Origin of the sequence: Enterobacter cloacae complex sp. XAL002 (assembly GCF_049236805.1) — a bacterium.
In the GTDB taxonomy this organism is placed as follows: domain Bacteria; phylum Pseudomonadota; class Gammaproteobacteria; order Enterobacterales; family Enterobacteriaceae; genus Enterobacter; species Enterobacter intestinihominis.
In genome coordinates this window covers 1-57,671 of record NZ_JBMKJN010000016.1, presented here as the reverse complement: position 1 = coordinate 57,671, position 57,671 = coordinate 1, and the positions used below count along the sequence as shown (strand labels likewise).

The window sequence follows — 57,671 nt, the reverse complement described above, 5'->3', positions numbered from 1 at the left end:
AGCGAAAGCAAAATCATTGTGGCGGCTCCGATTATCACCGAGCTTAACACGCCGCGATTCCTCGCAAGTGGCGATACCTCTCGCCTGACGCTGGACCTGACCAACCTTACTGACCAGCCGCAAACCCTGAACATTGCGTTAACCGCAACCGGTAAGGTGTCGCTCGAAGGTGCTCAGCCAGAGCCGGTTAAGCTGCCGCCTGGCGCACGTAGCACTCTGTTTATTCCGGTGCGCGCGCTGGAAGGCTATGGCGATGGTGAAGTAACTGCTCAGGTGACGGGGCTTCAGCTCCCTGGTGAGACGTTTGCGCCGCAGCAGAAGAGCTGGAAAATTGGTGTACGCCCCGCATTCCCGGCGCAAACGGTGAATACGGGCACGATGCTGAACCCTGGCGAATCCTGGAGCGCGCCAGCACAGCATATCGACGGTTTCTCGCCTGCCACGCTACAGGGACAGCTGTTGCTCAGCGGTAAACCACCTTTGAACCTGGCGCGCTACATTCGTGAACTTCAGGCCTATCCATACGGATGTCTTGAGCAGACCACCAGCGGCCTTTTCCCGTCCCTCTACACCAACGCGGCACAGCTTACGGCGTTGGGCATTAAAGGCGACACCGACGATAAACGCCGTGCGGCCATTGATATCGGCATCTCCCGTCTGCTGCAAATGCAGCGTGACGATGGCGGTTTTGCCTTGTGGGATAAAAACGGCCCGGAAGAGTACTGGTTGACCGCCTATGTTACGGACTTCCTGGTGCGGGCAGGGGAGCAGGGTTACAGCGTGCCTGCCGAGGCGGTGAATAACGCCAACAGCCGACTGCTGCGCTATTTACAGGATCCGGGGATGATGTCCATCCGCTACAGCGACGACACCCAGGCCAGCAAATTTGCTGTCCAGGCGTATGCTTCGCTGGTGCTGGCTCGTCAGCAAAAAGCGCCGCTCGGTGCACTGCGTGAAATCTGGGAGCGTCACGCTCAGGCCGCTTCCGGGCTTCCGTTGATGCAGCTGGGCATGGCACTCAAACTGATGGGGGATACACCGCGCAGCCAGCAGGCGCTGGATCTGGCTCTCAAAACACCCCGTAACGACAGCCGAAACTGGATGGCGGATTACGGCAGCCAGCTGCGTGATAATGCCCTGATGCTCTCCCTGCTGGAAGAGTACAAGCTGCTGCCGGATGCGCAAAACAGGCTGTTGAACGCGTTATCTGAAAACGCGTTCAGCCAGCGCTGGCTGTCAACCCAGGAGAGCAATGCGCTGTTCCTGGCTGGACGTTCACTGCAAACCTTGTCAGGCGCGTGGCAGGCAACGACCACCCTCTCTGAACAGACCCAGAGCAGTGATAAAGCGCAGGTAGAAAACCTGAACGGCGACCAGCCTGGTGCCTTGCAGGTGACGAATACCGGCACGACGCCGCTGTGGGTACGACTGGACACTACTGGCTATCCGGAGTATGCGCCCCAGCCATCTTCTCACGTCTTGCAGATTGAACGTCATATCCTGTCGACAGACGGCAGCAGCAAGTCGCTCTCTTCACTTAAGAGCGGTGAGCTGGTTCTGGTGTGGCTGGAAGTGAAGGCCAGCCAGAACGTACCGGATGCGCTGGTGGTGGATCTGCTCCCGGCAGGTCTGGAGCTGGAAAACCAGAATCTGGCGAGCAGCAGCGCCAGCTTGCAGGACAGCGGCAGTGAAGTGCAAAATCTGCTGAATCAGATGCAACAGTCTGATATTCAGCACATGGAATTCCGCGACGATCGCTTTGTGGCCGCCGTGCCGGTCAATGAAGGTCAGCCGGTCACGCTGGTTTACCTGGCCCGTGCCGTTACGCCGGGAACCTATCAGGTGCCTGTTCCGATGGTCGAGTCCATGTACGTTCCGCAGTGGCGTGCAACGGGGTCGGCCAGTGGCCCGCTGATCGTTGTTCCGTAAGATGCAGATAGCAGGCCTGATTCGCTCCCGCTGGCTGTGGCTTGCGGGAGCGCTTCTCTTTTCAGGGGGGCTGATTGTCGCCGCTGACCGCGTGTGGCCGTTGCCCCTGAAAGAGGTCAACCCTGCGCGAGTGGTGGTGGATGAGCAGGGTGTTCCGTTGTGGCGTTTTGCCGACAGCGAAGGCATCTGGCGCTATCCGGTTACCATTGAAGAGGTTTCCCCACGCTATCTTGAGGCGCTGATCCAGTATGAAGATCGCTGGTTCTGGGATCACCCTGGCGTCAATCCGCTTTCTGTACTGCGTGCCGCCTGGCAGGATCTCACCGCCGGGAGAGTGGTTTCTGGCGGGAGCACGCTTACCATGCAGGTGGCACGCCTGCTGGATCCGCATCCGCGTACCTTTGGCGGTAAAATTCGTCAGCTGTGGCGGGCGATGCAGCTGGAGTGGCATCTCTCCAAGCGTGAAATCCTGACGCTGTATCTCAACCGTGCCCCGTTTGGCGGCACGTTGCAGGGCGTGGGCGCGGCAAGCTGGACTTATCTTGGCAAACCGCCGTCTCAGCTGAGCTATTCCGACGCGGCGCTGCTGGCTGTACTGCCACAGGCACCCAGCCGTCTGCGCCCCGACCGCTGGCCGGAACGTGCCGAAGCGGCGCGGAACAAAGTGCTCGACCGCATGCTGACTCAGGGCGTCTGGTCTGAGAAGCAGGTGAAAGAGTCCCGTGAAGAGCCGGTCTGGCTGGCCCCCCGGCAGATGCCGCAGTTGGCGCCGCTCTTTTCCCGCATGATGTTGAGTAAAAGCCGCGACACAAAAATAGTCACCACGCTGGATGCAGCTTTGCAACGACAGCTTGAAGAGCTGGCAATGAACTGGAAATCGCGCCTGCCTGCCCGCAGTTCACTGGCGATGATCGTCGTGGATCATACATCCATGAAAGTGCGTGGCTGGGTAGGCTCGGTAGATATCAATGATGACAGTCGCTTTAGTCACGTGGATATGGTCAATGCGATCCGATCGCCGGGATCGGTCCTCAAGCCATTCATCTATGGCATGGCTCTGGACGATGGCCTGATCCATCCCGCTTCGTTATTACAGGATGTTCCAAGAAAAACGGGGGATTATCGCCCCGGCAACTTTGACAGCGGTTTCCATGGGCCGGTCAGCATGAGCGAAGCCCTGGTGCGTTCCCTCAACCTGCCTGCGGTGCAGGTACTGGAAGCGTACGGCCCAAAACGTTTTGCAGGCATGCTGAGCAACGCGGGATTACCGCTCATACTCCCCGCGGGTGCGCAGCCCAACCTCTCCCTGATCCTGGGGGGCGCAGGCGCACGCCTGGCTGATATCGCTGCCGCCTACAGTGCCTTTGCGCGGCAGGGTCAGGCGGGCCGGTTGCGTTTACAGCCGGGCGATCCGCTGATCGAACGTCCGCTGCTGTCGCAGGGGGCGGCGTGGATCATTCGTCGCATTCTCGCCAGTGAAGCACAGCCCCTGCCGGACAGTGCGCTGCCCCAGGTTGCGCCGCTGGCGTGGAAAACGGGCACCAGCTATGGCTACCGGGATGCCTGGGCCATCGGGCTGAACGCCCGGTATGTCATTGGAATCTGGACCGGACGTCCGGACGGCACGCCCGTTGCCGGGCAGTTTGGTTTCGCCAGCGCAGTTCCGCTCCTGAATCAGGTCAATAACATGCTTCAGTCCCGCTCGATGGTAGATGAAGCCCGTCTGCCGCGCGATCCGCGTCCTGCAAGCGTAGGACGGGGCGTGATTTGCTGGCCGGGGGGCCAGTCCCTGCCTGAAGGGAACGAAAACTGTCGGCGTCGGCTGTCAACCTGGCTGCTGGAAGGCAGTGAACCGCCTACGCTGCTGCTGCCGGAACAAGAGGGTATTCGCGGGATCCGTTTCCCGGTCTGGCTGGATAAAGAAGGCAAACGCGTCGCAGCGGATTGTCCTGATGCGACAGAAAAAGTGCTGGATGTCTGGCCGCTGCCGCTGGAGCCCTGGCTGCCTGCTGCCGAAAAACGGGCTGCTCGTCTCCCCGCCCGTTCAGCGATTTGCCCTCCGCTGGATAACCATAATGCGGCGCCGCTGATGTTGTCAGGCGTCAGAGAAGGGGCGGTAATTAAACGTCTTCCGGGTGAGAAAAACATGACCCTGTTCGTTTCAACCAGCGGCGGGGAGGGGCAACGATGGTGGTTTTTGAATGGCGAACCGCTGGACGGACATCAGAAGAATTATTCACTGCAATTATATTTGTCGGGTAAATATCAGTTAGTTGTATTAGATGAAACAGGACAAACGGCGACGGTCAATTTTGAGTTAGATCGCTAAGTGTTACTCCTCAAGAGTTAGCTTGATAATTATCAATATCCGTTCCTGAAAAAAAACGAGAATGCGTTTTTATTTTAAGGAACGAGCAATGGAAAAAAATAAACATCAGGGAGAGGGGACTATTCCCGCCATATCCCGGCGTCAGTTTATTCAGGCAGGATCGGCGCTCGCCGCTCTGCCTTTTGTCGTCAAAACCGGCAAAGTACAGGCACAGGGCGCGGCGGTTTCAGACACTACGCCTGAAGAAAAAGTGGTGCAAACCTGTAGTACGTTTGACTGCGGCGGCAAGTGTGATATTCGTGCTCACGTCAGTGAGGGCGTTGTGACCCGAATTTCTACGCGTCCGGATAACGCGTTGGATCCGCAAATGCCCGTAATGCGCGCCTGCGTGCGTGGCCGGGCTTATCGGAAATTTGTTTACCATCCCGATCGGCTGAAATACCCAATGAAACGTGTAGGGAAACGTGGCGAAGGAAAATTCGAGCGTATTACCTGGGATGAAGCCACCACCCTTATTGCGAATCAATTAAAAACTATTACGCAAAAATACGGTGCGGCTTCACGCTATGTTCATGTGGGCACCGCTGTGTCCGGCGGGACTTTTTCCGGCGATAAAATGGTTCGTCGTCTGCTCAACTTAACCGGCGGCTATCTCGAAAGCTATCACTCGGTCAGTATGGGTAACACGGCGGCAGCAACGCCGTATACCTATGGCACCGCTGCCAGCGGCAGTTCTCTGGACACGCTGCTGGACACCAAACTGGTCATCCTCTGGGGACATAACCCGACGGAAACGATCTTTGGTCACAGCAACCACTTCTACCAGAAGATGAAGCAAAACGGCACTCGCTTTATTGTTGTCGACCCTCGCTATTCCGATACGGTTTCCTCCCTGGCCGATCAGTGGATCCCGCTGCTTCCCACCACGGACAACGCCCTGATGGACGCGATGATGTATGTGATCGTCACGGAGAGCCTGCACGATCGCGACTTTCTTCAGCGCTACACCCTGGGCTTTGACGAAGACACTATGCCAGAAGGCGTTCCGGCCAATGAATCCCTGATGGCTTACCTGAGCGGCGCAAAAGATGGCGTGGCGAAAACGCCCGAGTGGGCAGAGAAAATCACCCACGTGCCTGCACAAACAATTCGGCAACTGGCGCGCGACTACGCAACCACCAAACCCGCTGCGCTGATCCAGGGCTGGGGACCGCAGCGTCATAACTGCGGCGAGCGCACCGCGCGCGGCTCGACGTTGCTGGCTACGCTCACGGGTAACGTCGGGGTGAAAGGCGGTTGGGCAGCAGGCTATGGCGGCTGCGCAAACCGGAAATTTGCCGCCGGACCAGAAATGCCGGACAACCCGGTCAAAGCCAAAATATCGGTGATGAACTGGGTGCAGGCCGCCGACGATGCCTCTCAGGTCACCGCGGACGTCGGCCTGAAGGATGCCGAAAAGCTGGACAGCAATATCCGCATCCTGTTCTCGCTGGCGGGTAATTATCTGGCTAACCAGAACCCGGATCTTCATCAGGCAACCCGTGTCCTGGAAGACGAGTCGAAAATCGAGTTTATCGTCGCAAGCGATCTGTTTATGACGCCGAGCGCCCGATACGCCGACCTTCTTTTGCCGGAAACAAGCTTTATGGAACGCTGGAATATCGGCGAAACCTGGGGCACGGCAAGCTATCTGATCCTGTCAGAAAAGCTCATTGAACCTGAATTTGAACGCCGTTCAGACTACGACTGGCTGCGGGAGGTCGCTGCTAAGCTTGGCGTCGAACCCGCGTTCAGTGAAGGGCGTGACGAAAAAGCGTGGATTGAGCACATCTGGGAGCAGACGCGTCTTTCCATGCCTGACGAAAACCTGCCGGACTTCGCGACGCTACAGAAGACGCGTCAGCACCTTTTCAAAAGCGCGCCGTTCGTCGCCTTTGAAGACAACATTCGCGATCCGCAGAATCATCCGTTTCCGACGCCGTCCGGAAAAATTGAGATCTTCTCGAAGCGTCTGTACGACATGCATCACCCGGAAATTCCGGCGCTGTCGCACTACGTGCCTGCCCATGAAGGGCCGGAAGACGCGCTGGCGAAACGCTTCCCGCTCCAGCTGATTACCTGGAAAGGAAAAAACCGCGCTAACTCCACCCAGTACGCCAACCCGTGGTTAATTGAGGCGCAGCAGCAAAAGCTGTGGATCAACCCGCAGGATGCGCAAAAACGCGGCATTGCGCAGGGAGATACCGTGCGTATTCATAACGCGCGCGGCATTTGCGAGATCCCGGCGGAGGTCACGCCGCGCATCATTCCAGGCGTTGTGGCCATGCAGGCGGGTGCCTGGTGGCAGCCGGACGAGCAGGGTATTGATAAGGGCGGCTGCGCGAACGTGCTCAGTTCCGCACGTATTACCGCGCTTGCGAAAGGGAATTCCCATCAAACCATGCTGGTGGAGGTAGCTAAAGCATGAGTCAGTTTAAACATTACGCACCGGTAAGCGACAAACAGCTGGGTTTTTATATCGACTCTTCTCGCTGCTCGGGCTGCAAAGCATGTCAGGTAGCGTGCAAAGATAAAAACAACCTTGAGGTCGGACGTCGTTTCCGTCGCGTATACGAAGTTAATGGCGGGAGCTTTATCCCGACCGGGCAGGGCGGCGTCAGCAATAACGTTTTTGCCTACACGCTCTCTATCTCCTGTAACCACTGTGCCGACCCAATCTGCACCAAAAACTGTCCGACCACCGCGATGCATAAGCGTCCGGGGGACGGTATTGTGCGCGTAGATACTGATAAGTGCGTCGGCTGCGGCTACTGCGCGTGGTCATGCCCTTACGGCGCGCCACAGCTCAACGAGCAGACCGGGCAGATGTCCAAATGTGATTTCTGCGTGGATCTACAGGCGAAGGGGGAACAGCCTGTCTGTGTGGCAACCTGTCCACTCGAAGCGATTAAATTCGGGCCGATTGATGAACTGCGGGCGAAGTATGGTGCGGTCTGTGATGTGAAAGGCTTGCCTGATTCCTCCATCACCAAACCGAACCTGGTGATCAAAGCGCATCAGGGCGCAGAGAAAGAGGGGAAACGTCATGCATGAGTTACCGCTGCTGATTTTTACGCTGTTCCTGCAAGGATCGGTTGGCGTTACGCTGTGGCTGGCCTTCGGAAGCACGCAACGCAGCGCGCTGCTGCCGGCTGCCGGAGCGTTTGTGCTGGCCAGCCTCGGTCTGCTCGCCTCCGCGTTGCACATGGGTTATCCACTTAATGCGTTCAACGCGCTGCGTCACGTATCCAGCTCCTGGCTGAGCCGTGAGATTATCTTTGCCAGTCTTTATCTTGCGGCACTTGGCCTCGCAACGCTGCTGATGTTTGTCAAAAAACCAGGCTGGAAGCCGCTGTTGGTTGTGGCAGGTCTTGTCGGGCTGGTGGATGTGTTCTGCATGGCGCAGATCTACATGCATGCATCCGTGGTGACGTGGCATCACATTAATACCCTGGTGCTGTTTATCGGTTCGGTGGGAATTATCGGTTCAGCCTGCATGGCCGTTGGGGCACGTTCCCAGACTCGCGTGCGAACGGCGATTGTCATTATCACGCTGCTGGTGATTGCACGTCTGGTGATGCAGCCCGTCTGGCTGGCAGATATTACGGCTATGGACAACACCGTTGTGACGTTCCCACACGCACCGTTACAAATGCTGGAGCAACTGCGAACCGTGCATCTGCTGAGCTGGTGCGTTTCCGTTGCGGGTATGCTGTGCTTTGCTGCGGGCGGCTTAAAAGCGGCGCGAGGCACAATGCTGTTGGGCAGCGCCTTGCTGATTGTGGGTGAGCTGATGCTGCGCTTTGTTTTCTTCAGTATTGGCTGATGGGCGGATTAACCTTTGCCCCGGCGATGGACGTGACGCATGCGTGCGTCCGTCGCCGTTTTCGCCACTCTTCCTGCTGCGCCTGCGCGGACGTCTGTCCCGTGCAGGCTTTTTCTTTTACCGACACCGGCGTCTCGGTTGATGACAGCCGCTGTATTGAATGCGGTGACTGCCTGTTTGTCTGCCCCGCTGAAGCCATCACCGGCATCACGCCGCGAAAACGTTTTCTGTGTGGCGATACGCTTGTTGGGCCTTTTACTGACCGTGCGCCAGAGGTGAATGAGCTTCTGCTGTGGCACGCGCAGCACCACGTTCGTTTTATCAGTATCGACGCGGAGCAGAATCCTGACTGGTTGCTGGCGATTGCCCGGCTGAATCTGGCGCTTCGTCGACGTGGTGAAGCAGCGTGGGCGTTTAAACATATACCCGTCAACGAGGTAAATACCGCCCGGCGTGCGCTGATGCACGTTCCCCGTGAGGATGTCCGGGTCTGTTGCGTCGTGCCCGGTCAGCGTGAGCTGCGCAGGGCGTTTTCTGCGTTTAGCGAGGCAGAGATAACTCTCGATACCGAATCCTGCGTACTCTGCGGCGCGTGCTGGCGGAGTTGTACGGAAAACGCGATTCGGTTTGAGAACGCTGAACTGGTCGTGGAAACCGGACGCTGTACGGGGTGTGGCGGCTGCGAAGCGGTATGCCAGCATGCGGCGATAAACGTGACGCAAACAGACGGGACAGCGAAAAGCGTGACCATACCGGCATATGAAGCCGTTTGTTTGACGTGCCACCGGCATTTCTGGTCATTTAGTTCTGATGAAAAGCAGTGTCCGCTCTGTTTTCACCATCAGTACGGCATGCGAAATACGAGCTGTTGCTAATCTTCGTCTCATTTTAAAAAAATGTTATGCATAACCATAGGCAATGGCGCTATTGCTCTTTATAATCCGCGCCACACCATACTCAGGTATGCAAAAACAACAGAACATTTTACAGAGGTTATCAATGGCTATTGAACGTACTTTTTCCATCATCAAACCAAACGCGGTGGCAAAAAACGTTATTGGCAGCATCTTCGCTCGCTTTGAATCAGCAGGGTTTAAGATCGTTGGCACCAAAATGCTGCACCTGACCGTTGAACAGGCTCGCGGTTTCTACGCTGAGCACGAAGGTCGCCCATTCTTTGACGGTCTGGTCGAGTTCATGACTTCTGGCCCAATCGTGGTATCCGTACTGGAAGGCGAAAACGCGGTACAGCGTCACCGCGATCTGCTGGGTGCAACCAACCCGGACAACGCGCTGGCAGGTACTCTGCGCGCTGACTACGCAGACAGCTTCACCGAGAACGGCACCCACGGTTCCGACTCTGTTGAATCTGCTGCGCGCGAAATCGCGTTCTTCTTTGCAGAAGGCGAAGTGTGCCCGCGCACTCGCTAATAATTTCGTAAATGCCGCGTGCAAACGTGGCATCCCTGCGCCAGACTTTGTACAATGCAACGCCCCGGACGAGCAGACTGCTTACCGGGGCGTTTCTTTTCAACCCACCAAGGGCCACAACGTGTAACAACGAGGCCGGAAAAAATTATGTCTGAATTAGTGAATACCACCGAAGTCGCCATTCCTGCGGTTCCCAATAAAAATGGAAAAATTAACCTGCTGGACCTGAACCGTCAGCAGATGCGCGAGTTCTTTAAAGAGATGGGCGAGAAGCCGTTTCGTGCCGATCAGGTCATGAAATGGATGTACCACTATTGCAGCGACAACTTTGATGACATGACGGACATCAACAAAGTACTGCGCAATAAGCTTAAAGAAGTGGCGGAAATCCGCGCACCGGAAGTGGTGGAAGAGCAGCGCTCTTCAGATGGCACCATCAAGTGGGCTATTGCCGTTGGCGATCAGCGCGTTGAAACCGTGTATATCCCGGAAGACGATCGCGCCACGCTGTGCGTCTCTTCTCAGGTGGGCTGTGCGCTTGAGTGCAAATTCTGCTCTACGGCGCAGCAGGGCTTTAACCGTAACCTGCGCGTATCGGAAATTATCGGCCAGGTCTGGCGTGCTGCGAAAATCGTGGGTGCAGCGAAAGTCACCGGTACACGTCCAATCACCAACGTGGTGATGATGGGGATGGGTGAACCGCTGCTCAACCTGACCAACGTCGTTCCGGCGATGGAAATCATGCTTGACGATTTCGGTTTTGGTCTGTCCAAGCGCCGCGTTACGCTCTCTACTTCCGGCGTTGTGCCTGCGCTGGACAAACTGGGTGACATGATTGACGTTGCGCTGGCCATCTCCCTTCACGCGCCAAACGACGCCATCCGTGACGAAATTGTGCCGATCAACAAAAAGTACAATATCGAAACTTTCCTGGCTGGCGTGCGCCGTTACCTGGAGAAATCCAACGCTAACCAGGGCCGCGTGACCATTGAATACGTGATGCTGGATCATGTTAACGACGGTACCGAGCATGCACATGAGCTGGCTGAACTGCTGAAAGATACGCCATGTAAGATCAACCTGATCCCATGGAACCCGTTCCCGGGCGCGCCGTATGGCCGTAGCTCGAACAGCCGTATCGATCGCTTCTCAAAAGTGCTGATGGAGTATGGTTTCACCACCATCGTACGTAAAACGCGTGGCGACGATATCGACGCAGCCTGTGGTCAGCTGGCGGGTGACGTTATTGACCGTACCAAACGTACGCTGCGTAAGCGTATGCAGGGTGAGTCAATCGCGGTTAAAACCGTTTGATTATTATGCAGACACGGCGCATTTTTTGCGCCGTGAAGCATTAATTTACTGAATAACCAGCCACAATCATCACGACTGATTAATAATTACGGTGCGTTTCATACGACTTTCGGGCAGTATGTAACGACGTAACAACAGTTTAGCGTGAAGGCCTGCCAGCGCTGTCATCTGCGGCCCGACAGTCTTATACTGTTTGTTCCAGGTTAACTGACCTAAAGTTTCGCGGTGCGGGTGGCATTGTGACTCACCGGCACCTGAACCCTTATTTTCACGTACCAGTAGTTGTAGCGAATGAATACTGAAGCCACTCACGATCAAAATGCAGCACTCTCCACTGGCGTTCGTCTTCGCAACGCCCGTGAACAACTCGGACTCAGCCAGCAAGCCGTTGCAGAACGCCTGTGCCTGAAGGTTTCCACCGTTCGCGACATTGAAGAAGATAAGGCGCCCGCCGATCTGGCTTCAACGTTTCTGCGCGGTTATATCCGTTCTTACGCCAAACTGGTTCATATTCCTGAAGACGAATTACTGCCGATGATGGAGAAGCAGGCGCCTGTGCGTGCGGCAAAAGTTGCGCCGATGCAAAGCTTCTCTTTGGGTAAACGTCGTAAAAAACGCGATGGCTGGCTGATGAGCTTTACCTGGCTGGTCCTGTTCGTGGTTGTCGGCCTGACGGGCGCATGGTGGTGGCAAAACCACAAAGCGCAACAGGAAGAGATCACCACCATGGCCGATCAGTCCTCCGCTGAGCTTAATCAGTCTGGTACTAACGGCGCGCAAAGCGTGCCGTTGAGCACCGAAGGGGCTGCGACCTCCAGCGAACCTCAGGCGGCAGCAACCAGTACGCCTGCAACCGAGCCAGCGGCGACGCCAGAAGCGACGGCGAATACCGCACCAGCCACCCAGGCCCAGGATCAGAACGCGGTCGTATCACCTTCTCAGGCCAATGTTGATACCGCCCCTGCGGCAACGGCACCGGCAGATAACACCGCGGCGTCACTGCCAACTGACCCGGCGGGTACGGCGGCACCTGCCGTTGACCCGAATGCGCTGGTGATGAATTTCACGGCTGATTGCTGGCTGGAAGTGACTGACGCGACAGGTAAAAAGCTGTTCAGCGGCCTGCAACGTAAAGATGGCACGTTAAATCTAACGGGCCAGGCACCATACAAGCTTAAAATCGGCGCACCGGCAGCGGTACAGATCCAGTATCAAGGAAAACCTGTCGATCTGAGCCGCTTTATCAGAACTAACCAGGTTGCGCGTCTTACCGTTAATGCCGAACAATCAGCAGCACAGTAACAGACGGGCAATGCGGGAGATTTTACATGCATAACCAGGCTCCTATTCAACGTAGAAAATCGAAACGGATTTACGTTGGGAACGTGCCAATCGGCGATGGGGCGCCTATCGCCGTCCAGTCGATGACCAATACGCGTACTACGGATGTAGAAGCGACGGTTAATCAAATCAAAGCATTAGAACGCGTCGGCGCGGACATTGTTCGCGTCTCAGTGCCGACCATGGACGCCGCTGAGGCGTTCAAACTGATCAAGCAGCAGGTGAGCGTTCCGCTGGTTGCCGATATTCACTTCGATTACCGTATCGCGCTGAAAGTCGCTGAATACGGTGTCGATTGTCTGCGTATTAACCCAGGCAACATCGGCAACGAAGAGCGCATTCGCATGGTGGTTGACTGCGCCCGCGACAAAAACATTCCAATCCGTATCGGCGTAAACGCTGGCTCTCTGGAAAAAGATCTCCAGGAAAAGTATGGTGAGCCGACGCCACAGGCGCTGCTCGAATCCGCCATGCGTCACGTCGATCATCTGGATCGCCTTAACTTCGATCAGTTCAAAGTGAGCGTGAAAGCGTCTGACGTCTTCCTGGCCGTTGACTCGTATCGTCTGCTGGCAAAACAGATCGATCAGCCGCTGCACCTTGGCATCACCGAGGCGGGCGGTCTGCGCAGCGGTTCGGTAAAATCGGCAATTGGTCTCGGCCTGCTGCTCTCTGAAGGCATCGGTGACACGTTACGCGTCTCCCTGGCCGCCGATCCGGTGGAAGAGATCAAAGTCGGTTTCGACATCCTGAAATCACTGCGTATCCGCGCGCGTGGGATCAACTTCATTGCCTGCCCAACCTGTTCACGTCAGGAGTTTGACGTGATCGGCACCGTCAATGCCCTGGAGCAGCGTCTGGAAGACATCATCACCCCGATGGACGTTTCCATCATCGGCTGCGTGGTGAACGGTCCGGGTGAAGCGCTGGTGTCCACGCTGGGCGTTACCGGCGGTAACAAGAAAAGTGGTCTCTATGAAGATGGCGTTCGTAAAGATCGTCTGGATAATAGTGATATGATCGACCAGCTCGAAGCCCGCATTCGCGCAAAAGCGACGATGATGGACGAAGCGCAGCGCATCAGCGTTCAGCAGGTTGAAAAATAACGTGATGGGAAGCAGGCTGCTTCCCATGTATGATTGAACCCATTCTTTGGGTTCTTTTTTGTATATAGAAAGAGAATAAACGTGGCAAAAAACATTCAAGCCATCCGCGGCATGAACGATTATCTGCCTGGCGAAACCGCCATCTGGCAGCGCATTGAAGGCACACTGAAGCAGGTGCTCGGCAGCTACGGTTACAGCGAAATTCGTTTGCCGATTGTAGAGCAGACCCCGTTATTCAAACGCGCGATCGGCGAAGTAACCGACGTGGTTGAAAAAGAGATGTATACCTTTGAGGACCGCAACGGCGACAGCCTGACCCTGCGTCCTGAGGGGACGGCGGGTTGCGTACGCGCCGGCATCGAACATGGTCTCCTGTACAATCAGGAGCAGCGCCTGTGGTATATCGGCCCGATGTTCCGCCACGAACGTCCGCAAAAAGGCCGCTACCGTCAGTTCAACCAGCTTGGCGTGGAAGTGTTTGGTCTGCAAGGACCAGATATCGATGCCGAACTGATTATGCTGACTGCCCGCTGGTGGCGTGCGCTCGGTATTTCTGAGCACGTTTCCCTGGAGCTGAACTCTATCGGTTCTCTGGAAGCGCGTGCGAACTATCGCGATGCGCTGGTGGCGTTCCTGGAACAACACAAAGAGAAGCTCGACGAAGACTGTAAACGTCGTATGTACAGCAACCCGCTGCGCGTACTCGATTCCAAAAATCCTGACGTACAGGCGCTGCTGAACGATGCGCCAGCGCTGGGTGACTACCTGGATGAGGATTCCCGCGAACACTTTGCTGGCCTGTGCAAGCTGCTTGAAGCGGCGGGCATTGCTTATACCGTTAACCAGCGTCTGGTGCGCGGTCTGGACTACTACAACCGCACCGTATTTGAGTGGGTCACCACCAGCCTCGGTTCGCAGGGCACCGTCTGTGCTGGCGGTCGTTATGACGGACTGGTCGAGCAACTGGGTGGTCGCGCAGCACCGGCTGTAGGCTTCGCGATGGGCCTTGAGCGACTTGTTTTGCTGGTTCAGGCAGTTAATCCGGAATTTAAAGCCGATCCTGTTGTCGATATATACCTGGTGGCCTCAGGTGCGGATACGCAGTCTGCGGCGATGCAGCTTGCCGAACGCGTGCGCGATGCGCTGCCGGACGTAAAGCTGATGACCAACCACGGCGGCGGCAACTTTAAAAAACAGTTTGCTCGTGCCGATAAGTGGGGCGCAAGTATTGCACTGGTGCTGGGTGAGTCCGAAGTGGCCAACGGCGAAGTGGTGGTTAAAGACCTGCGCTCTGGTGAGCAAACTACGGTAACGCAGGATGGCGTTGCGGCGCACTTGCGCACTCTATTGGGCTAAGGAGAAGGACTGCGTGGAAATGTACGAGAACGAACACGACCAGGTTGATGCGGTTAAACGCTTCTTTGCTGAAAACGGCAAGGCGCTGGTTGTAGGGGTTATTTTAGGTGTTGGTGCGCTGGTTGGCTGGCGTTACTGGAACAATCATCAGGCTGACTCTGCTCGCGGTTCATCCCTGAACTACGAAAACACCGTTAGCGCAATCCGTGCCGATCAGCCGCAAACGCTGACGGCTGCGGAGAAATTTGCCGCTGACAACAAAAACACCTACGGTGCGCTGGCTGCGCTGGAAGTGGCTCAGCAGTATGTTGATAAAAACGAACTGGATAAAGCCGCTGCGCAACTGTCTCAGGGGCTTGCTGCTGCCAGTGACGAAAATCTGAAAGCGGTGATCAATCTGCGCCTGGCACGTATTCAGGTTCAGCAGAAAAAAGCCGACGACGCGCTGAAAACGCTTGATACCATCAAAGGTGATGGCTTTGCCGCTATTGTCGCCGATCTTCGCGGTGAAGCACTGCTGAGTAAGGGTGATAAAGCGGGCGCGCGTAAAGCGTGGCAAGCTGGCGTGGATAGTAAAGCTTCACCTGCGCTGAGCGAAATGATGCAGATGAAAATAAATAATTTGTCCGTCTGAGAGGGACCCAATGCAATTGCGTAAATTACTTCTGCCAGGACTGCTTTCTGTTACGTTATTGAGTGGTTGTTCACTGTTCAGTGGCGAAGAAGACGTTGTCAAAATGTCCCCGCTGCCGACGGTTGAAAACCAGTTCACTCCGTCCACCGCCTGGGACACCTCCGTGGGTGATGGTATTGGCGATTTTTATTCCAACCTGCACCCGGCATTTGCTGACGGCGTGGTCTATGCGGCCGATCGCAAAGGCACCGTTAAAGCGCTGAACGCTGATGACGGAAAAGAAGTGTGGTCCATTAACCTGGCGGAAAAAGACGGCTGGTTCTCCCGTAAACCTGCGCTGCTTTCTGGCGGCCTGACCGTTGCCGGCGGTCACGTGTATGTGGGCAGCGAAAAAGCGCAGGTTTACGCGCTGAATGCCAGCGACGGTTCGGTTGCATGGCAGACCAGCGTTGCCGGTGAATCCTTGTCGCGTCCGGTTGTCAGCGACGGCCTGGTGTTGATCCATACCAGCAACGGCCAGTTGCAGGCGCTGAACGAAGCCGATGGTCTGGTAAAATGGACGGTTAACCTGGATATGCCAGCGCTGTCTCTGCGTGGTGAATCTGCTCCGGCGACTGCATTTGGCGCCGCCATTGTGGGTGGTGACAACGGTCGTGTCAGCGCAGTACTGATGCAGCAGGGCCAGATGATCTGGCAGCAGCGTATTTCCCAGGCGACCGGTTCAACTGAAATCGACCGTCTGAGTGACGTGGACACCACGCCGGTCATCGTTGACGGTGTGGTTTACGCGCTGGCGTATAACGGCAACCTGACGGCGCTGGACCTGCGTAGCGGCCAGATCATGTGGAAACGTGAGCTGGGTTCCGTGAACGATTTCATTGTCGACGGCAACCGTATTTATATGGTGGATCAGAACGACCGTCTGCTGGCGCTGAGCACCGAAGGTGGCGTGACGCTGTGGACGCAGAGCGATCTGCTGCACCGTCTGCTGACCGCACCGGCACTGTATAACGGCAGCCTGGTGGTGGGCGACAGCGAAGGCTATATGCACTGGATCGATCCAGAGAATGGCCGCTTCGTGGCGCAGCAGAAAGTGGACGGCTCAGGCTTCCTGACCGACCCGGTTGTGGCTGACGGCAAACTGCTGATTCAGGCAAAAGACGGCACGCTGTACGCGATCACGCGTTAATTACACGGCGGTTGTAGTATACTAAACGGCTCCTGTTCACTCAGGAGCCGTTTTGACATTTTTAAGAACGCTGCGAAAGCGACGTTATTTTGAATTTTATGAGGCTTCAAACATGGTACCTGTGGTCGCGCTTGTCGGGCGCCCTAACGTTGGAAAATCCACTCTTTTTAACCGTTTAACACGCACCCGTGATGCGCTGGTTGCGGATTTCCCGGGGCTGACGCGTGACCGTAAGTACGGTCGTGCAGAGGTGGAAGGACGCGAGTTCATCTGTATCGATACCGGGGGTATTGACGGTACGGAAGACGGCGTAGAAACCCGCATGGCAGAGCAATCTCTGCTGGCTATCGAAGAAGCGGATGTAGTGCTGTTTATGGTGGATGCTCGCGCTGGCCTGATGCCTGCGGATTCTGCTATCGCTAAACATCTGCGTTCACGCGAAAAGCCAACCTTCCTGGTGGCGAACAAAACTGACGGCATTGATGCCGATCAGGCCGTTGCGGATTTCTGGTCTTTAGGCCTTGGCGATATTTATCCAATTGCGGCCTCGCATGGCCGTGGCGTCACCAGCCTGCTGGAAACCGTTCTGCTGCCGTGGGTTGATGAAGTAAACCCGCCGGAAGAGGTGGACGAAGACGCCGAATACTGGGCACAGTTTGAAGCCGGAGAGGAAGGCGAGGAAGAGCCGGAAGATGACTTCAACCCGCAGGATCTGCCGATTAAGCTGGCTATCGTTGGTCGCCCAAACGTAGGTAAGTCTACGCTTACTAACCGTATTCTGGGCGAAGAGCGCGTGGTGGTTTACGACATGCCAGGCACAACGCGTGACAGCATTTACATTCCAATGCAGCGCGATGAACGTGAGTACGTACTTATCGACACTGCAGGGGTGCGTAAGCGCGGGAAAATCACCGATGTAGTGGAAAAATTCTCGGTGATCAAAACACTTCAGGCGATTGAAGACGCCAACGTGGTGCTGCTGGTTATTGACGCACGTGAAGGTATCTCCGATCAGGATCTCTCTCTGCTCGGCTTTATTCTTAATAGCGGGCGCTCACTGGTTATCGTCGTCAACAAGTGGGATGGCCTGAGCAATGAAGTACGCGAACAGGTGAAAGAGACGCTGGACTTCCGTCTGGGCTTTATCGACTTTGCCCGCGTTCACTTCATCTCTGCCCTGCACGGCAGCGGCGTAGGCAACCTGTTCGAATCCGTTCGTGAAGCCTATGACAGCTCTACCCGCCGCCAGAGCACGGCGATGCTGACCCGTATCATGAACATGGCAGCAGAAGATCACCAGCCGCCGCTGGTGCGTGGCCGTCGCGTGAAGCTGAAATATGCCCACGCCGGGGGGTATAACCCGCCTATCGTGGTGATCCACGGTAACCAGGTGAAAGACCTGCCGGACTCCTACAAACGCTACCTGATGAACTACTTCCGCAAGTCGCTGGACGTGATGGGTACGCCTATCCGTATTCAGTTCAAGGAAGGGGAAAACCCGTTTGCGAATAAACGTAATACCCTGACGCCGAACCAGATGCGTAAGCGTAAGCGTTTGATTAAGCACATTAAGAAAAGCAAATAATTCTTACCGAACTCACTAAAACCCGCGCCTGTCGCGGGTTTTTTTCGCTCATTCAAAAGGTCTGCCTTCCCTTTGTGATGTCAATCACTATTCGCTTTTAACCATGTTTATATCTAAGAAAGTAGACAATCGTCGAATTTTCATCTTAAAGTCCAGGGTTCGGTACTAGACAAAACTAGCGCCTGGTTATCAAATGGTTAACCAACATTTCGCCGCATGTAAAAAATCGATCGGATACGTAACCGTTCGGCGTACATGCTGGTGTTTACAAGCACGACACATACCTTTTCGGGAGAATTATGCAATCCTCTGTTAATCAAAAAGAGAGCCGAACCTTCTTCGGCCATCCTTATCCGCTCGGTTCGCTGTTCTTCACCGAGATGTGGGAGCGTTTCTCGTTTTACGGTATTCGCCCGCTATTGATCCTGTTTATGGCCGCCACCGTGTACGACGGGGGGATGGGCCTGGCGCGTGAAAACGCCTCGGCGATTGTCGGCATCTTCGCGGGCACCATGTACCTCGCCGCACTGCCGGGCGGCTGGCTGGCGGATAACTGGCTCGGCCAGCAGCGGGCCGTCTGGTACGGTTCGATTTTGATTGCGCTTGGGCACCTGTCGATTGCCCTGTCGGCCATTATGGGCGACAACCTGTTCTTCATCGGCCTGATGTTCATCGTGCTCGGCTCCGGCCTGTTCAAGACCTGTATCTCGGTCATGGTCGGTACCCTCTACAAAAAGGGCGATGCGCGTCGTGACGGCGGTTTCTCGCTGTTCTATATGGGCATCAACATGGGCTCGTTCATTGCTCCTCTGATTTCCGGCTGGCTGATTAAAACCCACGGCTGGCACTGGGGCTTTGGTATCGGCGGTATCGGGATGCTGGTCGCCCTGATTATCTTCCGCGTGTTTGCCGTTCCGGCCATGAAGCGCTACGACAGCGAAGTCGGTCTGGACTCCACCTGGAACAGTCCAGTAGTGAAACGTAACGGCGTGGGTGCCTGGCTGCTGGCGCTGGCTGTGGGTGTTGCAATCATCGTCACGTTGATTGCCCAGGGCGTGATTGTGATTAATCCGGTCGCGGTGGCCAGCGTGCTGGTATATGTGATTGCCGCCTCCGTCGCGCTCTACTTCATCTACCTGTTCATCTTCGCCGGGCTGAATCGCAAAGAGCGCGCAAGGCTGCTGGTATGCTTTATTCTGCTGGTCTCCGCCGCGTTCTTCTGGTCCGCGTTCGAGCAGAAGCCAACCTCTTTCAACCTGTTCGCCAACGACTACACTAACCGCATGATCGGTGATTTTGAGATCCCGGCGGTGTGGTTCCAGTCGATTAATGCCCTGTTCATCATTCTGCTGGCACCGGTATTTAGCTGGGCATGGCCGAAGCTGGCGAGCAATAATATTCGCCCGAGCAGTATCACCAAGTTCGTGATCGGTATTTTGTGCGCGGCGGCGGGCTTCGGCCTGATGATGCTGGCGGCACAGAACGTGCTGAGCAACGGTGGAGCAGGGGTTTCTCCGTTCTGGCTGGTGGGCAGTATCCTGATGCTGACGCTCGGGGAACTGTGCCTGAGTCCTATTGGTCTGGCAACCATGACCCTGCTGGCGCCGGAAAGAATGCGCGGTCAGATGATGGGCCTGTGGTTCTGCGCCAGTGCGCTGGGTAACCTGGCTGCGGGCCTGATTGGTGGTCACGTGAAGGCCGACCAGCTGGATATGCTGCCGGACCTCTTTGCCCGTTGCTCCATCGCGCTGTTGATTTGTGCTGCGGTGCTGATCGTCCTCATTGTTCCGGTGCGTCGCATGCTGGAAAATGTGCAGACAAAACCGGCTACCGAAGCCTGATACTATTCAGCCTGCCGGGGCAGTTATCCAGCCCCGGCCCACCTCAACAGGAGAGAGCATGTCGATAATCTGTCCGGATTGCCACGCAGCGCTCGAGCCGCAAAACGGTATCGCGCACTGCGACAGCTGCAATAACGATATTCCCCTCGAAGCGCGCTGCCCTGACTGCCATCAACCGCTTCAGGTACTCAAGGCCTGCGGTGCGGTGGATTACTTTTGCCAGAACGGCCACGGGCTTATCTCAAAAAAACGCGTTGAGTTCGTCAGAGCTGAGGCTTAATCGCACACGCAGCCTTCACCTTTCTGCCACAGTTCCACCAGCGACTCGGGTGCTTCCTGCTCGGGTACCAGCACGATGATATCGGCGTAGTGCGCCTGATTTTGGCCGGTCCAGATAATCTGGATGCGGAAATAGCGCTGGTCACCGCTGCCGGGGGAAGAGGCTTGCCCGGGCGGCTGGCCGCGCGGGAAAGCCTGCTCCAGAATGCTCACCAGGCGCTGGCGCTGGGCCTCATTAAGCGAGGAGAGCGCAATGGTGCGCTGGCCGCTCAGCTTAGGGATAAAAGCGACGCCGCCTTCCCGGGCCAGCTCAACCACGGCGTCATCCGTCAGTTCCGGAACCTGCATTTAAAGCACTCCTACCTGTTCCCAGGCTTGTTTTATAGCCGCCCCAACGTCGCTACCGGAGCGTTTCTCGCCGTGCGCTATCGTCAGTTTTGCAAAGGCATCAAAATCCGCATCCTGTGCCAGGTTGCGATCGCAAACCGTGTCGTACCAGGCATAACCCGCTTTTTCCCAGGCGTAGCCACCGATCGCCGTTGCGGCCAGGTAAAACGCGCGGTTGGGGATACCGGAGTTAAGGTGTACGCCGCCGTTATCCTCGCGCGTTTTGATGAAATCTTTCATATGCCCGGGCTGCGGATCTTTACCGAGCAGCGGATCGTTATAGGCCGTGCCGGGTTCAGACATGGAGCGAAGCCCTTTCCCGTTGATGCCCTCCGCCAGCAGCCCTTCACCAATCAGCCAGTCTGCTTTATCGGCGGTTTGCTTAAGATGGTATTGCTTCACCAGCGAACCGAACACGTCGGATAACGACTCGTTCAGCGCGCCCGATTGTTCAAAGTAGATGAGTCCGGCTTCGGTCTCCGTCACGCCGTGGCTAAGCTCATGCGCTACCACGTCGATGGCAATGGTAAAGCGGTTGAAGATTTCCCCGTCGCCATCGCCAAAGACCATCTGCTGGCCGTTCCAGAAGGCGTTTTGATACTCACGGCCATAGTGCACGGTGCCGGTGAGGATCAGCCCTTTGTTATCGAGCGAATCGCGCTGATATTCCTTCCAGAAGAAATCATGGGTAATACCCAGATAATCGTACGCTTCATCCACCGCCACATCTCCGTTGGAGGGCTGGCCTTCATAGCGTACCTGGGTACCCGGCAGCTCCTGGGTCTGTTTCGCATCGTAGATGTCACGCTCAAGCTGACCGGCTTTATTCACATGCGGCGCGGCGGGTTTGCCCGGCATATGGGCCATCAGCGTCTGGACGTGGGTTAAGGTCTGACGGGCGCAGCGCTGCTGCGGCTCAGAACCGCTTTCGATAATACGGCGAAGAATATACGGAGGGATGACGCTATGTAGATGGGGCATGCTGCTCTCCTTATTAAAAAAGGCAATAGCAGCAGTATAGTTTGTAACCGGCGAAGATTTATCCGCTTTTACGCTGACGCGTTTTTTTCACCGGTTTGATCTCTTTCACTTCACTCTCGACCCAGCCGTCAGAAAGCCGGGTGGTGAGCACATCCCCTGCTTTAACCTGCTTCGTCTGCTTCAGCACTTTGCCGTCCGTCGCGGTGGTCACGCTATAGCCGCGGGCCAGCGTGGAGAGTGGGCTGACGGCTTCCAGATGGGTGACCGCATTGCCAAAACGCTCGCGGGTGGCGCTCAGGCGTGAGCGGATATTTTCCGCGAGGCGGAACTCAAGCTGCTGGATCCGCGTTTGTGCGCGATAAATCTTTGGCTGCGGATTCTGCTGGTTCAGACGCTGAGTCGTGCGCTGCTGGCGCGATATCGCTTTCTTAAGCTGGTTATCCAGCGCGAAGTTCATCCGCTGACGCAGACGCTCCAGTACGGTTTGCTGACGCGCCAGACGCAATTGCGGATGCTGCTGTTGCAGACGATGATGAAGCTGGGTAAAGCGGCGGGTACGGTTGGCGAGGAAGTAGTCCATCGCCATCTCCAGGCGCTGCTGCCCGTTCTGGATCTGGCGCAGCAGCTCCTGCTGATTACGGCTGACCACCTCTGCCGCCGCGGACGGCGTGGGCGTGCGTAAATCCGCGACAAAATCGGCTATCGTCACATCCGTTTCATGGCCGACGGCGCTCACCACAGGGATAAGGCTGGCAAAGATTGCCCGCGCCACGCGCTCGTCGTTAAAGCTCCACAGGTCTTCCAGCGAGCCGCCGCCGCGCCCGACGATCAGGACATCGCACTCCTGACGCGCATTCGCCAGCTCAATCGCGCGCACGATCTGCCCCGGCGCATCGTCACCCTGAACGGCAGTTGGGTAGATAATGACGGGCAGGGAAGGGTCACGGCGCTTCAGGACGTGCAAAATATCGTGCAGCGCCGCGCCGGTTTTCGAGGTGATAACTCCAATACAGTGGGCAGGTGAGGGCAGGGGCTTTTTAAACTGCTGGTCAAACAATCCCTCAGCCGAAAGCATGGCTTTTAACTGCTCGTACTTCTGCTGCAACAAGCCTTCACCAGCGGGCTGCATGCTCTCGACGATAATCTGATAATCGCCGCGCGGCTCATACAGGGTAATGTTGGCGCGAACCAGAACCTGCTGGCCATGCTGAGGGCGGAACGTCACGCGACGATTGCTGTTGCGGAACATCGCGCAGCGCACCTGAGCGGTGTCGTCTTTTAGCGTAAAGTACCAGTGACCGGAAGCAGGCTGCGTGAAGTTAGAGATTTCACCGCTGATCCAGACCTGTCCCATTTCCTGCTCAAGCAGCAAACGCACCGTCTGATTAAGGCGGCTGACAGTATAAATTGAGGGGGATTGAGAGGATAACATGTGAGCGGGATCAAATTCTAAATCAGCAAGTTATTCAGTCGATAGTAACCTGCTGAGAGGCGATCGCAAGCATTTTTTCAAAAAAGTGTAGATGCAATCGGTTACGCTCTGTATAATGCCACGGCAATATTTAACCACCCAGGTCAGAGATATTGCCCATGCTACGTATCGCTAAAGAAGCACTGACGTTTGACGACGTCCTCCTCGTTCCCGCTCATTCCACCGTTCTGCCGAATACTGCCGACCTCAGCACGCAGTTGACGAAAACCATTCGTCTGAACATTCCTATGCTCTCCGCAGCAATGGACACCGTGACTGAAGCGCGTCTGGCTATCGCTTTGGCACAGGAAGGCGGCATTGGCTTTATCCACAAAAACATGTCTATCGAGCGTCAGGCGGAAGAAGTTCGCCGCGTGAAGAAACATGAATCCGGTATCGTGTCCGATCCTCAGACCGTTCTGCCAACCACCACCCTGCACGAAGTGAAAGCGCTAACCGAGCGTAACGGCTTTGCAGGTTACCCGGTTGTGACCGAAGACAACGAGCTGGTGGGCATCATCACCGGTCGTGATGTGCGTTTCGTGACTGACCTGAACCAGCCTGTCAGCGTCTATATGACGCCAAAAGAGCGCCTGGTGACCGTTCGCGAAGGCGAAACCCGCGACGTGGTGCTGGCGAAAATGCACGAAAAACGCGTTGAGAAAGCGCTGGTTGTGGATGCGAACTTCCACCTGCGTGGCATGATCACCGTTAAAGATTTCCAGAAAGCAGAACGTAAACCGAACGCCTGTAAAGACGAGCATGGCCGTCTGCGCGTCGGCGCTGCGGTTGGCGCGGGCGCAGGTAACGAAGAGCGCGTTGACGCGCTGGTTGCCGCGGGCGTTGACGTGCTGCTGATTGACTCCTCACACGGCCACTCCGAAGGCGTTCTGCAACGTATTCGTGAAACCCGTGCTAAATACCCGGATCTCCAGATCATCGGCGGTAACGTGGCTACGGGCGCAGGTGCTCGCGCGCTGGCGGAAGCCGGTTGCAGCGCGGTGAAAGTAGGTATCGGTCCAGGCTCTATCTGTACTACCCGTATTGTCACCGGCGTGGGCGTTCCGCAGATCACCGCGGTGTCTGACGCGGTTGAAGCGCTGGAAGGCACCGGTATTCCGGTTATCGCGGACGGCGGTATCCGCTTCTCTGGCGACATCGCCAAAGCGATCGCCGCAGGTGCCGCAGCCGTGATGGTGGGCTCCATGCTGGCCGGTACCGAAGAATCCCCGGGCGAAATCGAACTCTACCAGGGCCGTTCTTATAAATCCTACCGCGGTATGGGCTCCCTGGGCGCGATGTCCAAAGGTTCCTCCGACCGTTACTTCCAGACCGATAACGCCGCTGACAAACTGGTACCGGAAGGCATCGAAGGCCGCGTGGCCTATAAAGGCCGTCTGAAAGAGATCATCCACCAGCAGATGGGCGGCCTGCGTTCCTGTATGGGGCTGACCGGCTGTGGTACCATTGACCTGCTGCGTACCAAAGCGGAATTCGTACGCATCAGCGGTGCGGGTATCCAGGAGAGCCACGTGCACGACGTGACGATCACCAAAGAGTCCCCGAACTACCGTCTGGGATCATGATTTTCTTCGCCCGACCTCGTGTCGGGCGATTTATTTAATCTGTTTCACTTGCCTCGGAATTAGCGTCAATGACGGAAAACATTCATAAACATCGCATCCTCATCCTCGATTTTGGTTCTCAGTACACTCAACTGGTGGCGCGTCGCGTGCGTGAGCTGGGCGTTTACTGTGAGCTGTGGGCGTGGGATGTCACGGAAGCACAGATTCGCGAGTTCAATCCAAGCGGCATCATTCTGTCCGGCGGCCCGGAGAGCACCACCGAAGAGAACAGCCCGCGCGCGCCGCAGTACGTATTCGAAGCGGGCGTACCGGTGTTCGGCGTGTGCTACGGCATGCAGACTATGGCGATGCAGCTGGGCGGCCACGTAGAAGGCTCTAACGAGCGTGAGTTCGGCTACGCGCAGGTTGAAGTCGTCACCGACAGCGCGCTGGTGCGCGGTATCGAAGACTCCCTGACCGCAGACGGCAAACCGCTGCTGGACGTGTGGATGAGCCACGGCGACAAAGTCACCGCTATCCCGTCGGACTTCGTGACCGTAGCCAGCACCGAAAGCTGCCCGTTCGCGATTATGGCGAACGAAGAAAAACGCTTCTACGGCGTGCAGTTCCACCCGGAAGTGACTCACACCCGTCAGGGTATGCGCATGCTGGAGCGCTTCGTGCGTGATATCTGCCAGTGTGAAGCCCTGTGGACCCCGGCAAAAATCATCGACGACGCCGTGGAGCGTATCCGCCAGCAGGTTGGTGATGACAAAGTGATCCTCGGCCTCTCCGGCGGCGTGGACTCCTCCGTGACCGCGATGCTGCTGCACCGCGCCATCGGCAAAAACCTGACCTGCGTCTTCGTGGACAACGGCCTGCTGCGTCTGAACGAAGCCCAGCAGGTCATGGACATGTTCGGCGACCACTTCGGTCTGAACATCGTTCACGTGGAAGGCGAGCAGCGCTTCCTGGACGCGCTGAAAGGCGAGAACGATCCGGAAGCGAAACGTAAAATCATCGGCCGCGTATTCGTGGAAGTGTTCGACGAAGAAGCGCTGAAGCTGGAAGACGTGAAATGGCTGGCGCAGGGCACTATCTACCCTGACGTGATCGAGTCTGCGGCCTCCGCGACCGGTAAAGCACACGTCATCAAATCTCACCACAACGTGGGCGGCCTGCCGAAAGAGATGAAGATGGGCCTGGTTGAACCACTGCGCGAGCTATTCAAAGACGAAGTGCGTAAGATCGGTCTGGAGCTGGGGCTGCCGTACGACATGCTCTACCGTCACCCATTCCCGGGCCCGGGCCTCGGCGTACGCGTGCTGGGCGAAGTGAAGAAAGAGTACTGCGACCTGCTGCGTCGCGCGGACGCGATCTTCATTGAAGAGCTGCACAAGGCTGACCTGTACAACAAGGTTAGCCAGGCGTTCACCGTGTTCCTGCCGGTTCGCTCCGTCGGCGTGATGGGCGATGGCCGCAAGTACGACTGGGTTGTCTCCCTGCGTGCTGTGGAAACCATCGACTTCATGACCGCGCACTGGGCGCACCTGCCGTATGACTTCTTAGGCCGCGTGTCTAACCGCATCATCAACGAAGTGAACGGCATTTCCCGCGTGGTGTATGACATCAGCGGCAAGCCACCGGCGACGATCGAGTGGGAGTAAGCCCATAACCTTTCCTGCGAAGTTATAAGCAGGTAAGACTGATAAAACCCTCTGTTTACAGAGGGTTTTTCTTTTGTAACTGATATCCGAACGGGACGTGAATTACTGGCTCATCTGCCGGGATCCACGGCAGCCGATACTGCGTCGCCATGCCCCTGGCGCCTGACCATACTGACGCTTAAAGCTGCGGTTGAATGACTGCTGAGAGTCAAAGCCCAGCGCGATCGCCACGTTCAGAATCGGTTCATCGCTTTGGGCTAAGCGCTCAACTGATTTTTGCAGCTTTTGCGCGCGAATATATTCGGCGAGAGGGGAACCGGTATGTTCTTTGAAGATCCGCTGGAGATGCCATTTCGAATAGCCGGCTCGCCTGGAGACGGTTTCAATGTCCAGGCGGCTATCAAGGTTGTTGTCGATCCAGTCGAGCAAATCGTGAATGAATGCACTCGTGTTCATCTTGCTTCCCCCTACGCCACGCATTAAAAGCATCTTTGTTTGTTGCACTTAAAGGTGGCCCGTTTTGAAATTAATTGCAAGTTTTATTGTTACATTTAAACCCCTTCTAATAACCCGTGATTTACCTTCGTCGCAAATAGCACATAAAGTGCAACAATTATTCTTGCACTTAATTAAGCGCCTTCCTACAATCGCCGCGATAGTGTATTCGCAACTGTTACAGTTTTGTGGCGATGAACGACACAAATGGCCTTAAGCCAGACCGGACAAAGGAAGTGGCGCGGCGCCTCCCGCTGCGTCTTGCCCGGCGGCTACAATAACCGGAATAAAAATAATGAGCCTGCAAAAAACCTGGGGTTACTTTCATCTGAGCGCGACGGGGGTGGTTTTACTCTCCGCGCTTCTCGTCGGGTGCGATGACAGCGTCGCGCAAAATGCCGCACCGCAAGCGCCCGTCGTCAGCGCAGCTGACGTGGTGGTGAAATCCATTAGCCAGTGGGACAGCTTTAACGGTCGCATTGAAGCGGTGGAAAGCGTTCAGCTGCGCCCACGCGTCTCCGGCTACATTGATAAAGTGAATTACACCGACGGCCAGGAGGTGAAAAAGGGCGAGGTGCTGTTCACGATTGATGACCGAACCTATCGCGCGGCGCTGGAACAGGCGCAGGCGAACCTGGCGAGAGCCAAAACGCAGGCCAGCCTGGCGCGAAGCGAGGCTAACCGTACCGATAAATTAGTCAATACCAACGTGGTATCCCGTGAAGAGTGGGAGCAGCGCCGTTCCGCTGCTACCCAGGCACAGGCCGATATTCGCGCGGCGCAGGCGGCGGTTGATGCCGCGCAGCTCAACCTCGACTTCACCAAAGTGACCGCGCCTATCGACGGTCGCGCCAGCCGGGCGCTGATCACCAGCGGTAACCTGGTGACTGCGGGTGACAGCGCCAGCGTGCTCACCACCCTGGTCTCACAGAAGACGGTTTACGTCTACTTCGACGTGGACGAGTCCACCTATCTTCACTATCAGAACCTGGCCCGCAGCGGGCAGGGGGCGTCCAGTCACCACACGGCGCTGCCGGTGGAGATTGGTCTGACGGGTGAGGAGGGCTATCCCCATCAGGGCAAAGTGGATTTCCTGGATAACCAGCTCACGCCGAGTACCGGTACAATCCGCATGCGTGCGCTGCTGGACAACTCACAGCGTCAGTTCACGCCGGGACTCTTCGCACGCGTGCGCCTGCCGGGCAGTGCGGAATTTAAAGCCACGCTTGTTGACGATAAGGCGGTGCTGACCGATCAGGATCGTAAGTATGTTTATGTCGTAGATAAAGACGGGAAAGCGCAGCGCCGCGATATTACGCCGGGGCGTCTGGCCGACGGTTTACGTATCGTACAGCAGGGGCTGAAACCCGGGGATAAAGTCATCGTCGATGGTTTACAAAAAGTGTTTATGCCGGGTATGCCGGTTAACGCGAAAACCGTTGCCATGACCGCCAGCTCCGCCCTCAACTGATCCCTTACCTGAGAATCCAATCCATGGACTTTTCCCGTTTTTTCATCGACAGGCCGATTTTTGCCGCCGTACTGTCGATTCTGATTTTTATCACAGGATTAATCGCCATCCCGCTGCTGCCGGTGAGCGAATATCCTGATGTCGTGCCGCCAAGCGTGCAGGTGCGCGCCGAGTACCCGGGCGCCAACCCGAAAGTGATTGCCGAAACCGTGGCGACGCCGCTGGAAGAGGCGATCAACGGCGTTGAAAACATGATGTACATGAAATCCGTCGCGGGCTCCGACGGCGTGCTGGTGACTACCGTCACCTTCCGTCCGGGTACCGACCCGGATCAGGCGCAGGTACAGGTGCAAAACCGCGTCGCACAGGCCGAGGCGCGTCTGCCGGAAGACGTTCGGCGTCTGGGCATTACGACTCAGAAACAGTCGCCAACGCTGACGCTGGTGGTGCATCTCTTTTCGCCTGGCGGTAAGTACGATTCACTGTATATGCGTAACTACGCCACGCTGAAGGTGAAGGACGAGCTGGCGCGTCTGCCCGGCGTGGGTCAGATCCAGATTTTCGGCTCGGGTGAATACGCGATGCGCGTCTGGCTGGATCCAAACAAGGTGGCGGCGCGCGGACTGACGGCCTCGGACGTGGTGACGGCGATGCAGGAGCAAAACGTACAGGTCTCCGCCGGGCAGCTTGGCGCCGAGCCGCTGCCGAAAGAGAGCGATTTCCTGATCTCCATTAACGCCCAGGGCCGTCTGCATACCGAAGAAGAGTTTGGCAATATTGTCCTGAAAACAACGCAGGACGGTACGGTCGTCCGCCTGCGCGACGTGGCGCGTATCGAGATGGGTTCCGGCAGCTATGCGCTGCGCTCCCAGCTGAACAATAAAGACGCGGTCGGGATTGGTATCTTCCAGTCGCCGGGGGCAAACGCCATCGATCTGTCTAACGCGGTGCGCGCCAAAATGGACGAACTGTCCACGCGATTCCCGGACGATATGAAGTGGGCGGCACCTTACGACCCAACGGTATTTGTGCGCGACTCGATCCGTGCGGTTGTACAAACGCTGCTGGAAGCGGTGGTGCTGGTCGTGCTGGTGGTGATCCTGTTCCTGCAAACCTGGCGCGCGTCGATCATCCCGCTGATCGCGGTGCCGGTATCGGTCGTGGGTACCTTCAGCATTCTTTACCTGCTGGGCTTCTCGCTGAATACCCTGAGCCTGTTCGGGCTGGTGCTGGCCATCGGTATCGTGGTGGATGATGCCATCGTGGTGGTGGAGAACGTCGAGCGAAATATCGAAGAGGGGCTCGCCCCGCTTGCGGCGGCGCATCAGGCGATGCGTGAAGTGTCCGGGCCGATTATCGCCATTGCGCTGGTGCTGTGTGCAGTGTTTGTGCCGATGGCGTTCCTCTCTGGCGTGACCGGCCAGTTCTACAAACAGTTTGCGGTAACGATAGCCATTTCCACGGTGATCTCCGCGATCAACTCGCTGACGCTTTCTCCGGCGCTGGCCGCGCTGCTGTTGAAGCCGCATGGTGCCCCGAAAGATTTCCCGACCCGGCTTATCGATCGTCTGTTCGGCTGGATTTTCCGTCCGTTTAACCGCTTTTTCCATCGCAGCTCGACCGGCTATCAGGGACTGGTAGGGAAAACGCTTGGCCGACGCGGTGCAGTGTTTGCGGTTTATTTGCTGCTGCTTTGTGCCGCGGGTGTGATGTTTAAAGTCGTACCCGGCGGGTTTATTCCGACGCAGGATAAGCTGTACCTGATCGGCGGCGTGAAAATGCCGGAAGGCTCGTCGCTGGCGCGTACCGATGCGGTGATCCGCAAAATGAGCGAAATCGGGATGAATACCGAAGGCGTGGATTATGCGGTCGCGTTTCCTGGCCTGAACGCGCTCCAGTTCACCAATACGCCGAACACCGGAACGGTCTTCTTTGGCCTGAAGCCGTTCGACCAGCGTAAACATACTGCGGCGGAAATTAACGCGGAGATCAATGCGAAAATCGCGCAAATCCAGCAGGGCTTTGGCTTCTCGATTCTGCCGCCGCCGATTTTAGGGCTGGGTCAAGGGTCCGGTTATTCCCTGTATATTCAGGATCGTGCTGGTCTGGGCTATGGCGCGCTGCAAAACGCGGTGAACACCATGTCCGGGGCGATTATGCAGACGCCGGGTATGCATTTCCCCATCTCAACCTACCAGGCTAACGTTCCGCAGCTGGATGTGCAGGTTGACCGTGATAAAGCGAAAGCGCAGGGCGTATCGCTTACCGATCTTTTCGGCACGCTGCAAACCTATCTGGGCTCGTCATATGTAAACGACTTTAACCAGTTTGGACGGACCTGGCGCGTAATGGCACAGGCCGACGGGCAGTTCCGCGACAGCGTGGAAGATATCGCGAATTTACGCACACGCAATGACCAGGGCGAAATGGTGCCGATTGGCAGTATGGTGAAAATCACGACCACCTACGGGCCGGACCCGGTGATCCGCTACAATGGTTACCCGGCGGCGGATCTTATTGGTGATGCTGACCCGCGGGTGCTCTCTTCCGCGCAGGCGATGACGCAGTTGGACGCCATGTCTAAGCAGATCCTGCCGAACGGGATGAATATTGAATGGACGGACCTGAGTTTCCAGCAGGCCACCCAGGGCAATACGGCGCTGATCGTCTTCCCGGTCGCGGTGCTGCTGGCGTTCCTGGTGCTGGCGGCGCTGTATGAAAGCTGGACGCTGCCGCTGGCGGTGATCCTTATCGTGCCGATGACGATGCTCTCCGCGCTGTTCGGCGTCTGGCTGACCGGGGGCGATAACAACGTCTTCGTGCAGGTGGGGCTGGTCGTGCTGATGGGGCTGGCCTGTAAAAACGCGATACTTATCGTGGAGTTTGCCCGCGAGCTGGAAATTCAGGGCAAAGGCATCATGGAGGCTGCGCTGGAGGCGTGCCGCCTGCGTTTACGCCCGATTGTAATGACCTCTATCGCCTTTATTGCCGGGACCATTCCACTGATCCTAGGTCACGGGGCAGGGGCAGAGGTCCGCGGCGTCACCGGGATCACCGTCTTCTCCGGGATGCTGGGCGTGACGCTGTTTGGTCTGTTCCTGACGCCGGTCTTTTACGTGACGCTGCGTAAGTTAGTGACGCGCGGCAAAGCGGAAAGAGAGGTGTTGCCTGCGTAGGACGTAGCAGATAACAAAAAGCCGCCTTCATTGTGAAGGCGGCTTTTTTTTCGCAATCCGTCAGGATTAAGGCGCTTTTTTATGCTGCGTACAGAGTTCCGGCACCGGATCGCACCCGCTGGTATCGGCTTTTTTCACCTCTTCCAGCGCGCTGGCGACGGTATGGCGCGCTAAAACCGCTAACGAAGCCTGCTCCGCTTCATCAGCGATTGATTTGAAGTACCAGCAGGCGTTGGCGCTGACCACACAGCGGGCCGGGACGTCAGGACGGGACGCCCACAGCTTTTTATCTTCAGTGACGGAAAGGTAGATATCACGCAGGGTGATCTCTTCAGCCGGGCGGCCAAGGTGAATAGAGCCGTTGCGGCCAAGCGTGGAGACGATAATGCCGTCCCGGGCGAGAGGAACCATTAATTTGCGGATAAAGCTCGGATTCGCTTCCAGGCCGTAAGCCAGGATTGCACTCGTCGAACGTTCACCCGATTGCTCCGCCATCGCTACGCTGAGAACCATCTGCAAAGCTGTCGGGAAGCGGTAATCTAACATTTTTCTGTCCTGGGTTGCGGTGAATCTTGTTCTTTTTGGCACCGCAGAGGTGAATAATCAGTAAGTAACAATATAACAAATACGGTAATTTTATTGAAGCAATCTGCGGCATACGTGAAGTAACGCTGCGCTGACACATGTCAGGACGTGTAGCGCCGGGTTTACGTTCATGCGAACGCCGGATTCGGGAAATCAACGGTCACCATAAGACCACCTTCGGCTGACGTACTCAGATTGACCCTGCCGTTGTGTTGCTGCGTAACGGCTTTGACGATGGCAAGCCCCAGTCCACTCCCGCTTTGGGTCTGATTAGGATCGCGGAAAAATCTGTCGAACACGCGCTCCCGCAGTTCAACCGGGATACCGGGGCCCGCGTCTGAGACGCGCAGCTGAGCGGACGTATCACGCGATTGCAGTTGTACCTCAATGCGTCCACCCTCAGGGCTGTACTTCACGGCATTCTCAATTAAATTGTCGATCAGCGACACCAGACGTTCCCGAATGCCTGCGACATGGATTTCATCGTCACCGAAGAATTCAAACTCAATCCCGCGTGCCGATGCCAGCGGCTCCAGTGCGGCCATTCGCTCCTGAATAAGCGTTGTCAGCGGCACAGGCTCCATTACCGTGTCGATGTGCGCTTCGCTGTGCTTCATCAGCAGAAGCTGATTGACGAGACGAGCAGCACGGCTATTGCTGCGAACAATGCCTGCAAGCAGCTCCTGCTGGCTTTCGCTGATGACCGAGGACTGCAGCGCCTCGACGTTGATTCGCATCGCGGCCAGCGGCGTACGCAGCTCGTGCGCGGCATCGGCAATAAACACCCTTTCCCTTTCGGCGCTTTCCCGCACCCTGGCGAGAAAGTCATTAATCGCGTCCACCGTCTGGCGCAGCTCCCTGTGCCTGGGAACGGCTTTTAAGGGAGAGAGATCGTCTGGCGTGCGCAATGAAATTTCATTCACTACCCTGTTCCAGGGGCGCATCGCGATGCGGATTGACAGCCACGCGGGAAAAAGAAGAAAAGGAATGCATACCAGCAGCGGCATGACGTAATAGCCGCGCGAGTTCAGGTAGATAAAGAAATTCCAGCTGCCAGCCGGGGTAAAAAGGGTGACTTCAACGTCGGAGCGCGCGGATTTGAGTGTGCGGCTCGTCCAGGTGTGGTCTCCGGTCCGGACGCGCTGCATTTCCCCCAGGCGGCTATTTTTCACCTCCGTTGGCGCGCCACGCGAAGAAAAAATAATCTCATTATGCTTGCGAACGATCAGGTTGATAGCGAGTTCCGGATCTTCACCGCCGCCATACCCCTCCCGCAGCGCCTTGCTGAATGCGGCCAGCACCTCATTACGCGCCTGCGGCCTATCCTCCATGCTCTCTACAAGGGAAAAGAGGGTTGCGTAAGTCTCACTGCCCGTGAGTATTGGAGGGCTGCGCAGGTCCTCCAGCAAAATGAAGGTAAAAAAGAAAAACCAGAGCAACGTAAGCAGCAGCATCTGGGCGACCAGCATTCGCCTGACCAGCGTAGGGAGCCTGAGGCGGTACCAAAAATTACGCATCAACCTGCCGCCTTCTGAACCGGTACGGTATCAATGACGTACCCTACGCCCCGCACCGTTCGCACAAAGCCATCGCCAATTTTTCGCCGCAGGTTACCCATATGCACGTCGAGCGCGTTGCTGAGATTTTCTTTCGTGCCGAATATCCTCTCTTCCAGATACCGCCGCGTAAGCACGCGATCGGCGCGCAGCATTAACGTTTCAAGCAGCGCATATTCGCTTGCCGTCAGCTCAACGTGGCGTGCGCTCACCGTTACGCGACGCGTCGGAATATGAAGCGACAAACCGCGAATTTCTATTGCCTCATTTTCAAAACCGTAACTGCGTCGCGCAAGGGCTCTCACGCGTGCCAGCAGCTCGGCGAGAACAAAAGGTTTGACCAGATAGTCGTCCGCGCCCGCGTCCAGCCCGCACAGGCGGTCCTGCAGCGTGCCTCGCGCCGTCAGGATAATGACGGGGATCCCCCGGAGCTGCTGACGCAGACGCGTCATCAGGCTCATGCCATCGCCATCGGGCAGCCCCAGGTCGAGCAGGATAAGCTCCGGCACGCAGAGCTCAAGCTGATGCAGCGCATCCTCTTTCCGGCGTACCCATATGACATCAAATCCTTGATCTGCAAGGGCGAAACGTACGCCGTTGCCGAGATCCAGGTCGTCTTCAATTAGTAGAATTTTCACAAAGGTAACGGTATCAGCAGTGGATGAAGAACAGCTTAAGAAAAAAACGGTATCAGGAAATCATTTAGCTTTACATAACCAGCACGTGCTTCAGCGTTTCTTCATTTTCGGCTCATAAGAACCTTAGGGAGGGTATTCAGAATGAGCGCGCTGGCGTTTAACACCGCCTGAATCGTAACCATCTGAATCCAAAAGGGCTTCTTTAATGAGAAACTGCAAACTGCGTCACAGGTTCCCCCGTTCACTCATCGGTCGCAGCGTGAAAAGCATCCTGTCGGGGGCCGTCCTGGCGTTACTGGCTACCCCGGCGCTGGCGGCCGGGCAGCGCCAGGACAACGTGTTAACCCTGGGGGGCGGCGTGGATGTTGCGCCACGCTATTCCGGTTCGGATAAGAGCCGCGTTACTGCGGCTCAGGTGGTTGATTACGCGATGGCAAATGGGTTCTTTATCAGTACCACCCGCGGGCTCGGCTACGGCAACCGCGTTGGCAACCTGGATTACAGCGCTGCGCTGAGCTATCGCGCAGGACGTAAGGATCGCGACGTAAGCAGCGATTCAATCGCCTCCGGCAGCGACTACCTGCGGGGGATGGGTGACATCAAAGGCTCGGCCGTCGTTGTGCCGGGGCTGGGGTACAGGATAACTGACTGGCTTAACGTGCAGCTGCAGGCTGAGGTCCCGGTTTCGGAAAGAGACAACGGTGAGGCTGTGCACTTTGGCATTGCCAGCCCGCTCTACACCTCTCCTGAAAACTCGGTGACGCTGGCGCTGACCGGCAGCTGGGGATCCAGCAAGTACATGCAAACGTACTACGGGGTCAGCGCCGCCCAGTCGGCCGCATCGGGTTTTGCCCGACATGATGCCGGATCGGGCATATACGCCTATTCGCTGAACCTGGACTGGACCCATAAGCTCACCTCCCGCTGGAGCCTGCTTGCCGCAGCTGGCGTTACGCAGCTGACGGGAGAGGCGGGCGATAGCCCCATTGTTCAGCGAAAAACGTCTCCTGTGGGAAGTTTGAAGGTGACGTATAGCTTCTGATGGTTCAGTGAGGGCGAAGGCGCGTTTGTGACAAAACCGCACATAACCCCGTTACAGGAGCCGGAAGTACATAAAGCCCGTAGGATGGCGTGGCCCGAAGTCGGACCGTTCATCATGCGGGCTTTTTTTATCACTGTTGACCCGATAACGCCTGTTCAATCGTACGGGTAACAACGTCCGGCTGGCTGACCATCGATACATGGCTTGCCGCAACCTCCGTGGTGTTGGCGTTGATTTTCTTCGCCATTGCGCGCTCAAGCTCAGGATTGATCATCCGGTCATTTTTGCTGACCACATACCAGCTCGGTTTGTCATGCCAGGCGGCATGCGCGACTTTCTCCCCAAACGCATTGGCCTTAATGGGGCTCTGCGTCGCGGCAATCACGCTGCGCTCAACGTCCTTCACGTCAGGGGCAAAATTCTCGCTGACCGCTTTTGTCGGCAGATATAAATACCCCTCTGCCGTTTTAGCGAGGCTGGCGCTCCCTGGCGGAGCAGGGAAGCTATTTGCCAGTTCTGCCGTCGACTGGCCGGAATCCGGCGCAAAAGCGGCAACGTAAACCAGAGACTTCACCCGCGCATTATTGCCCGCTTCGCTGATTACCGACCCGCCCCAGGAGTGCCCAACCAGCACAACGTCGCCATGAGCCCGGGCGATAGCACGCTGCGTGGCGGCGACATCATCTTTCAGAGACGTGAGCGGAAGTTGTACCGCAATGACCTCGGTATGGTGTTTTTGCAGCCGGGTAATCACCTTATTCCAACTGCTGCCGTCGGCAAACGCCCCGTGCACCAGCACCACGCTGGCTTTCGTCTCTGCCAGCGCGCTGGTGGAAACCGCCAGCAGCGCCGCTGTTAATACAGACAATGCTTTCATAACAGGCTCCTTAAAAGTGATGAACCGCCGCGTGGGGCGGTACGGTGAATTCAACGGTTTTATGGTCGATGGGCTTATGCGTCGGGTCGGCAACGATGATGGTTACCTTGTGTTTCCCGGCGGGCAGCCCGACCAGGATCACCGGCTCGCCGCTGGTATCAGCCCAGTGCCAGGGCGCGTCATCCACCACTACGTGAATATGGCCGATACGCGGAATGACTTTCAGCGCGTCGGGTCCAAATACAGGTTCAATGCGCAGGTTTTCGACGCGGTACTGAATAAAGACCGCACTTTTACTCAGCGGTCCCGCCAGCGGTGGGTCGACGATCAGTTTTGCTGGCGGCTGGGGTTTTTCCTGCGGCGCTACGGCGGCCGGGCCATTAACATCAGCGGCGCTCAGGCCATCCAACGGTGCGGCCAGTGCGCCAGCAAAGGACGTCAGCGCAAATACAGGAAGCAGGAAATATCGACGAATCATCTGTGGCTCTCCTCATCAGTTTATTATGGCGAGGGACACAGAAGACCATTTTTATGTATCGGGGATGTTTGCTTTTGCGGGCGTTTTGTACCGGTTTGTCAGCGTAGCGCTCGGGATACAGTGCGATACAGTTTGTCTGCCTGGAGCGAACACGCTTTAGCGCTCGGGCGAATCCACTACGAGGCCTGATTGCTGCGACTGAATTTTGTCCTGATGGTGATACCAGGCGCCAATGGAGGAATAAACAAAGCGGCCAAAGAAAAACAGGAAACTGATGAGCAGTATGATGCGGGTCATCCGGGTGTTAAATCGATGTCGTTTTCGCATACGCGTAGCCTGACTCACTTTCTTTTCCTGAGTATACCCTTTTGGGCGATACGGCTATTAAGGCACAGCCGCAAGTCGGGGTCAATTCAGCGAAATGTAAAATACCGTCAATGCTTACATTAATTTATGTTATTAAAAACAACGCTTTTATTTATCGCATTGATAATTACAGGAAAAATATTCAAATAAAACGTAAGAAATGTTTATTCAGATAAATTAATTTGATTTAGGTCAACGGCATCTCGTCGTTGATATTTAAAATCCCACCTCCACTGTGCTTGCCAGGAATTTTCCGGGCATCGTGTACGTCAGGTTGGATGCCTGTCTTCATTTACCCTCTGGAGCGCAAGGGTTGTAAACGAGCATCTATGAATATTCACCACATCCTGAAGCAAAATAAAGACCGCTGGTGGGCACTTCCTCTTATATTACCCGTCGTGTTACTCCCGGTGCTTAGTGTGGCTAATACCTTAACGCAGCTGGGCGACGGTATCGTTGCGCTCTATTATCTCCCGCTCTCCTTTCTGCTGACGCTGATGTTGTTCTTTGGCCTGGAAGCCCTTCCCGGAGTGGTGGTGTCGCTGTTTTTACGTTATTACCCGTCCGTTGGGTTGTTTGAAACCGTGACCGGCATTTTGCATTTTATCGTCCCCCTGGTGCTCAGCTGGGGCGGTTACCGCGTGTTTGCGCCCCGACGCAATATGACCGCTTACGGTGACATACGCCTGATGGGGCAACGTATCTTCTGGCAGGTGTTTTGCCCGGCAACGCTTTTTCTGGTGCTATTTCAGTTTGCGGTTTATCTCGGGGTCTATGAGAGCCGCCAGAGCCTTGCAGGATTGAATCCCCTCAATATTCGGACCCTTATTAACTATCAGGGGCTGCTGGTGAGCGGGCTGACGGGTGTGCCGCTAAGCTACCTGCTGATCCGCCTGATACGTCATCCGCGCTATTTCAAGGGACTGATGTCCCAGCTCCGCACGCAAATAGACAAAAAGGTGACGGCCGTTGAGTTTGTGGTGTGGTTTTTAGCTCTGGGAGGGTTGCTGGCTATGCTGCTGCTGCCCATGAATGAAAACAGTTCCATTTTCAGCACCAACTACACTTTGTCACTGCTGATGCCCGTGATGCTCTGGGGGGCGATGCGCTTTGGCTACAAGCTGATGTCAATCATCTGGACGCCGGTCCTGCTGGTGTCGATTCACTTTTTTTATCACTACATTCCGGTGCAGGGGGGTTATGGCATTCAGCTGGCGATCACCTCATCCAGCTATCTGGTCTTTTCCTTCGTTGTGACGTACATGTCGATGCTGGCGACACGCCAGCGGACCATCAATATTCGCTCCCGCAGTCAGGCTTTTCTCGATCCGGTGGTGCATATGCCCAACCTGCGGGCGCTGTCGCGCGAGCTGGCCAGTCATCCGTGGTCAGCGCTCTGTTTACTGCGCGTGCCCGAGCTGGAAGTACTGGGACGCAATTACGGCGTACTGCTACGGATCCAGTATAAACAGCAGCTGGCGCAATGGATAAATGGCACCCTTCAGCCAAAAGAGCAAGTCTATCACCTCACCGGATATGACATGGCGGTGCGTCTGGAGGCGGAGTCGCATCAACAGCGCATTGAGACGCTGGACGAGTATATTAAGCAATTTGTTTTTATCTGGGATGGTATGCCGGTGCAGCCTCAGGTTGGCGTGAGCTACTGCTATGTACGCTCACCCGTCAATCACCTCTATCTGGTGCTGGGGGAACTGGGCATCGTGGCTGACCTCTCCCTCTCAACGAATCACCCGGAAAACCTTCAGCAGCGCGGGGCTGTTCACTTGCAGCGTAGCCTGAAAGATAAGGTGGCGATGATGAGCCGTTTGCAGACAGCGCTGGAGCAGAACGCTTTTAGCCTGTTAGTTCAGCCCGTTCGCGGCCTGCGCGGCGATCATTACCACGAAGTGCTGCTGCGAATGCGTGATGATAACGGGGCGCTGATCTTTCCCGAGCAGTTCCTGCCCATAGCACAGGAGTTTGGTTTATCGTCGCGTGTCGATTTATGGGTACTGGAGCGTACGTTGAGTTTCCTGGCACAGCACCGCCAGCGTTTGCCGGGCCAGCGCTTTGCCATCAACCTCGCACCTTCTACCGTCTACCGGGCGCAGTTCCCGCTTGAAGTGAGCCGCCTGTTAGCCAGATATGCCGTTGAAGCATGGCAGCTGATCTTTGAAGTGACCGAAAGTAGCGCCTTTGGTCATGCGGATCTGGCGGCATCCACCCTCAGGCAATTGCAAAAAATGGGAATACGGATCGCCATTGATGATTTTGGCACCGGCTACGCCAGCTATGCGCGGTTAAAAAGCGTGGACGCCGACATTCTCAAAATCGACGGCGGCTTTATTCGCAATATTGTCAGCAACAGTCTGGATTACCAGATCGTGGCATCCATTTGCCATCTGGCCCGGATGAAGAAAATGCTGGTGGTGGCGGAATGTGTGGAAACAGAAGAGATACGTAGCGCGGTGCACGCGCTAGGTATCGATTATGTGCAGGGCTACTTGATTGGATTGCCAGTTGAGCTTGATACGTTGCTCGAAACACAGCCTTCTCAGGAGAGCGCCTTAGCCGTTACGCTGCCGCCTCAGAACTCTCTTCTTCAATCTTCAACAGCCAGCCGGTGACCGCTTCCCAGTACTGCTGCTCTTTTTCCAGATCCAGCAGCACCAGCGCGTTCTGGCTAAACCAGTCGTGCGGGAAGCTCAGCGTCCAGTGATAGTCATCCGTTTTAAGCTTCAACGTCGGCGGCGTGGTGGTCGCCTGTCGCTGATTATTGAGCAGCACGCCCAGGCGCAGAAGCTGAATGAGTGGCAGGAACTGCTTTTTCTTAAATAGCGTAAAGCGCGGCAGATCGTCGAGCTTGATGGCTTTGCGGTGATAGCGCACCAGCGTCGCCATCATGGTTTGCTGCTCCTGGTTGAAGCCAGGCAGATCGCTATTTTGCAGAATATAGGCTGAATGGCGATGCATTCCGCTGTGGTTAATGTTCAGCCCCACCTCATGCAGCATCGCGGCCCATTTTAACAGCGCGGCCAGCTGCGGATGCGCCAGCTTTGGATTCTGCTCCTCCCACTGCTCGTACATCTGAACCGTGGTTTCCAGCACCCGTTTCGCCTGTTCGCGGTCGATGTTGTACTGGTTGGCAAGGCTCTGCGCGGTGCGGCTGCGAATATCCTGATGACGGAAACGGCCTTCCATCTCATACAGCACACCTTCGCGCAGGGCGCCGTCAGAGAGGCGCAGCTCTTTGATCGCCAGCGCGTCAAACACGCCGCAGAGGATCGCCAGCCCCGGTACGAACACCGCTTTACGCTCGTCGGACAAGCCCGGCAGACTCAGGGCGTCGAAGCTCTTGTGCTTAAGCACCTCTTCGGTGAGTTTCACCAGGCGCTCAGGCGTAATAAACCCGTCCTTTTCACCCATCGCCAGCAGCACTTCATGGGCCGCTTTAATCGACCCCGATGCGCCCAGCGCCACGTTCCAGCCCTGAATACGATACTGCCAGGCCAGATTTTCCAGTTTTTGCACGGCGGCCATGCGCGCGCGCTGGAAGTTTTCGCGGGTGATGACGCCGCCCGGAAAATACATTTGCGCGAAGCTAACGCAGCCCATACGGCGGCTTTCAACCAGACGCGGCTCGAAATCTTCGCCAATCACCAGTTCGGTTGAGCCTCCGCCGATATCAATCACCAGCTTGCGGCCTTTTTCCGGCTGCGTATGCTCCACGCCCATAAAAATCAGGCGCGCTTCTTCGTTACCAGAGATGATCTCAATCGGGTAGGGGATAACCTTTTCCGCGCGCTTAAGAAATTCCGGCGCGTTCAGCGCCTGGCGTAGCGTATGCGTCCCGACGATGCAGACGCTGGACGGCGAAAAGCCTTGCAGACGTTCTGCGAACAGCGACAGGCAGTTAAGCCCGCGCTCCATTGCCTCTTCGCTCAGCATGTTACGCGCGTCGAGCCCATCGGCCAGATGCACGCGCTGCTTCAGACGACCGATGATCTGCATCGCGCCATCCACCTCGCGGGCGATGACCATATGGAAACTGTTTGAGCCAAGATCGACCGCAGCGAACTCCTGCGGGCGTGGGGTATTATCGTTTATTGGCATAGGTTAATCGGGTTGCTCAAGTGATTTGATGTAATCGTAAATCGCCAGCTGCGACCGCACTTTACGGCGATTGCCGCGCGGTACATAGCGATTACTGAGTTCTTTGTCGATATAACGTGCTTTCACCGTATCGCTGAACAGGATCTCGATAATGTCCAGGATACGCTGCTTCAGGCGAGGATCCAGCAGCGGTGCCGCCACTTCAATACGGTAATCAATATTACGCGTCATCCAGTCGGCGGACGAGAGGTATACGCGCTTATCACCGGCGTTATCGAAAATATAGACGCGATCGTGTTCAAGATAGCGATCCACAATGCTGATCACGCGGATGTTGTCGCTGATGCCTTCCAGTTCCGGAATGAGCGAGCACATGCCGCGAATGAGCAGATTTACCGGAACGCCGGAGCTGGAGGCCGCATACAGGCGATCCACCAGGCCTTTGTCCACCAGATTGTTGAGCTTCAGCGTGATGCCGGACGACAAGCCGTTCTGCGCATTGGCAATCTCTTTGTCGATCATATCGTACAGCAGGCGCCGTGAGTTCTGCGGCGACACCAGCAGATAATCGAAGCTCACCGGGCGGTACGGGTTCTCAATGAAGTTGAACACCCGACGCACTTCGTTGGTGATGCGGGCATCGGCAGTCAGCAGTGAATAGTCGGTGTAAATACGCGCGGTTTTCTCGTTAAAGTTCCCGGTACCGATATGGGCGTAGCGCACCACATCGTCGCCCTCTTTACGGGAGATCAGGAACAACTTGGCGTGAATTTTCAGCCCCGGCGCGGAGAAGATGACGTGCACGCCCGCTTCCGTCAGTCTGCGCGCCCAGTGGATGTTGGCCTCTTCGTCGAAGCGAGCCTGGAGCTCAACCACCACGGTCACTTTCTTGCCGTTGTGCGCTGCGTGGATCATCGCATCGATGATACGGGAATCTTTCGCCACGCGATAAATGTTGATTTTAATCGCCAGCACGTTCGGATCGAACGAGGCCTGACGCAGCAATTCCAGCACGTGTTCAAAGGTGTGATACGGATAGTAGAGCAGCACATCCCGCTCGCGGATGGCATCGAACCCGTTGCGGAATTTATCGAACCAGATATGGCGCAGGCGCGGCAGCGGTTTGTTTACCAGATTGGCTTTGCCGACGTTCGGGAAGCCAATGAAATCTTTAAAGTTGTGGTAACGCCCACCGGGGATTATGGAGTCGTAGCGGGAGATGGTCAGCTTATCGCGCAGCATCTCCACCATCGCGTCCGGCATATCGCGCTGATAGACAAAACGCACCGGCTCTGCCGTCAGGCGCTGCTTGAGGCTGGAAGACATCAGCTCCATCAGGCTGGCCTCCATCTCATGCACCAGATCGTACTCGGCGTCACGGGTCATCTTCATCGAGTAGGCGTTGAGCGCGTCGTAATCGAAGAAACCTTTGAAGATATCGTCCAGACAGTAGCGCAGAATGTTATCCAGCAGGATCATCGGCTTACGTCGGCGCGGGGTTTCCGGCGGCAGATTTACAAAGCGCGGGACTTTATCAGACGGTATTTCCAGCAGCGCGTAGTTAATGGTCTCACCACGAATGATTTCTACCGCCAGATAGGTGTAATCATCTTTCAGGAACTGCACCAGATCGGTTTCACGGTTGATCAGAATCGGGGTGATATGCTGGCGCAGATAGTGTTTGAAATAGTGGCGCAGCCAGTTTTGCTGATTCGCGGAGAGCTGGCGTTCGTTGATCAGGAAGATTTGGTTGCGTGCCATTTCCAGCAGCAGCTCGTTATAGAGGCCATCAAATTCCTGATCGGCTTTCATGACGCGAGACTGGATTTTTCCAAGCAGATGCCGCGAGTGGGAGTTTAAGCCCTGTTCTTCGCTGATGATGATTCGGCGTTTCAGTTCGGCGAAGCGAACCTTGTAGAACTCATCCAGATTGTTGGAATAGATGCCTAAAAAACGCATACGCTCAATCAGCGGGTTGCTTTTATCGGCCGCTTCCTGAAGTACACGTTCGTTGAATGCTAACCAGCTTAGCTCTTTCTCGATATATAACTTTTCCTGACCCATTACAGCTCACACTCCAGTTCAATCACAGGACGTGGTAAATCCGTCTCGTCCTTATTATGGCGAGCATTTCCACGATATGTCCAACAGTGCCAGAAAAGTATGACAGTTATTTTTTTTGTTGGGGATTTTAGGGGGTTGGAGAAGGGAATATCGGGTAATGCAATATGTAGGTCGGGTAAGCGCAGCGCCACCCGACAGAACAAACTACTCTTCAGCCGCATGACCCTGCGGGGGCAACTTCACGCCGTCCAGCCAGGCGGCACCGTCGCGCATCTCAAGACGGCCGTCAACAAACCAGCTTACCACCAGCGGATAAATGGCGTGTTCCTGAGCCTGTACACGTTCCGTCACGTCGTCTTCGTTGTCACCGTCAAAGACCGGTACTTTTGCCTGCAAAATGACCGGACCGCCGTCCAGCTCGTCGGTAACGAAATGCACGGAGGTACCATGCTCCTCATCGCCGTTCTCCAGCACCTGACGATGGGTATGCAGGCCAGGATATTTCGGCAGAAGAGAAGGGTGGATATTCAGCAAACGTCCGTTGTAATGCGCGACGAAGGCCGGGCTCAGGATACGCATGTAGCCCGCCAGCACCACCACGTCAGGCGCGTAGGCGTCAATCTCCTGCACCAGCTCACGGTCAAAGGCTTCACGCCCGGCGAACTGGCTGGCTTCCAGCGCGTGCGCAGGAATGTTCGCTTCCCGCGAGCGCTCAAGGCCGAACGCATCGGCCTTGTTGCTGAATACTGCCCGAATGGTGCCATTGATTTTCTTCTGTTTGCAGGCGTCTATAATTGCCTGCAAATTGCTTCCGTTGCCGGAAATGAGCACCACGATGTTTTTCATTCAATGACCACACGCTGTTCGGAATCGGAAGCTTTAATCGTACCGATTTTCCACGCGTTTTCACCTTTTTCTGTCAGCAGCTTAACCGCTTTATCCGCTTCGCTGGCGGGCAGGGCGATAACCATGCCCACGCCGCAGTTAAAGGTGCGGTACATTTCATGCTCGCTCACGTTGCCTGCGGATTGCAGCCAGTTGAAGACGGGCGGCCACTGCCATGAGGAGGCGTCGATCACCGCCTGGGTATTGTCCGGCAGCACGCGCGGAATGTTTTCCCAGAAGCCGCCGCCGGTAAGGTGAGCGATGGCGTGCACGTCAACGTTCTCAATCAGCTCCAGCACGTTTTTGACGTAGATACGGGTCGGGGCCAGCAGGTGATCGGCCAGCGGTTTGCCGTCCAGCTCGGTGGTCAGCGGGTCGCAACCGCTCACTTCGAGGATCTTACGCACCAGAGAGTAGCCGTTGGAGTGCGGACCGCTGGAGGCCAGCGCAACCAGCACATCGCCGTCAGCCACTTTGCTGCCGTCGATAATTTCTGATTTTTCTACCACACCGACGCAGAAGCCTGCGACGTCATAATCTTCACCGTGATACATGCCTGGCATTTCAGCGGTTTCACCGCCGACCAGCGCACAGCCGGATTGCAGACAGCCTTCGGCGATACCGTTAATGACGCTGGCTGCGGTATCCACATCCAGCTTGCCGGTCGCGTAGTAATCCAGGAAGAACAGCGGCTCAGCGCCCTGTACCACCAGGTCGTTGACGCACATCGCCACCAGATCAATACCAATCGTATCGTGACGCTTAAGATCCATCGCCAGGCGCAGTTTTGTACCGACACCATCCGTACCCGAGACCAGCACAGGTTCACGATATTTTTGCGGCAGCGCGCACAGTGCGCCGAATCCACCCAGGCCACCCATCACTTCCGGGCGGCGGGTTTTTTTCACCACACCTTTGATTCGGTCAACCAGCGCATTACCTGCGTCAATATCAACACCGGCATCTTTGTAGCTGAGAGAAGTTTTGTTGGTCACGGCTTAAATCCCCACGCGATTGCATAGCTAGTAAGAAAAATCGGCGCAATTCTAACAGTCCAGGCAAACGTTTGCGAGACTATTCTCGGCGCGGGGATCTTTTTTTCTGTGCGGACTGTCCAGGGCAACAAACTTGACTCCGTTCACGAAAATGAAACCGGTTTCGGCGATCTGCTTGCAACGGCTATCCCCTTTGCACATCATCAAAATGAAACCGGTTTCTGTAACTGTTTTTGCAGAAAATAACGCAGAATGAGGGAAAGCGAATGTCAGGATTTAAAGCAGGTTTTCTGTGGGGTGGGGCCGTTGCGGCGCACCAGCTTGAAGGCGGCTGGAAAGAGGGCGGCAAGGGCGTGAGCGTTGCCGATGTCATGACGGCAGGCGCCCACGGGGTACCGCGTGAAATCACCAACGGCGTGCTGGAGGGGAAAAATTACCCAAACCACGAAGCCATCGACTTTTACCACCGCTATAAAGAAGACATCAAACTCTTTGCCGAGATGGGGTTCAAATGCTTCCGCACCTCCATTGCCTGGACGCGTATCTTCCCGAAAGGCGACGAGCTGGAGCCGAACGAAGCGGGACTCAAATTCTATGACGATCTTTTCGACGAGTGCCTGAAGCACGGCATCGAGCCGGTGATCACGCTTTCCCACTTCGAGATGCCTTTCCACCTCGTAACGGAATACGGCGGCTGGCGTAACCGTAAGCTGATCGACTTCTTTGTCCGCTTCGCGAAGGTCGTTTTTGAGCGCTATCAGCATAAAGTGAAGTACTGGATGACCTTTAACGAGATCAATAACCAGGCCAACTTTCACGAAGACTTTGCGCCGTTTACCAACTCCGGGCTGAAATATGCGCCGGGAGAAGATCGCGAGCCGGTGATGTTCCAGGCGGCGCACTATGAGCTGGTGGCCAGCGCCCTGGCGGTGAAAGCGGGGCGTGAGATCAACCCGTCACTGCATATCGGCTGCATGATTGCCATGTGCCCCATCTATCCGCTGACCTGTGCCCCGGACGACATGATGATGGCGATGAACGCCATGCATCGCCGCTACTGGTTCACCGACGTTCACGTGCGCGGCAAGTATCCGCAGCATCTGCTCAACTACTTTGAACGTCGCGGCTTCGCGCTGGATATCACCGAAGAAGATAAAGTGGCGCTGACGCAGGGCTGCGTGGATTACATCGGGTTCAGCTACTACATGTCGTTCGCCACCAAAGCGACGGCGGATAATCCGACGCTGGATTATGACGAGAGCAAGAGCCTGGTTTCTAACCCGTACGTGCAGAAATCCGACTGGGGCTGGCAGATTGACCCGGTGGGGCTTCGCTACTCCCTCAACTGGTTCTGGGATCACTATCAGCTGCCGCTGTTTATTGTGGAAAACGGCTTTGGCGCGATCGACGTGCAGGAGAACGACGGCACGGTGAACGACCAGTACCGCATCGACTACCTTTCCGCCCACATCCGCGAGATGAAAAAAGCGGTGGTGGAAGACGGCGTAGATCTGATGGGCTATACCCCGTGGGGCTGTATCGACCTGGTCTCTGCCGGCACTGGCGAGATGAAGAAACGCTACGGTTTTATCTTTGTCGATAAAGATAACGAAGGTAACGGCACGCTGAACCGCAGCAAGAAGAAATCGTTCGACTGGTATAAGCAGGTGATTGCGAGCAACGGCGATAACCTGTAATTGTCGGGTGGCGCTAACGCTTACCCGACCTACACTACACGTAGGCCCGCGTAAGCGCAGCGCCACCGGGCAAGACCCCGCACCCAAACCGGAGCCCAGCCTCCGGCTTTTTTGTTTTTGATTGATGTACATCAAGCAACATGGGTATGGCGCAATCCGAAAAAAGCGGTATAATCCCGCGATTTTTTTGCGGATGCCACCTCAGAGGAGAAAGAGAATGAAGATTGTGGAAGTGAAACACCCACTCGTTAAACACAAGTTGGGCCTGATGCGTGAGCATGACATCAGCACGAAGCGTTTTCGCGAACTGGCTTCTGAAGTGGGTAGCCTGCTGACCTACGAAGCGACCTCTGATCTGGAAACGGAAAAAGTGACCATCGAAGGCTGGAACGGCCCGGTACAGGTTGAGCAGATCAAAGGTAAAAAAATTACCGTGGTGCCAATCCTGCGTGCGGGTCTGGGCATGATGGAAGGCGTGCTGGAGCACGTCCCAAGCGCGCGTATCAGCGTGGTAGGTATCTACCGTAACGAAGAGACGCTTGAGCCGGTCCCATACTTCCAGAAGCTGGTCTCTAACATTGATGAGCGTATGGCGCTGGTAGTTGACCCGATGCTGGCGACCGGTGGTTCGATGATCGCCACCATTGACCTGCTGAAACAAGCAGGTTGCAGCAGCATCAAAGTGCTGGTACTGGTCGCGGCGCCGGAAGGTATCGCGGCGCTGGAAAAAGCGCACCCGGACGTTGAACTCTATACCGCGTCTGTCGACCAGGGACTGAACGAGCACGGGTACATCATCCCGGGGCTCGGCGATGCCGGCGATAAGATTTTTGGGACTAAATAATCGAATAACGATAAAGAAGCCGACTTTGATAGTCGGCTTTTTTTTGAATAAAAACCAACAATGACACTCAGAGGAAAACACTATGACGCGCCGTGCTATCGGGGTGAGTGAAAGACCGCCGCTTTTACAGACAATCCCGCTTAGTTTGCAGCACCTGTTCGCCATGTTTGGCGCAACCGTGCTGGTGCCAATCCTGTTTCACATTAACCCGGCTACCGTGCTGTTGTTTAACGGCATCGGTACGCTGCTTTACCTCTTCATCTGTAAAGGCAAAATCCCGGCCTATCTCGGGTCGAGCTTCGCGTTTATCTCCCCGGTACTGCTGTTGCTGCCGCTGGGTTACGAGGTCGCGCTGGGCGGCTTTATCATGTGCGGCGTGCTGTTCTGCCTGGTCTCCTTCATCGTGAAGAAAGCGGGTACCGGCTGGCTGGACGTGATGTTCCCGCCTGCGGCAATGGGGGCAATCGTTGCCGTCATCGGCCTGGAACTGGCGGGTGTCGCGGCGAACATGGCTGGGCTACTGCCTGCGGACGGTCAGTCACCGGATTCTAAAACCATTATTATTTCGCTGGTGACGCTGGGCGTGACGGTTTTCGGTTCCGTCCTGTTCCGCGGCTTTATGGCGATTATCCCGATCCTGATCGGCGTGCTGGCGGGTTACGCGCTCTCCTTCGTGATGGGCGTTGTGGATACCACACCGATTGCCGAGGCACACTGGTTCGCGCTGCCGACCTTCTACACCCCACGCTTCGAATGGTTTGCTATCTTCACCATTCTGCCTGCTGCACTGGTGGTGATTGCTGAGCACGTTGGCCACCTGGTGGTGACGGCGAACATCGTGAAGCGTGACCTGATCCGCGACCCGGGCCTGCATCGCTCCATGTTTGCCAACGGTTTCTCCACCATCATCTCCGGTTTCTTCGGCTCCACGCCTAACACCACTTACGGGGAGAACATCGGCGTAATGGCGATCACCCGCGTCTACAGCACCTGGGTTATCGGCGGCGCGGCGATCATCGCTATTCTGCTCTCCTGCGTCGGCAAACTGGCGGCGGCGATCCAGATTATCCCGGTTCCGGTGATGGGCGGCGTTTCCCTGCTGCTTTACGGGGTGATCGGTGCGTCCGGTATTCGCGTGCTGATTGAATCCAAAGTGGATTACAGCAAGGCGCAGAACCTGATCCTGACCTCCGTTATCCTGATCATCGGCGTGAGCGGCGCGAAGGTGCACATCGGCGCGGCAGAGCTGAAGGGTATGGCGCTGGCGACCATCGTCGGCGTGGGCCTGAGCCTGATTTTCAAGCTGATCTCGGTCATTCGTCCGGAAGAAGAAATCCTGGACGCTGACGATAGCGAAAAAGCACCACATTGATCCTTTAACCGGGCGGACGATCCGCCCGGTTCTCTCCTTGCTGGTTCCGTGTTAAACTCCATTCCGATTTTATGTAAGATCTCTGGTTGAGGTATTTCTGAACGGACCGGCACAGCTCTCTCTGCCACTTTATCTCCCTGACGACGAAACTTTCGCGAGTTTCTGGCCGGGTGATAACCCCTCTTTACTGGCTGCACTGCAAAACGTGCTGCGCCAGGAACACAGCGGATACATCTATATCTGGTCACGCGAAGGCGCGGGACGCAGCCACCTGCTGCATGCCGCCTGTGCGGAACTTTCGGCGCGCGGTGACGCGGTAGGCTATGTGCCGCTGGATAAACGCACCTGGTTTGTGCCTGAAGTGCTGGAGGGCATGGAACATCTCTCCCTGGTCTGCATCGATAATATTGAATGCGTGGCGGGAGACGAGCCGTGGGAAATGGCGATCTTTAACCTCTACAACCGCATTCTGGAGTCGGGCAAAACCCGGCTGCTGATCACCGGCGATCGTCCGCCGCGTCAGCTCAATCTGGGTCTGCCGGATCTGGCGTCTCGTCTGGACTGGGGGCAAATCTACAAGCTGCAACCGCTGTCGGATGAAGACAAACTCCAGGCACTTCAGTTGCGCGCCAGACTGCGCGGATTTGAACTGCCGGAAGACGTAGGGCGCTTCCTGCTCAAGCGTCTGGATCGGGAGATGCGCACGCTCTTTGATACGCTCGATCAGCTCGATCGCGCCTCCATCACCGCCCAGCGCAAGCTGACCATTCCGTTTGTGAAAGATATTCTTAAGCTGTAGTTATGCCGGGTGGCGGCAGCGCCTTACCCGGCCTACATATGGCACCCGTAGGCCCGGTAAGCGCAGCGCCACCGGGCTAAAGATCCCCCATCAGGTGCTCAACCAGCAGCGGAATCGGTCTTCCCGACGCCACGCTTCTGCCGTTCTCACGCCACAGCGCCGTCCCGCTGATATCCAGATGTGCCCATGGGATCGCCGGCGGACAGAAGTGATGCAGCAGCCACGCCGCCGAGGCGCTTATCGCTGCATTGTTAGTCGGTGTGTTGCACAGATCGGCAATCGCGCTGTCGGTCTGCTTTTTCAGCCGTGCGTCCAGCGGCAGAGACCACACCTCGTCACCGCTCCGTTTACCTGCCTGCGTCAACGCGGCGCGCAGCGGTTCATCCTGGGTCATCAGCCCGCTCAGCTCATACCCCAGCGCTTTCACCACTGCGCCCGTCAAAGTCGCCATATCAATGATGTAGCGGGCCTGCGGGTACCGCTGGCTGGCCCAGGCAATGGCGTCAGCCAGCACCAGCCGGCCCTCGGCATCGGTATTATTGATTTCAACGGTGGTTCCGTTACAGGCTGTTGCCACCGTGCCGGGCTGCATGGCGTCGGGGCCGATGGCGTTTTCCGCCAGCGCCAGCACGCCCATGATGCGCACGGGTAATTTCAGCTCCGCAACGGTCAGCATCAGCCCCAGTACGTTGGCCGCGCCGCACATGTCATATTTCATGGTGTACATGCCCGCGCCTTCCTTCAGCCACAGGCCGCCGGTGTCAAAGGTAATGCCTTTTCCCACGTAGCAGCGCATCGGGCCGTCGTTGGCACCATCATAATGAATAGCCAGCAGACGCGGCGGGCAGGTCGCCCCTTTGCCAACGGCGTGCAGCAGTCCAAGACCCTGCTCAGCAATATCTTTTTCGTTCAGCACCTCGCAGCGCAGGGCAGGGCTGGCGGCACACAGTTTTTGCGCCTCTTCCACCACAAACTGCGGCGTGCAGCGGTCGGATGGCATATCCGCCAGACGTCGCGCCGCGATCATGCCGAGCGCAATGGCCTGCTGCTGGCGGAAGGTCGTCTCCAGCTTCGCCTGCTGTTCCGGCAGGCAGAGGGCAGTGATGCAGGTAAGACGCACCGCTTCGTCCGTCTTCTTCAGCTTCAGGTCACTGAGCCTGTGCGCCTGATTAAAGAGAAAACGCAGCACCTGCGCCAGCACCACATCGTCGATATCCGTCACGTCCAGCACGAGTTCGGCGCTGGCGGGGGCGGTAAGCAACGGTCGCAGGGCGGTGAGCAACCCTTCGGTCAGGGCGTCATGCCAGATCGTGTCCGGCAACAGAGTAATGCGCGCAAACGGCGCGCAGCCAAAGCGCGCGTCCGCGACGGTGCTCTGCTGGCGCATTTCAGCGATAAGAGCGCTATCCGGTAACAGGGAACTGTCAGCGCGCGCAATCAAATGGCTGTTCGGCTTCGCGTCTGAAAGCGCGTTGATAAACTGGTACGTGATCATCATGATTCCTCAATCGGCGCGCGGATCCGTGCGGCATAGGCCTGCATCCACTCCTCATCTACCGCATGATAGTGCGTTTTCTCCCGCAGGCGTTCAGTACGAAAAACGGTGAGGGGCTGGCGAGCCGTCGCCACCACGAACGAGAAGGTTTTTATGTTAGTCGCGGCGCCAAATTCGCCCTGGTTGTTCATGCACACCACGGAGAGATCGCCCGCGCGACCGAAGCGCGACATCAGCTTGTCTTCCAGTTCGAATACGACTGAATCCGCCGCCTGCTGCGGCGTCATCCCTTGCGCCATCCGGCGAACGATTTCGTAGCTGGTACAGCCCTTCATCAGGTCTTCACCGACGCCTGTGGCGGTGGCCGCGCCGGTTTCGCTGTCGCAGTAAAAGCCGGAGCCGATGATGGGTGAGTCACCGAGGCGACCGCGTTTTTTCATAAACAGGCCACTGGTGGAGGTGGCGACGCTCATCGAACCCTGTTTATCAAGGCCAATGATGCCGACGGTGTCATGTCCGTCGTAGGGGCTTAACCCCTTATCCAGCGTTTCGCGGCAGCGCTTGCGGTAGTGCTGCATGGCGCGATCCGTGAGCATAGTTTTGTCGGCAAAGCCCTGGCTCAGCGCCCATTCGCGCGCGCCCTGGCCGACCAGCAGGCTGTTATAGCGCTGGCGGCTGAGCGCGTGCGCCACGCGCACCGGGTTGGCGATATCCACCAGATTCCCCACGGCGCCGAACGCCAGCGTGTCGCCGTCCATATAGGCCGCGTCCAGCTCCACCTCGCCGTTCTCGGTCGGCAGGCCACCGTAGCCGACGGATTTATACAGCGGAAAGTCTTCCACGGCAGCGACGGCATCGACCACCGCCGAAGCGACCGGTTTTCCCGCCGCCAGGGCAGACGCGGATTCCGTTACCCCTTCAAGTGCCATTCGCCAGGTTGCGATAATTCCCCACATGCTTTACTCCTGTTTTGCAAGGGTGGTGTCGGGTTGTGTAGCAATAGTCAGCTCCGCGGCGCGGTACTGTTTATCCAGGATACGCATGAAAGGCAGGTACAGCATGGCGCCAATCAGCAGGTTGATCAGCTGCATCACGCTGCCGCTCAGGTGCCCGGTGACGATAAAGCCGCTGATAACCGGCGGCAGCGTCCAGGGAATAAACACCCCGGTGGTGACGGCGACCGCGCCAATTTTCATCGCCGCATACTGCACGGTGACCAGCACCAGCGGCACCAGATTAAACGGGATGAGCATGATCGGGTTCATGATCACCGGCAGGCCAAACAGGATCGGTTCGTTGATGTTAAATACCGAGGCTCCTGCGCCGAGGCGCGCCACTTCTCGCATGTTTTTGCTGCGGGCGAAAATCAACATCGCAATCACCAGCGACAGCGTGGCGCCCGCGCCGCCCATCCAGATCATGTCAAAAAACTGTTCGGTGATGATGTGCGGCGGCGTCGTTCCCGCCTGGATCGCGGCGATGTTGTCGGTCTGGTTTTCCATCCACAGCGGGCGAATAATGCCGTTGATCATCGAACCGGAGTTAATGCCCACTGACCACAGAATGGTGATACTGAATACGGTCATCAGCGCACCGAAATAAGAGGTACCGTAGTGGCGCACCGGGGTGGCAACCACTTCATAAATAAACTGGTGGATGGTGTGGTAGTGGGTGTTTTCGAAGATGATGCGGATAATAAGCACCAGAATCATCACCAGCAGGGCCGGGATCAGCGCCGCGAACGACTCCTGCACCGCCGGAGGTACGCCGTCCGGCATTTTGATGACCAGTTTTTTGCGCTTCAGCCAGCAGAACAGTTCCGTCCACAGCAGGGAACCGATCATCGCCACAAACAACCCTTTGCTGCCAATCCACTCCACTGGCATCACGGTAATGCCGCCGTTTTCCGCCACTTTGATAAAGGGCGTCAGGATCAGAAACGCAACCAGCGCCAGGATGCCGCAGGAGATGCGGTCCTCGCCATAATGCTCAGCCAGGCGGTAGGCCACCAGGAAGCTGATAAACAGCGACATGGTTGAGAATACCGCGTTGAATGGAATCTCTATAATCGCACTCCAGCTCTCACCAAAGGCCTGAGACATAAACTGCTGATAGGCCTGATTCGGGAAGGAGGAGATCACCAGCAGGATGGAGCCGACGATGATAAACGGCATGAATGAAACGTAGGCCCCACGAATGGCCCCAAGATGACGCTGCTGGGCCGTTTTCGCCGCCAGCGGCATCAGTTTTGCTTCAAGAAATCCCAGAACATTGTTCATTGTGAACTCCGTACAAGATTGAGAGGTGTTGTTTATGTTATGTCTGTGGATTATCAGTGAAGCGCGGCGAGCGAAAGGTGAAATCGGTCACAAAGCATTCGCTGCTCTACTATAAATCTCATGAGATTAGTTGCGGAGAGGGACGCGATGGAAATCAAACTGCATGCTAACGCCACCACCACACCGCGTATCCGTCGCTATCTTCAGCAGTCAGATAAAAGCGACAGAGAGCTAGCTGTTGAACTGGGGATCTCGGTCACCACCGTCAGGCGCTGGCGCAACCGCGACCAGGTTTCGGATAACCACACAACGCCAAAAGTGATACACAAAGCATTGAGACAAGAGCAGGCGGCACTGATAAATGCCCTGCGGGATATCACTGGGGCACCGCTGGATGAACTGCTGCTGCTGGTGAATGACGGACTCGGGATCGCCGTTTCCCGCGCGACCCTGAACCGCTACCTCAAACCGGCTTCGGTAAGACAAAAGGGGGCGCCGTTGCAGGGCAAAAAGGCACTGAAGGCCGGTATCATGCCGCAGAAGCTACTTCTGCATCATCAGCCGCTATCGCTGCATATGGACGACGGTGGGGAGCAACACCTGCTCTGGGCGCGTGAACCCGTCAGCGGCTGGTGCTACGCCCGGCTTTATGCCGGTGTCTCGCCGCAGTTGCTGACCCGCTGGACGAACGAGGTGCTGTCTGCCTGTCCGGCTGATATTCAATCTATTGAGACTTTTGGGCTGGCAGTGAACTTGCCGGAGCATAACGTCACCGTAAAAGTGCATTCACAGTATTATCTTGCCCTTCAGGTCGCCGTGCCGTTACGTGAGATCATTCCGCGCGTGAATAGTGAACCGGCGGGAGAGCTGTTGATCCAGCTGTGTGAATTTTTCAACCGGGGAAAAGCGCAGAAAAAGCTGGGGGAGAGTACGCCGCAGGCGTTTCTGGAAGCGCTGCGGCGTAACGATTAGACGATCCCGAGTACGTCTTCCGGTGGACGGCCGATACACGCCTTGCCGTTCGCTACGACAATCGGGCGCTCAATCAGCTTAGGATTGTCGACCATCGCCTGAATCAGCCGATCTTCAGTGAGACTGGTATCGTTCAGATTGAGCGATTTATACAGATCTTCTTTCTGACGCATCAGCTCGCGTGCGCTGCCCATGTTCAGCATCTTCAGCAACTGGCGGATCGTCTGCGCGTCCGGGGGCGTCTCCAGATACAACACCACTTCCGGCTCGATGTCGTTAGACTTCAGCAGATTCAGAGTCTCGCGGCTCTTGGAGCAGCGAGGGTTATGGTAAATTTTTACCGCGTCTGTCATGACTTCTCCTTTATTACATCTTCTCGTACGGCTTAAAACGTTGTTGCAGGCCACGCAGCTGGTCGATTCGCGCATCGTAGCGGGCCTGTTGCAGGCTGCCGAGCTTCACCTGTGAGCTGGCGCTGCTTAGCAGGGATATGGCCTGATCGAGGCGCCCCGCCAGCGCCAGACCTTCCGCACGCGCGGCCAGCTCCTGATCGCGATTACCCAGTTGCCCCTGGGCCTGGGCGAGCAGCTCCCAGCCGTTCTGGTCATCTTTATTGTTAAAGGTATAGCGGTTCAGAATGGTCACCGCCTCGCCGGGCTGGCCGCCCTGTAAGTAGGCGTTCGCCAGGTTTAGCTGCAATACCGGATTGTTGCGAATGTCTTTCGCCCCTTTCAGACGGTTGATCGCATCGGTCGCTTTTTTCTGTCCTAAATCGATATCGGTTGCGAGGTCAAGATACCACGGATTGTCAGGCGCCGACGCCAGCAGCGGCTGTAGCGCTTTACGCGCTTCATCGTACTTGCTTGCTTCCATCGCCTGGAGTGCCTGACCATACTGCGAGGCGTTCTTCTCGCGCACGTTGCCTTTCGCCAGCGCGTCCAGCAGATCGCTGGTGAGCTGATTACGTCCGGAGTTGTACATGCCAAGCGTTCTCACTTTGGCCATGTAGAAATCCTGCGAGGACTGCACGACGACCGGACGCATCTGGTTAGCACGGTTACGCGCATCCGAGAGACGGCTTTCCGGCAACGGGTGGGTCAACAGAATTTCAGGCGGGCGCGACGAGTAGCGTGCCTGGTCGAGCAGTTTTTCCAGGAAGCTCGGCATGGCCTGCGGGTCAAAGCCGGAACGCTGTAAAACCTGAATGCCGATGCGGTCTGCTTCCTGCTCGTTCTGCTGGGTAAAGCTGATCATCCCCTGACGCGTTCCCGCCAGCGTCCCGGTAAGCGCCGCCATTCCGGCCTGCGGGCTGGCCATCGCCAGCAGAATAGAGCCCAGCGCGCCCACCCAGGTCAGGGGGGCGTTACGCTTCTGATCTTCCATCGCACGCGCCAGATGGCGCTGGGTGACGTGCGAAATTTCGTGCGCCATGACGGACGCCAGCTGGCTTTCGTTATCGGAATAACGGAACAACGCCGAATGCAGCACCACGTTCCCGCCAAAGAAGGCGAAGGCGTTGATTTCGTCGTTATTGATTAAATAGAAGTGGAAGGGCGTTTTTACCGAGTCTGCGTGCGCCACCAGTCGCATCCCCAGACCGTTGATGTACTGCACCAGCAAAGGGTCGTTAATCAGCGGAGCACTGCCGCGCAGCTGGCGTACGTAATAATCACCCATCTGCATCTCCTGCCCGATGGAGAGCGTGCTTCCTGCCGTGGTGCCCATGTCCGGCAATGAATCGGACGAGTCAGCGAAAGCGGGCAACACCTGACCCACCGTCACGGCGGCAATCAGTGTCGCAACCAGTGTTTTTCTCAACTGCCTGAACATAACCACTGTCCTGTATGTTGGATGTGCTAATTTGACCGATGAACCCGCATAACGTTCATCTCCGCTGCTCTGCGAGTGTAGCCGTGTTAAGAGATGAAGAAAATCCCATTCATCAGGGTTTTGCGAAACCTGACAGTGAAACAAAAAGGAAAGTCTTTTTTGTGACAGTTAGATACAATTCACCGTCTCACTCCCGCCATTCGATTCAGGGAAGGGTTGTATGCTCGAAATGTTAATGCAGTGGTATCGGCGTCGGTTTAGCGATCCGGAAGCCATTGCTTTGCTGGTCATTCTGGTTGCCGGATTCGGTATCCTGTTCTTCTTTAGTGGCCTGTTGGCACCGCTTCTGGTGGCGATTGTGCTGGCGTATCTGCTGGAGTGGCCCACCGCGCGTCTGGAACATATCGGCTGTTCCCGACGCTGGGCGACCAGCATTGTTCTGGTGCTGTTTGTCGGCATTCTGCTGCTGATGTCCTTCGTGGTGATGCCCATCGCCTGGCAACAGGGGATCTACCTGATCCGCGACATGCCCGGCATGCTGAATAAACTTTCTGATTTTGCCGCCACGCTGCCGCGCCGCTATCCTGCGCTGATGGACGCCGGGATCATCGATGCGATGGCCGAAAACATGCGCGCCCGCATCATGACCATGGGTGACTCGGTGGTGAAATACTCTCTGGCCTCGCTGGTGGGGTTGCTGACGCTGGCGGTTTACCTTGTTCTCGTGCCGTTAATGGTGTTTTTCCTGGTCAAAGATAAAGAGCAGATGCTGAACGCGGTGCGCCGCGTGCTGCCGCGCAATCGCGGTCTCGCCGGTCAGGTCTGGCAGGAGATGAACCAGCAGATCACCAACTACATTCGCGGTAAAGTGCTGGAGATGATTGTGGTGGGCGTGGCGACCTGGATTGGCTTCGTGATTTTCGGGCTGAACTACTCGCTGCTGCTGGCGGTGTTGGTCGGATTCTCGGTTCTGATCCCGTATATCGGCGCGTTTGTGGTGACCATTCCGGTAGTCGGTGTGGCGCTGTTCCAGTTTGGTCTGGGTACGGAGTTCTGGAGCTGTTTCGCCGTATACCTGATTATTCAGGGACTGGACGGGAACCTGCTGGTACCGGTGCTGTTCTCAGAAGCAGTTAACCTGCATCCGCTGGTGATTATCCTGTCAGTGGTGATTTTCGGCGGGCTGTGGGGATTCTGGGGCGTGTTCTTCGCCATTCCGCTGGCGACGCTGATTAAAGCCGTGGTCCACGCGTGGCCGGATGTGCCGGCGGTGGAAGAGAAGTAGATTTAGTGCGGGCTGATGCCCTCACCCCAACCCTCTCCCACGGGGCTGAGGGATCCCCAGTAATTTTTTTATGCAGAAGCAATAAAG

The 57,671-nt window shown here is 56.4% G+C and carries 47 protein-coding genes (1 of these 47 running past the window's edge); 28 read left to right on the top strand and 19 right to left on the bottom strand.

What is annotated here, in order from left to right:
- The 16 genes from ACOT0L_RS16030 to ACOT0L_RS15955 form a co-directional block, all read left to right on the top strand.
- Positions 1–1,929, top strand: partial view of an alpha-2-macroglobulin family protein gene (locus ACOT0L_RS16030; RefSeq protein ID WP_126503542.1) — the 3' portion only. Its footprint begins 3,024 nt before the window's first position; the window shows 1,929 of its 4,953 coding nt (coding positions 3,025–4,953); the start codon falls outside the window, past its left edge; it ends in the stop codon at positions 1,927–1,929.
- Between the two features lies 1 nt (position 1,930).
- Complete coding sequence (gene pbpC / locus ACOT0L_RS16025; protein WP_126503544.1) at positions 1,931–4,258, top strand: peptidoglycan glycosyltransferase PbpC; 2,328 nt, start codon at positions 1,931–1,933, stop codon at positions 4,256–4,258.
- A gap of 88 nt (positions 4,259–4,346) precedes the next feature.
- Entirely contained in the window at positions 4,347–6,725 is a 2,379-nt protein-coding gene (locus ACOT0L_RS16020; RefSeq protein WP_340638595.1) for a DMSO/selenate family reductase complex A subunit, read from the top strand.
- Positions 6,722–7,351: a DMSO/selenate family reductase complex B subunit gene (locus ACOT0L_RS16015; protein WP_022649006.1), complete on the top strand. Its 630-nt coding sequence runs from the start codon at positions 6,722–6,724 to the stop codon at positions 7,349–7,351. The genes ACOT0L_RS16020 and ACOT0L_RS16015 overlap by 4 nt, the downstream gene beginning before the upstream one ends.
- Positions 7,344–8,123: a dimethyl sulfoxide reductase anchor subunit family protein gene (locus tag ACOT0L_RS16010; RefSeq protein WP_022649005.1), complete on the top strand. Its 780-nt coding sequence runs from the start codon at positions 7,344–7,346 to the stop codon at positions 8,121–8,123. The genes ACOT0L_RS16015 and ACOT0L_RS16010 overlap by 8 nt, the downstream gene beginning before the upstream one ends.
- Positions 8,123–8,998, top strand: a complete 876-nt coding sequence (locus ACOT0L_RS16005) for a 4Fe-4S binding protein (protein WP_126503548.1) — start codon at positions 8,123–8,125, stop codon at positions 8,996–8,998. Before ACOT0L_RS16010 ends, ACOT0L_RS16005 begins: the two co-directional genes overlap by 1 nt.
- A 124-nt stretch (positions 8,999–9,122) precedes the next feature.
- Positions 9,123–9,554 (top strand): nucleoside-diphosphate kinase, encoded by a 432-nt coding sequence (gene ndk / locus ACOT0L_RS16000; protein ID WP_003860625.1) that lies wholly within the window; start codon positions 9,123–9,125, stop codon positions 9,552–9,554.
- A gap of 147 nt (positions 9,555–9,701) precedes the next feature.
- Positions 9,702–10,868 carry a bifunctional tRNA (adenosine(37)-C2)-methyltransferase TrmG/ribosomal RNA large subunit methyltransferase RlmN gene (locus ACOT0L_RS15995; RefSeq protein WP_063850004.1) on the top strand — a complete coding sequence of 389 codons (1,167 nt, stop codon included), beginning with the start codon at positions 9,702–9,704 and terminating at the stop codon, positions 10,866–10,868.
- Positions 10,869–11,159: 291 nt separating this feature from the next.
- Positions 11,160–12,170, top strand: a complete 1,011-nt coding sequence (gene rodZ / locus ACOT0L_RS15990; RefSeq protein WP_045621487.1) for a cytoskeleton protein RodZ — start codon at positions 11,160–11,162, stop codon at positions 12,168–12,170.
- Positions 12,171–12,196: 26 nt separating this feature from the next.
- The gene (gene ispG / locus ACOT0L_RS15985; RefSeq protein WP_421637266.1) at positions 12,197–13,315 is read left to right on the top strand and encodes a flavodoxin-dependent (E)-4-hydroxy-3-methylbut-2-enyl-diphosphate synthase; all 1,119 of its coding nucleotides are present in this window, start codon (positions 12,197–12,199) and stop codon (positions 13,313–13,315) included.
- An 81-nt stretch (positions 13,316–13,396) separates the two neighbouring features.
- Positions 13,397–14,671: a histidine--tRNA ligase gene (hisS, locus tag ACOT0L_RS15980; RefSeq protein ID WP_022649001.1), complete on the top strand. Its 1,275-nt coding sequence runs from the start codon at positions 13,397–13,399 to the stop codon at positions 14,669–14,671.
- Positions 14,672–14,684: 13 nt separating this feature from the next.
- Positions 14,685–15,305 carry a YfgM family protein gene (locus ACOT0L_RS15975; protein WP_032622338.1) on the top strand — a complete coding sequence of 207 codons (621 nt, stop codon included), beginning with the start codon at positions 14,685–14,687 and terminating at the stop codon, positions 15,303–15,305.
- Positions 15,306–15,315: 10 nt separating this feature from the next.
- A complete protein-coding gene (gene bamB / locus ACOT0L_RS15970) occupies positions 15,316–16,494 on the top strand; it encodes an outer membrane protein assembly factor BamB (RefSeq protein WP_022648999.1) in 1,179 nt (392 codons plus the stop codon).
- 112 nt (positions 16,495–16,606) lie between these two features.
- A complete protein-coding gene (gene der / locus ACOT0L_RS15965) occupies positions 16,607–18,079 on the top strand; it encodes a ribosome biogenesis GTPase Der (RefSeq protein WP_022648998.1) in 1,473 nt (490 codons plus the stop codon).
- 299 nt (positions 18,080–18,378) lie between these two features.
- Positions 18,379–19,920, top strand: coding sequence for a peptide MFS transporter (locus ACOT0L_RS15960; RefSeq protein WP_023306697.1), 1,542 nt, complete (start codon positions 18,379–18,381; stop codon positions 19,918–19,920).
- 58 nt (positions 19,921–19,978) lie between these two features.
- Complete coding sequence (locus tag ACOT0L_RS15955; RefSeq protein ID WP_126503550.1) at positions 19,979–20,200, top strand: zinc ribbon domain-containing protein; 222 nt, start codon at positions 19,979–19,981, stop codon at positions 20,198–20,200.
- Here ACOT0L_RS15955 and ACOT0L_RS15950 read toward each other — a convergent pair.
- The 3 genes from ACOT0L_RS15950 to xseA are packed head-to-tail and all read right to left on the bottom strand — an operon-like array spanning position 20,197 to position 22,999.
- Complete coding sequence (locus ACOT0L_RS15950; protein WP_006811517.1) at positions 20,197–20,547, bottom strand: protealysin inhibitor emfourin; 351 nt, start codon at positions 20,545–20,547, stop codon at positions 20,197–20,199. The two genes, ACOT0L_RS15955 and ACOT0L_RS15950, sit on opposite strands and share 4 nt — an antisense overlap.
- Positions 20,548–21,567, bottom strand: coding sequence for a M4 family metallopeptidase (locus tag ACOT0L_RS15945; RefSeq protein WP_023306696.1), 1,020 nt, complete (start codon positions 21,565–21,567; stop codon positions 20,548–20,550). It lies immediately after the preceding gene.
- Positions 21,568–21,625: 58 nt separating this feature from the next.
- Entirely contained in the window at positions 21,626–22,999 is a 1,374-nt protein-coding gene (gene xseA, locus ACOT0L_RS15940; RefSeq protein ID WP_126503552.1) for an exodeoxyribonuclease VII large subunit, read from the bottom strand.
- A gap of 158 nt (positions 23,000–23,157) precedes the next feature.
- Between xseA and guaB the strand changes: the two genes are divergently transcribed.
- Together guaB and guaA are read left to right on the top strand one after the other, a co-directional pair.
- Complete coding sequence (guaB, locus tag ACOT0L_RS15935) at positions 23,158–24,624, top strand: IMP dehydrogenase (RefSeq protein WP_003860601.1); 1,467 nt, start codon at positions 23,158–23,160, stop codon at positions 24,622–24,624.
- A gap of 68 nt (positions 24,625–24,692) precedes the next feature.
- The gene (gene guaA, locus ACOT0L_RS15930; protein ID WP_006811514.1) at positions 24,693–26,270 is read left to right on the top strand and encodes a glutamine-hydrolyzing GMP synthase; all 1,578 of its coding nucleotides are present in this window, start codon (positions 24,693–24,695) and stop codon (positions 26,268–26,270) included.
- A 102-nt stretch (positions 26,271–26,372) separates the two neighbouring features.
- Here guaA and ACOT0L_RS15925 read toward each other — a convergent pair whose 3' ends face one another.
- Positions 26,373–26,726: a helix-turn-helix domain-containing protein gene (locus tag ACOT0L_RS15925; protein ID WP_063146749.1), complete on the bottom strand. Its 354-nt coding sequence runs from the start codon at positions 26,724–26,726 to the stop codon at positions 26,373–26,375.
- A gap of 334 nt (positions 26,727–27,060) precedes the next feature.
- On the opposite strand from ACOT0L_RS15925, the gene ACOT0L_RS15920 reads away from it, so the two are divergent.
- Together ACOT0L_RS15920 and oqxB are read left to right on the top strand one after the other, a co-directional pair.
- Complete coding sequence (locus tag ACOT0L_RS15920; protein ID WP_126503554.1) at positions 27,061–28,236, top strand: efflux RND transporter periplasmic adaptor subunit; 1,176 nt, start codon at positions 27,061–27,063, stop codon at positions 28,234–28,236.
- Between the two features lie 23 nt (positions 28,237–28,259).
- Positions 28,260–31,412, top strand: a complete 3,153-nt coding sequence (gene oqxB, locus ACOT0L_RS15915; RefSeq protein ID WP_063152704.1) for a multidrug efflux RND transporter permease subunit OqxB — start codon at positions 28,260–28,262, stop codon at positions 31,410–31,412.
- Between the two features lie 66 nt (positions 31,413–31,478).
- Here oqxB and ACOT0L_RS15910 read toward each other — a convergent pair whose 3' ends face one another.
- The 3 genes from ACOT0L_RS15910 to ACOT0L_RS15900 all read right to left on the bottom strand — a co-directional run bounded on the left by ACOT0L_RS15910 (position 31,479) and on the right by ACOT0L_RS15900 (position 34,191).
- Positions 31,479–31,958 carry an RrF2 family transcriptional regulator gene (locus tag ACOT0L_RS15910; protein WP_003860591.1) on the bottom strand — a complete coding sequence of 160 codons (480 nt, stop codon included), beginning with the start codon at positions 31,956–31,958 and terminating at the stop codon, positions 31,479–31,481.
- A 167-nt stretch (positions 31,959–32,125) separates the two neighbouring features.
- A complete protein-coding gene (locus ACOT0L_RS15905; RefSeq protein ID WP_126503555.1) occupies positions 32,126–33,514 on the bottom strand; it encodes a sensor histidine kinase in 1,389 nt (462 codons plus the stop codon).
- On the bottom strand, positions 33,514–34,191 hold the full coding sequence (locus tag ACOT0L_RS15900) for a response regulator (protein ID WP_038416495.1): 678 nt from the start codon (positions 34,189–34,191) through the stop codon (positions 33,514–33,516). The genes ACOT0L_RS15905 and ACOT0L_RS15900 overlap by 1 nt, the downstream gene beginning before the upstream one ends.
- Positions 34,192–34,396: 205 nt before the next feature.
- On the opposite strand from ACOT0L_RS15900, the gene ACOT0L_RS15895 reads away from it, so the two are divergent.
- Entirely contained in the window at positions 34,397–35,233 is an 837-nt protein-coding gene (locus tag ACOT0L_RS15895) for a MipA/OmpV family protein (protein WP_126503557.1), read from the top strand.
- Positions 35,234–35,363: 130 nt separating this feature from the next.
- On the opposite strand, the gene ACOT0L_RS15890 is transcribed toward ACOT0L_RS15895, so the two are convergent.
- The 3 genes from ACOT0L_RS15890 to ACOT0L_RS15880 form a co-directional block, all read right to left on the bottom strand.
- Entirely contained in the window at positions 35,364–36,110 is a 747-nt protein-coding gene (locus ACOT0L_RS15890; RefSeq protein ID WP_063148297.1) for an alpha/beta fold hydrolase, read from the bottom strand.
- Between the two features lie 10 nt (positions 36,111–36,120).
- Positions 36,121–36,588 (bottom strand): DUF6130 family protein, encoded by a 468-nt coding sequence (locus tag ACOT0L_RS15885; protein ID WP_126503559.1) that lies wholly within the window; start codon positions 36,586–36,588, stop codon positions 36,121–36,123.
- A 156-nt stretch (positions 36,589–36,744) separates the two neighbouring features.
- Positions 36,745–36,915: a YfgG family protein gene (locus tag ACOT0L_RS15880; protein ID WP_017383512.1), complete on the bottom strand. Its 171-nt coding sequence runs from the start codon at positions 36,913–36,915 to the stop codon at positions 36,745–36,747.
- A gap of 368 nt (positions 36,916–37,283) precedes the next feature.
- Between ACOT0L_RS15880 and ACOT0L_RS15875 the strand changes: the two genes are divergently transcribed.
- Complete coding sequence (locus ACOT0L_RS15875; protein ID WP_126503561.1) at positions 37,284–39,581, top strand: EAL domain-containing protein; 2,298 nt, start codon at positions 37,284–37,286, stop codon at positions 39,579–39,581.
- Here ACOT0L_RS15875 and ppx read toward each other — a convergent pair.
- The 4 genes from ppx to purM form a co-directional block, all read right to left on the bottom strand.
- Positions 39,529–41,067, bottom strand: coding sequence for an exopolyphosphatase (ppx, locus tag ACOT0L_RS15870; protein ID WP_003860570.1), 1,539 nt, complete (start codon positions 41,065–41,067; stop codon positions 39,529–39,531). The genes ACOT0L_RS15875 and ppx overlap by 53 nt on opposite strands.
- Before the next feature lie 3 nt (positions 41,068–41,070).
- Positions 41,071–43,131, bottom strand: coding sequence for a polyphosphate kinase 1 (gene ppk1 / locus ACOT0L_RS15865; RefSeq protein ID WP_006811494.1), 2,061 nt, complete (start codon positions 43,129–43,131; stop codon positions 41,071–41,073).
- 204 nt (positions 43,132–43,335) lie between these two features.
- A complete protein-coding gene (gene purN, locus ACOT0L_RS15860) occupies positions 43,336–43,977 on the bottom strand; it encodes a phosphoribosylglycinamide formyltransferase (RefSeq protein ID WP_126503563.1) in 642 nt (213 codons plus the stop codon).
- Entirely contained in the window at positions 43,974–45,011 is a 1,038-nt protein-coding gene (purM, locus tag ACOT0L_RS15855; protein WP_032623797.1) for a phosphoribosylformylglycinamidine cyclo-ligase, read from the bottom strand. The genes purN and purM overlap by 4 nt, the downstream gene beginning before the upstream one ends.
- Positions 45,012–45,277: 266 nt before the next feature.
- Between purM and ACOT0L_RS15850 the strand changes: the two genes are divergently transcribed.
- The 4 genes from ACOT0L_RS15850 to ACOT0L_RS15835 all read left to right on the top strand — a co-directional run bounded on the left by ACOT0L_RS15850 (position 45,278) and on the right by ACOT0L_RS15835 (position 49,723).
- Positions 45,278–46,708 carry a 6-phospho-beta-glucosidase gene (locus ACOT0L_RS15850; protein ID WP_063152709.1) on the top strand — a complete coding sequence of 477 codons (1,431 nt, stop codon included), beginning with the start codon at positions 45,278–45,280 and terminating at the stop codon, positions 46,706–46,708.
- Positions 46,709–46,925: 217 nt separating this feature from the next.
- Complete coding sequence (gene upp, locus ACOT0L_RS15845; RefSeq protein WP_022648979.1) at positions 46,926–47,552, top strand: uracil phosphoribosyltransferase; 627 nt, start codon at positions 46,926–46,928, stop codon at positions 47,550–47,552.
- 82 nt (positions 47,553–47,634) lie between these two features.
- Positions 47,635–48,924 (top strand): uracil permease, encoded by a 1,290-nt coding sequence (gene uraA / locus ACOT0L_RS15840; RefSeq protein ID WP_022648978.1) that lies wholly within the window; start codon positions 47,635–47,637, stop codon positions 48,922–48,924.
- Between the two features lie 97 nt (positions 48,925–49,021).
- Positions 49,022–49,723: a DnaA inactivator Hda gene (locus ACOT0L_RS15835; protein WP_211482948.1), complete on the top strand. Its 702-nt coding sequence runs from the start codon at positions 49,022–49,024 to the stop codon at positions 49,721–49,723.
- Between the two features lie 76 nt (positions 49,724–49,799).
- Here the strand turns inward: ACOT0L_RS15835 and ACOT0L_RS15830 are convergent, their stop codons facing one another.
- From ACOT0L_RS15830 to celB, 3 genes are read right to left on the bottom strand one after another with little or no spacing between them, the layout of a single operon-like run.
- Entirely contained in the window at positions 49,800–51,218 is a 1,419-nt protein-coding gene (locus ACOT0L_RS15830) for a leucyl aminopeptidase family protein (protein ID WP_023300677.1), read from the bottom strand.
- Positions 51,218–52,174, bottom strand: coding sequence for a N(4)-(beta-N-acetylglucosaminyl)-L-asparaginase (locus ACOT0L_RS15825; protein WP_022648976.1), 957 nt, complete (start codon positions 52,172–52,174; stop codon positions 51,218–51,220). Before ACOT0L_RS15825 ends, ACOT0L_RS15830 begins: the two co-directional genes overlap by 1 nt.
- Before the next feature lie 3 nt (positions 52,175–52,177).
- On the bottom strand, positions 52,178–53,497 hold the full coding sequence (gene celB, locus ACOT0L_RS15820) for a PTS cellobiose transporter subunit IIC (RefSeq protein WP_023300675.1): 1,320 nt from the start codon (positions 53,495–53,497) through the stop codon (positions 52,178–52,180).
- Positions 53,498–53,644: 147 nt separating this feature from the next.
- On the opposite strand from celB, the gene ACOT0L_RS15815 reads away from it, so the two are divergent.
- A complete protein-coding gene (locus ACOT0L_RS15815; protein ID WP_069596808.1) occupies positions 53,645–54,469 on the top strand; it encodes a hypothetical protein in 825 nt (274 codons plus the stop codon).
- On the opposite strand, the gene arsC is transcribed toward ACOT0L_RS15815, so the two are convergent.
- Positions 54,466–54,822: an arsenate reductase (glutaredoxin) gene (gene arsC / locus ACOT0L_RS15810; RefSeq protein WP_126503565.1), complete on the bottom strand. Its 357-nt coding sequence runs from the start codon at positions 54,820–54,822 to the stop codon at positions 54,466–54,468. The two genes, ACOT0L_RS15815 and arsC, sit on opposite strands and share 4 nt — an antisense overlap.
- Positions 54,823–54,835: 13 nt before the next feature.
- The gene (gene bepA, locus ACOT0L_RS15805) at positions 54,836–56,299 is read right to left on the bottom strand and encodes a beta-barrel assembly-enhancing protease (protein WP_058676999.1); all 1,464 of its coding nucleotides are present in this window, start codon (positions 56,297–56,299) and stop codon (positions 54,836–54,838) included.
- A gap of 220 nt (positions 56,300–56,519) precedes the next feature.
- Between bepA and ACOT0L_RS15800 the strand changes: the two genes are divergently transcribed.
- Entirely contained in the window at positions 56,520–57,584 is a 1,065-nt protein-coding gene (locus ACOT0L_RS15800; RefSeq protein WP_003860546.1) for an AI-2E family transporter, read from the top strand.
- Positions 57,585–57,671: the final 87 nt, after the last annotated feature.

What these genes read in the sequence shown, in the direction of transcription:
- ACOT0L_RS15815 (WP_069596808.1), top strand. Translation starts at nt 53,645, where the DNA reads ATGGAAATCAAACTGCATGCTAACGCCACCACCACACCGCGTATCCGT.
- ACOT0L_RS16010 (WP_022649005.1), top strand. Translation starts at nt 7,344, where the DNA reads ATGCATGAGTTACCGCTGCTGATTTTTACGCTGTTCCTGCAAGGATCG.
- pbpC (WP_126503544.1), top strand. Translation starts at nt 1,931, where the DNA reads ATGCAGATAGCAGGCCTGATTCGCTCCCGCTGGCTGTGGCTTGCGGGA.
- ACOT0L_RS15895 (WP_126503557.1), top strand. Translation starts at nt 34,397, where the DNA reads ATGAGAAACTGCAAACTGCGTCACAGGTTCCCCCGTTCACTCATCGGT.
- der (WP_022648998.1), top strand. Translation starts at nt 16,607, where the DNA reads ATGGTACCTGTGGTCGCGCTTGTCGGGCGCCCTAACGTTGGAAAATCC.
- oqxB (WP_063152704.1), top strand. Translation starts at nt 28,260, where the DNA reads ATGGACTTTTCCCGTTTTTTCATCGACAGGCCGATTTTTGCCGCCGTA.
- purN (WP_126503563.1), bottom strand. Translation starts at nt 43,977, where the DNA reads ATGAAAAACATCGTGGTGCTCATTTCCGGCAACGGAAGCAATTTGCAG.
- ACOT0L_RS15905 (WP_126503555.1), bottom strand. Translation starts at nt 33,514, where the DNA reads ATGCGTAATTTTTGGTACCGCCTCAGGCTCCCTACGCTGGTCAGGCGA.
- ACOT0L_RS15830 (WP_023300677.1), bottom strand. Translation starts at nt 51,218, where the DNA reads ATGATCACGTACCAGTTTATCAACGCGCTTTCAGACGCGAAGCCGAAC.
- uraA (WP_022648978.1), top strand. Translation starts at nt 47,635, where the DNA reads ATGACGCGCCGTGCTATCGGGGTGAGTGAAAGACCGCCGCTTTTACAG.
- ACOT0L_RS16005 (WP_126503548.1), top strand. Translation starts at nt 8,123, where the DNA reads ATGGGCGGATTAACCTTTGCCCCGGCGATGGACGTGACGCATGCGTGC.
- upp (WP_022648979.1), top strand. Translation starts at nt 46,926, where the DNA reads ATGAAGATTGTGGAAGTGAAACACCCACTCGTTAAACACAAGTTGGGC.
- ACOT0L_RS15910 (WP_003860591.1), bottom strand. Translation starts at nt 31,958, where the DNA reads ATGTTAGATTACCGCTTCCCGACAGCTTTGCAGATGGTTCTCAGCGTA.
- ppx (WP_003860570.1), bottom strand. Translation starts at nt 41,067, where the DNA reads ATGCCAATAAACGATAATACCCCACGCCCGCAGGAGTTCGCTGCGGTC.
- rodZ (WP_045621487.1), top strand. Translation starts at nt 11,160, where the DNA reads ATGAATACTGAAGCCACTCACGATCAAAATGCAGCACTCTCCACTGGC.
- xseA (WP_126503552.1), bottom strand. Translation starts at nt 22,999, where the DNA reads ATGTTATCCTCTCAATCCCCCTCAATTTATACTGTCAGCCGCCTTAAT.
- ACOT0L_RS15925 (WP_063146749.1), bottom strand. Translation starts at nt 26,726, where the DNA reads ATGAACACGAGTGCATTCATTCACGATTTGCTCGACTGGATCGACAAC.
- ispG (WP_421637266.1), top strand. Translation starts at nt 12,197, where the DNA reads ATGCATAACCAGGCTCCTATTCAACGTAGAAAATCGAAACGGATTTAC.
- bamB (WP_022648999.1), top strand. Translation starts at nt 15,316, where the DNA reads ATGCAATTGCGTAAATTACTTCTGCCAGGACTGCTTTCTGTTACGTTA.
- ACOT0L_RS15885 (WP_126503559.1), bottom strand. Translation starts at nt 36,588, where the DNA reads ATGATTCGTCGATATTTCCTGCTTCCTGTATTTGCGCTGACGTCCTTT.
- ACOT0L_RS15950 (WP_006811517.1), bottom strand. Translation starts at nt 20,547, where the DNA reads ATGCAGGTTCCGGAACTGACGGATGACGCCGTGGTTGAGCTGGCCCGG.
- ACOT0L_RS15960 (WP_023306697.1), top strand. Translation starts at nt 18,379, where the DNA reads ATGCAATCCTCTGTTAATCAAAAAGAGAGCCGAACCTTCTTCGGCCAT.
- bepA (WP_058676999.1), bottom strand. Translation starts at nt 56,299, where the DNA reads ATGTTCAGGCAGTTGAGAAAAACACTGGTTGCGACACTGATTGCCGCC.
- ppk1 (WP_006811494.1), bottom strand. Translation starts at nt 43,131, where the DNA reads ATGGGTCAGGAAAAGTTATATATCGAGAAAGAGCTAAGCTGGTTAGCA.
- guaA (WP_006811514.1), top strand. Translation starts at nt 24,693, where the DNA reads ATGACGGAAAACATTCATAAACATCGCATCCTCATCCTCGATTTTGGT.
- ACOT0L_RS15875 (WP_126503561.1), top strand. Translation starts at nt 37,284, where the DNA reads ATGAATATTCACCACATCCTGAAGCAAAATAAAGACCGCTGGTGGGCA.
- ACOT0L_RS15850 (WP_063152709.1), top strand. Translation starts at nt 45,278, where the DNA reads ATGTCAGGATTTAAAGCAGGTTTTCTGTGGGGTGGGGCCGTTGCGGCG.
- ACOT0L_RS15890 (WP_063148297.1), bottom strand. Translation starts at nt 36,110, where the DNA reads ATGAAAGCATTGTCTGTATTAACAGCGGCGCTGCTGGCGGTTTCCACC.
- ACOT0L_RS15825 (WP_022648976.1), bottom strand. Translation starts at nt 52,174, where the DNA reads ATGTGGGGAATTATCGCAACCTGGCGAATGGCACTTGAAGGGGTAACG.
- ACOT0L_RS15955 (WP_126503550.1), top strand. Translation starts at nt 19,979, where the DNA reads ATGTCGATAATCTGTCCGGATTGCCACGCAGCGCTCGAGCCGCAAAAC.
- ACOT0L_RS16020 (WP_340638595.1), top strand. Translation starts at nt 4,347, where the DNA reads ATGGAAAAAAATAAACATCAGGGAGAGGGGACTATTCCCGCCATATCC.
- ACOT0L_RS15800 (WP_003860546.1), top strand. Translation starts at nt 56,520, where the DNA reads ATGCTCGAAATGTTAATGCAGTGGTATCGGCGTCGGTTTAGCGATCCG.
- guaB (WP_003860601.1), top strand. Translation starts at nt 23,158, where the DNA reads ATGCTACGTATCGCTAAAGAAGCACTGACGTTTGACGACGTCCTCCTC.
- ndk (WP_003860625.1), top strand. Translation starts at nt 9,123, where the DNA reads ATGGCTATTGAACGTACTTTTTCCATCATCAAACCAAACGCGGTGGCA.
- celB (WP_023300675.1), bottom strand. Translation starts at nt 53,497, where the DNA reads ATGAACAATGTTCTGGGATTTCTTGAAGCAAAACTGATGCCGCTGGCG.
- ACOT0L_RS15945 (WP_023306696.1), bottom strand. Translation starts at nt 21,567, where the DNA reads ATGCCCCATCTACATAGCGTCATCCCTCCGTATATTCTTCGCCGTATT.
- ACOT0L_RS16015 (WP_022649006.1), top strand. Translation starts at nt 6,722, where the DNA reads ATGAGTCAGTTTAAACATTACGCACCGGTAAGCGACAAACAGCTGGGT.
- ACOT0L_RS15920 (WP_126503554.1), top strand. Translation starts at nt 27,061, where the DNA reads ATGAGCCTGCAAAAAACCTGGGGTTACTTTCATCTGAGCGCGACGGGG.
- ACOT0L_RS15995 (WP_063850004.1), top strand. Translation starts at nt 9,702, where the DNA reads ATGTCTGAATTAGTGAATACCACCGAAGTCGCCATTCCTGCGGTTCCC.
- ACOT0L_RS15880 (WP_017383512.1), bottom strand. Translation starts at nt 36,915, where the DNA reads ATGCGAAAACGACATCGATTTAACACCCGGATGACCCGCATCATACTG.
- arsC (WP_126503565.1), bottom strand. Translation starts at nt 54,822, where the DNA reads ATGACAGACGCGGTAAAAATTTACCATAACCCTCGCTGCTCCAAGAGC.